Source organism: Micromonospora sp. NPDC052213, assembly GCF_040679695.1.
In the GTDB taxonomy this organism is placed as follows: domain Bacteria; phylum Actinomycetota; class Actinomycetes; order Mycobacteriales; family Micromonosporaceae; genus Micromonospora.
Genome location: NZ_JBFAVI010000028.1, coordinates 1 through 57,671, shown reverse-complemented (window position 1 = coordinate 57,671; position 57,671 = coordinate 1). Strand labels below are relative to the sequence as shown.

The window sequence follows — 57,671 nt, the reverse complement described above, 5'->3', positions numbered from 1 at the left end:
CGCGAGGATGACCGCCAGCATCGCCGCACCGAACACGCACGCCCAGGCCTGTTTGAGCCCGAAGACCGCGAACTCGGCCAGCCAGCAGATCGGCCCGCGCTCGGGCAGCCGGGCCAGGACCGCGCGGAAGCGGGCATCGATCGCGCGTTCGGCCGTGGTCAGGGCGGCTGGTCCGGACGGGGTACGCATCACCGCGACGCTATCGGCCGGCCCAGCCCGAGCCGACCCCGGTCAGGAACGCGAACACCGCCGGGAACGGATCTTCGGTGTCGGTGGATCGGACGAGGGTCCAGAGGTGTCCGTTGCCGTACGGCCCGGCAGCCCGGCCAGCAACCGCCGGAGCCGTACCAGTCGCTCAGCGGAATCCACCGCAGGTCACCCCGTCTGATCAGCCGGCCGGAACTCGTGCACCACCTCGATCAGACCGACGAGGTGCCGGTTGAACTCGTCGAGTTCCTCGGCCGGTACCCACAGCTCGAGGATGTCGCGTCCGCCGACCTGCCGGACGGGGTAGCGGGAAGCGAACGCGCGGTCGACCTGGAACCGGGTGACGTAGCCGACGCCGGAGGCGGGAACGTTCCAGTCCCTGGCGATGGTGATGGCGTACTGCTCGTTGAGGACGGGGTAGAAGATCGGCTGGTCGGGCAGCCGTGGCGGCCACGCCGTCCAACCGGAGGCGCGGACGAGGTCGAGCTCCTGCGGGCCGGTCGGCCGCCACAGCGTCATCGTCTCCGTCACGGCGGCGCCCCTTCCTACTGGTTGAGGCACGGTACGACAGGCTCGTGACGCTGGCCAGAGCATTTCGACGCGCTGCTAGCGGGCCGGGACGGCCCCACGGCCCGGCGCGCCGGTCGTGCTCGCCGAGCCGTCGGAGCGGGCGTTGGCGATCGAGCTGCTCGGCTTCGCCGGGGTCGTCGGGAAGGTGGAGCGGAACCTGGAGTTCCACCACCTCGCCAGCCACCTGCACCGGCTCGCGACCACGTTCAGTGCGTTCTACGAACGCTGCCCGGTATTGCGCGCCCCGGACGAGCTGCGGCAGAGCCGGCTGCTGTTGGCCGACCTGACCGCCCGGGCACTGCGGCAAGGGCTGCACCTGCTCGGCATCCGAACCCTCGAACGGATGTGACCCCACGGCGTGGTCACGGACCAGCAGGCAGGTAGCGGGGGAGCGGGTGGCCACCGTAGGTTATGGGCTCCGGACAGTGAGGGGTGTGGATGCGGACCATCGACTGGCGGGACGGCCTGATCATCGCGATCGACCAGACCCGGCTGCCGCACGAGGTCAAGTTCCTGGAGATCGGGACCGTCGAGGAGTTGATCGCGGCGATCCGGTCGTTGGCGATCCGGGGCGCACCCGCGATCGGTGTCGCCGGGGCGCTCGGCGTGGCCCTCGCCGCCCGGCTGTATCCGGACGACCCGGCGGAGCTGCGACGGGCCGTCGACGCGATCCGGGCCGCCCGACCCACTGCCGTGAACCTCGCCTGGGGCGTCGACCGGGTACGCGTCCGGCTCGAGGCCGAGGGCGCGGAGGCCGCCCTCGCCGAGGCCCTGACGGTGCTGGAGGAGGACGTCCGCTGCTGTCGTGCGCTCAGCGAGCGGGGTGCCCGCTGGCTGGTCGAGACGGTGGGGCCGCAGGTGGCGGTGCAGACCCACTGCAACGCCGGGGCCCTGGCCACCGTCGAGTGGGGCACCGCGCTGGGCGTGGTCCGTTCCCTCCAGGAGCACGGGGCGCTGGTCCACGTGTACGCCTCGGAGACCCGCCCGCTGCTGCAGGGCGCGCGGCTGACCGTGTGGGAGCTGGCCCAGATCGGCGCGCCGCACACCCTGGTGGTGGACTCGGCCGCCGCGTCGGTGCTGGCCCAGGGCCTGGTCGACGCGGTGGTGGTCGGCGCGGACCGGATCACCGCCAACGGTGACGTGATCAACAAGGTGGGCACCTACCCGCTGGCCCTGGCGGCGGCCCGCGCCGGGGTGCCGATGGTGGTCGCCGCCCCGGAGTCGACCGTCGACCTGGCCACCCCGACCGGCCGGGACGTCCACATCGAGGTACGCGCCCCCGAGGAGATCACCGCTCTCGGTGCAGCGGACCTGGCCCCGAAGGGCACCGGTACGCTCAACTACGCCTTCGACGTGACCCCGGCGGACCTGGTCACCGCCATCGTCACCGAGCGTCGGGTCATCCTGCCGACCGCCGGCGGCCGCCCCGACGACCCCACCGACCGGGCCTGACCGACCCCGACCCCTCCCGCGAGGAGCCGCCCCCATGCTCGACCGCTGGTCCGCCGCCGACGCCCCGAACGCCTCCGACCCGATTGCGCGACTCGTGTACGCGTCCCGGCTGCTCGGCGCCGACACCGACCTGGTGCTGCACGGCGGGGGGAACACCTCGGTCAAGACGACGGTCACCGACCTCACCGGGGAGCCGGTGGAGGTGCTCCACGTCAAGGGCAGCGGCTCCGACCTGGCGACCATGGACGCGTCCGGCTTCACCGCGCTGCGGCTGGACCGGCTGCGGGCGCTGCTGCGGCTGGAGCGGCTCGCCGACAGCGACATGATGAACGAGCTGCGCTGCGCCCGCCTCGACGCCACCGCGCCGGACCCGAGCGTCGAGACGCTGCTGCACGCGCTGCTGCCGCACCCGGCCGTGCTGCACAGCCACGCCGACGCGCTGCTCGCCCTGACCAACCAGCCGAAGGGTGACCGGCTGGTCGAGGAGGTCTACGGCGACCGCGTCGTCGTGGTCCCGTACGTCATGCCCGGTTTCGACCTGGCCCGGCTCTGCGCGGAGCTGTACCCGGCGCGCGCCCACGCCGGCACGGTCGGCGTGGTCCTGCTCAACCACGGGCTGTTCACCTTCGGCGCGGACGCCGAGGAGGCGTACCGCCGGCACATCGAGCTGGTCACCCTGGCGGAGGAGAGGATGGCCCTGCCGCGCCCCCGGGTAGCGCCGGCCAAGCCCCGTCCGGTCGACCGGGTGCGCCTGGCCCGGCTGCGTCACGAGGTCTCCGCCGCGGCGGGCGCCCCGATGCTGCTCAGCCGCTACGAGGACCCGGCCGTGCGGGCGTTCCTCGACCGGCCCGACCTGGCGGCGGTCGCCACCCGCGGCCCGGTCACCCCGGACCACGTGCTGCGCACCAAGCGGATCCCGCTGGTCGGCACCGACGTGGCCGGGTACGCCGACGACTACCGCCGGTACGTCGAGCAGAACCGCTCCCGGGCCCGGACGGCGCTGACCACGCTCGACCCCGCGCCCCGGGTGATCCTCGATCCGGAGCTGGGGATGCTCACCGCCGGCCGCCGGGCGGCCGAGGCCATGATGGCCCGGGACATCTACCGGCACACCGTCGACGTGATCGAGGCGGCCGAGTCGGTCGGCGGCTACCAGGCCCTGTCGGCGCAGGACATCTTCGACCTCGAGTACTGGGAGCTGGAGCAGGCGAAGCTGCGGCGGGGCGGCCCGGTGCCGGAGTTCGCCGGCGAGGTGGCCGTGGTGACCGGGGCCGCCTCGGGCATCGGCCGGGCCTGCGCCGAGGCGCTCCAGGCCCGGGGGGCCTGCGTGGTGGCCCTGGACCGGGACCCGTCGGTCGCCGCGTCGGACGGCCCGGCCCGGCTCGGCCTGACCGTCGACGTCACCGACTCCGCGGCCGTCGACGCCGCCCTCGACACGGCGGTGGACCGGTTCGGCGGGGTCGACATCGTCGTCGCGGCCGCCGGGATCTTCCCGGCCAGCCGGGAGATCGCCGGGCTGGACCCGGCCGACTGGCAGCGCACGATGGCGGTGAACGCGGAGTCGGTCGCGTACCTGTTCTCCCGGACCCACCCGCTGCTGGCGCTCGCGCCCCGGGGCGGGCGGGTCGTCGTGGTCGCCTCGCGCAACGCCCTGGCCCCCGGTCCCGGCGCCGTCGCCTACTCCGCATCGAAGGCGGCGGTGACGCAGGTGGCCCGGGTGGCGGCGCTGGAGTGGGCCACCGACGGCATCCGGGTGAACGTGCTGCACCCCGACGCGGTCTTCGACACCGGGCTGTGGAACGCGGAGTTGCTGGAGGCCCGGGCCCGGCGCTACGGGCTGACCGTGGCGGAGTACACGCGCCGGAACCTGCTCCGTACGGAGATCACCAGCGCCCGGGTCGGCGACCTGGCCGCCACGCTCTGCGGGGAGACGTTCGCGGCCACCACGGGCGCGCAGATCACCGTGGACGGGGGGAACGAGCGGGTGATCTGAGGGCGCTGACGCCTCGGCCCGCGGCGGCATCAGGTCCGCTCGGTGACCTGGCCTGCTGGCTCGCGCCGGACGTCGTCCACCGAGGTCCGACCTCATCCGTTCGGATTACCGGTGATCCACTGTTCGGTGGCGGCGGCGTCATCCTTATGGCAGACTCCTGGCGGGTTGTTTGACACGTATGTGTCACGCGGCGAGGGGATTGAGAGGCGCGGGCGCCGGCCGGTGTAGGACGGCCGGAGCCCGCGCCTCTCTTCACCGGTTGGGCGCAGTCGGAGGGGTCGGGCCCTGTTCGGGCTCGCCGTACCGCTGGTGGGGTTCGACCCCCAATGGATTCGCCGACGCGAGCAGGCCCGCCTCGGCCGGGTTGGGGCGTCGCCGTAGCCGGCGGGTGTCGTCCGTTCGCGTGTCGGAGCGTGTCGATGCGTTCACTGTTGGCACAATCGGCGTCGTCGGGAAGAGCAGTCCCCGGAGGTGCGTGTGGTGCGGGTTCGCGGCCGGTTCGCCCGGACGATGCTGCGTGGGGCGCTGGTGGTCGGTGGCGTCCTCGGAGCCTGGGGCGTGGCCGAGGCGGCAGCGGAAGAGCCTGCCTACGCTGTCGGACCGCCTCGCCTGTGTACGTTGGGCGACCTGCTGGACGGCGCCGGGGCCGTCGTGGACGGATCGCTGTCCTGCGCTGCTGCGTCGTCCGCCGACCGTGGATCCCCGGCCGTCGCCGGTGTGGGCGTCGGCCCGGCGGGGCCGGGGAAGCCGCGATGGGCGAGCTGGAGGCCGGGCACGACGTCGCCGACCGGCAGGATCGCGCCGCCGGCACACCCGGAGGTGGGGATCTCCGTACGGGTACCCAGTGGTGTGCGGCTCGCGAAGGTGCGGGCACCAATGCGCCGGGCGGTGGACGCGATCCCGCCCGACGGAGTGGACTCAGTCGCCGAGGTGGCCGAACCGGTGACGCGTCGGGTCGTGGGCGATGTCCCGCCCGTCGTGCGGGAGGCCGCCGAGGCCGGCCTGCTGGAGCCGGTCGGCGCGGTCCTCCGTCCGGTGGTCGAGCCGGTCGTCGAGGCCCTGGCACCCGACCTGGCGCCGGTGCTCGAGCTGACCCGGCCGATCATCGGCCCACCCGCTGCGCCCCCGCCTCCGGCCGGCGATCCGGCGGACGTCGGGCCTGCGCCGGCCGAAGACGTGCCGGCCGTCACGGCGCCCGCCACCGACGAGGGCCCGCTGCCCGTGCCGCCGATGAATCGCGGCGTCATGCCACGCATCCCGGGCAGCATGGCAACCACGTCACCCGCGACGTCGGGGGAGTCGACGTCCGCCGGTGCGCCGGGCGCCGGCGCAACCGAGGCGACCCACCCGATGCGGCAGTCCCCGCCGGCCCACACTCCCGGTGTCACGCCGGCCGCGTCCGGCAACTCGGCCGGCACCAGCTCCGCCGGCGGGTGGACCGGCGCCGCCGTCGACACCGCGCTGGGTTCGTGGACCCCGGACCTGGAGTCCCAGGGCTGGTGCGCGCCCCGCTGCGAGGAACTCGCGGACCGGCCGCGCCAGCCCGATACCCGACCCGCCTGAGCCCTCCCGCCCGGCCCCGGACGCATCGTCGCCGTCACCAGCGGAAGTCATCGGAGGCGCAACAAACCTCAAGGGACGGCGTACGGGGAGCGGCTCGCCATGTCGGCAACCCTTCGGGCAGTGGTGGTCGCTGCCGCGCTGACGATCCGTACCGCTGGCGGCGCCGGCATCACCACGATCGCCTGGACGGTCCGCTGACGGGTCGCCGCTGTGGCCACCGGACCCGGGGCGGGCGAACGACCAGATGCCGTGCCCGCACGACGAGGGCCGTGGGCTCGCGTCCGGGCCGGGAGCTGCCCTGCCTCGACGCGGCGCCTCCCGTCCTGATCGGGCCGCCTGGACTCCCGGCGCCGTTGTCGGCCTGATCGACCAAGTCCATCTGCCCGCGGCTACTCCGTCTGTCGAGCAGCCGTACCTGCGAAGAGGAGAAGCTGTGACGGAAACCCTGCCGCTCGGACGTGCCCGGTGGTGCGACATCGGCGAGGTCGTCCACCTCGTCGCCGATGCCCTCGCCGCCAGCGCCGTCGGGGCATGGCTCGTACCCGACGAGCGCCGTCGACACGACGTGCTCCGCGCCGTCACCCGGATCTGGACCGAGCACGCGCTCCTCTTCGGCGAGGCATACCTCCTCGACGACCACTCCGCCGCCGCGGTCTGGTTCCACCGGTACGGCCGGATCCCGCCACCGACCGGATACGGCGAACGGCTCGCCGTCGCCTGCGGCGACCACCTCGATCGTTTCCTCTGCCTCGACGGCGTCCTGGCCGCCCATCGGCCCACCGGCCCCCACAACCACCTGGCGTTCTTCGCTGCCACGCCGGACCGGCGAGGCGCCAACCGCGCCGGCGCCCTGCTCACCACGAGCCACGCCCGGATGGACCACGCCTCGCTGCCCGCCTACACCGAGGCGACCACCCTCGACGAGCGTGACCTCTACACCCGGCACGGCTATGTCGCCCATGAGCCCTTCACGCTCCCCGACGGGAGCACCGCCTACCCGATGTGGCGCAGCCCAGGAGCGGACAGGACGCCGTCACCGCTCACCCGACGCGGAGCTGTCGGCCGCTGACCCCCTCCCCACGCACCGCCGTGCCTGTCCGCCTTCCGCTCGCCTGCACCCCAGGAGGGATCAATCCGGTGTCGACACCAGCTACGACAGGATCGCTTGGAGGGGGGCGCTGAGGTGCCGGCAGACCGAATTTCTCGTACGCGCCGTCTGAACGGCCTTCCGATCCGGGTGATCCTCGACGCATCGGCGATCCTCGCGTTCGCCGAGGAGTCGATCGACGTGGGCGAGGTGATCGCCGAGGTGGCCGACGAGGGGTGCATGTTCGGGCTGCCGGTGGCGTGCCTTGCCGAGGCGTTTCGGCTGGCCGACGCGGACCGTCTCGACATGGTCGTCAACCACCCGGCCGCCGCGGTGCTGACGGTCGACCCCCTCAACTGGCGGGCGTGCGCCATGACTCACCTCATGCTGGGGCGCTTCGACGCCGCGAGCGCTCTGCTCGCCGCCGTCGACAACGAGTGCCACCTGCTCACCGGACAGCCCGGCCTGTACGCGGCTCTCGCCGACGGGGGGCCGATCATCCCGCTTCAGGTCGGAAGACGGCCAACTGGTTGGCAGCACGGCTCGCCCGACTGGAGCGAGTGCCAGGTGCCGTTCCTCGAAGGATCGTGACGCCCGACGACGTAGCCGAAGGCGCCCGTGCAGCCAGCCCGCTGCTCAGCGGAGCCCATGGTCGACACCGTCGACGCCCGCGACGGGGTCGGTCGGACGCAGCACCCGGCTCGCGGCCCGCCACCCTCGCGCCGGCAGCGAACGGCTGACTGTCGCGGTGGTCACCGAAGCTCGCGGGCGTAGCAGACCGACAGCGGCAGTAGATCGTGCCGGCGGCCGACTTCTCGCCGTTGACTCCCTGCGGGCTGAACGCCCACCAGCGGGTCTGGCTGCCCTCGGCGAGGCGGGACAGGTCGACCGTCATGGACTTGGTGCCGGCGGGAACGGCCACCGAGTAGTGGACGGTGCCGTTACGGGACACAGTTGGCTGATCTTGGTCTCGCCAAGGGGGGGGGGCCACGCGCCGCCGAGCGCTATGCCGGAGCGGTGGCGTCGACCCGCAGGCGGGCGACGTGGTCGACCAGGGCGGCCCGCAGACCGTCGTGGTCCCGAAGGTCAGCCCCGAAGATCTCCCGGACGTCCAGGAAGGAGCCGACCAGGCGGTGCGGGTCGGTGCCGCCGGCCGCCACCGCGGCGCGCAGCCGGTCGGCCAACGGGTCCGCCAACGGCACCGCCCTGTCGCAGGCGTCGGCGACGTACGTCATCCACGCGGCGATCGCCAGCGCGGCATGCTGGGGCACCACACCGGCGGCGAGGCGGTCCCGGACGGTGTCCACCAGCCGGACCGGCAGCTTCTGGGATCCGTCCATGGCCACCTGGGCGGTGCGGTGCCGCAGCGCCGGGTTGGCGAAGCGGGTGAGGACCTCGCGTCGGTACCGGTCCAGATCCAGTCCCCGCGGGACGCGCAGCGTGGGCGCGACGTCCTCGGCCATCAGCGCGTCGGCGGCCACGGCGAGGTCGTCGTCGGCGAGCGCCTGCGCGATCGTCTCGTGTCCGCGCAGCGCGCCCAGGTAGGCGAGCAGGGAGTGGGTGCCGTTGAGCATGCGCAGCTTGACGGACTCCCAGGCGGCGACGTCATCGGTGAGCACCGCTCCGGCCAGTTCCCAGGCCGGTCGGTCGGCCGCGAAGTCGTCCTCGATCACCCACTGCCGGAAGGGCTCGGCGACCACGAGGCCCTCGTCGCGCAGGCCCAGGATCGCCGCGGCCTCGGCACGGTCCCGGGGGGTGGTGGCCGGGACGATCCGGTCGACCACGCAGGACGGAAAACGTGCCGACCCGCCGATCCAGTCGGCGAGCACGTCGCCCTCGGCCGACGGCAACGCGGCCAGGAAGTCGTGCACCAGGCGGCGCAGGACCGTGCCGTTGCCGACCAGGTTGTCGCAGGACAGGATCGTGACCGGACCGGCGTCGAGTGCCCGCCGTCGTCGCAGCCCGCGGACGAGTTGACCGACGGCGGTGCGGGGCGGGCGGCCCCGCAGGTCGGCGGCGACCTCCGGATCCGTCAGGTCCAACCGGCCGTCGCCGCCTCGCCGGTAGCCCTTCTCGGTGACCGTGAGGGTCACCAGCCGGACCGCGGGATCGGCGAGCCGGTCGACGACCGCCGCCGGATCATGCGGCCCGGCGAGGATCTCCCGGACACTGCCGACCACCCGCAGGGGCGCGGCTGCCGGCCCGCGCTCCAGCACCGAGTAGAGGCCGTCCTGCGCCGTCAACTGGTCGCGTACGGCCGCGGAGCGTTGCGTCACCGCGGTGATTCCCCAGTCGTCGCGGCCGGCGGCGGCCGCCGCCAGCTCGGTGAAGACCGCCTGGTGTGCCCGGTGGAAGGCACCGATACCGAGGTGCACCATGCCGACCCGCACCGCGCGCGGATCCACCGCCGGCCCGATCCAGCCACCGTGACCCCGCGGTGCAGCGGCGAGGCCGCCCAGCGACAGCCGTGGCCCCGACTCCGCCGTGGCGGTCACGACAGCCAGCGGTCGAGGTGCTCGGCGACGAAGTCGTCGTCGCGCAGCTGCGGGTACGCCCGCCACACCCGGTCGATCTCCGCGAGCTGACCCGGGCTGAGCGATTCGCGCTCGTCCAGGCACCACAGCCCGGCGAGCAGCCCCTGTCGGCGCAGCACCTCGTGGATGCCGGAGAGGCAGCCGTGGAACCCGCCGGCGACGTCGAAGATGGCGGCGTTGGCATCGGTGAGGGCGAGTTCGGTGGCGAACGCCTCGCGTAGGGCGTCCGGGTCGCCGGCCTTCGCCAGCCGGGCGGTCCGGTGCAGGTGCACCGCGCGCTGGGTCCACACCGACCACTGCCCGAGCAGCCCACCGACGAACTCGATTTCCCGGGAGCCGTCGACGGGGTAGCGCGAGAGCAGGTCGCCGACGATGTGGTCGTCGTTGCCGGTGTAGAGGGCGATGTCGGTGCTGCGCCCCGACGCGGCCACGCCGAGGATGACGTCGAGCGACGCGTACCGGTCGAACGGGGCGACCTTGATGCCGATGACCGACGGCAGGTCCGCCAGGCTGGTCCAGAACGACCGGGACAGAACCCGGCCGCCGACGGCCGGTTGCAGGTAGAACCCGATCACCGGCAGCACCTCGCCCACCGCCGCCGCCCGCTGGACCAGCTCGTCCTCGGTGAGGTCGCCGGCGCCGTACGGGGCGAGCAGGATCGCGTGGTAGCCGAGTTCGGCGGCCAGCTCCGCCTCGGCGACGGCGTGCCGGGTCGGCCCGCAGGCGCCGGCGACGAGGATGGTGTCGGGGGACTCGTACTCGGCGGCGGTGGTGGCGGCCAGTTCGAGGACGGGCCGGAGCAGGCCGTGGCGGGGCTCGTGGATGGCGAACTGGGTGGTGTGTACGGCGACGGCGACGCCGCCGGCGCCGGCCTCCAGGTAGTAGCGGGTGAGGGCGCGTTGGCGGCGTTCGTCGAGTTTGAGGTGGGCGTCCAGCGCCAGGGGGTGCGCGGGAATCACCGTGCCGGTACGGAAGAGTGTCAGCGGGTCGGTCGTCCTGGCCTGAACCGTCGTGGTCATCGGCACCTTCCATTCCGCGTCTGGGATCGAGTGGGCCTGCCCGGCACGCTGCTGCTGCCTTCGTCCGTGGGTCAGGGAATCGTGAGGCGGCCGGAGCGGCTCGTGGGATCCCAGGCCCCGAAGGCGCCGAGCAGGGTGCGGGCCATGGCCCGGTGACCGTGCTGGCCGGGGTGGCACCCCATGGCGTACCAGTGCTCGGGCGCCGGGTGGTCGGTGTCGGTCCACACGGCGTAGTGGTCGACCAGGGGTGCCGCGGTGTCGGTGGCGACGGCCCGGATCGCGTCGACGTAGCGGGGGAGGTGCTCGACGACGTGCTCCGGAGCCGTCGACAGGGTGTCGTTCGGTGTCTGGACCACGACCAGGCTGTCCGCCCCGGTGCGGAGCCGCTCGACGACCGACCGGTAGGTGGACGAGAACGTGGCCAGGCCGGCCTCACCGTGCTTCGTGTCGTTCAGCCCGATGCCCACCACCACGACGTCCGGTCGGAAGCGCAGGGCGAGCCGCTCGAGACGCTCGTCGAGGTCGGTGACGGTGTAGCCGCTCACGGCGGTGTTGACGAACGCGTCCGCGGTCCGACCCAGCTCGCGCAGGCGTTCGGTGAACAGCTCGGGGTACGACCGGGCGCCGTAGGTGTGCCAGGTCCCAGCGGTCACGCTGTCGCCGATGAACGTCCAGGTCAGCGGCGTCTGCCGGGCGGTGACGGCGGTCAGTGCGGGGTGCGGGTCCACGTTTCGCTCCTTTGTGTCAGTGGATGCGTACCGGTTTCCCGGCCCGACCCGACTGGTAGACCGCCTCGATGAAGGCCACGGCCGCCCGCGCCTGGGCGGCGGTGACCAGAGGCGGGCGACCGGTGCGGGCCGCGGTGACGAAGTCGGTGAGCTGGGCCAGTTGCTGGTCGGTCGGTACGCCGTCCGGGCTGGGTGGTTGCCCGCCGTGCCTCGAGGTGTAGTGGGTGAGCTGTTCCGCCTCCACCACCACCGAGCCGCCGTCACCGAAGACCGTGTACCGGATCGGGACGCTGTCGTAGGCGGCGGTGGTCGCCAGGAAGGTCAGTAGCGCGCCGCTGCGCAGCCGGGCGGTGACGGCGACGGTGTCCTCGACCTCGATGCGTTCGTGGGCGAGCAGGTCGGTGTACGCGAACACCTCGTCGACCTCGCCGAGCAGCCACAGCGCCAGGTCCACCAGGTGCACTCCCTGGTTCATCAGGGCGCCACCGCCGTCGAGGGCCCAGGTGCCACGCCAGTCGCCGGCGTCGTAGTACTCCTGGCCGCGCCAGAGCGCGACCTCGAAGGTGGCGGACGTGATCCGCCCCAGGTGACCGTCGCGGACGGCGCGGAACACGAACTGGTTCGCCTCGGCGAACCGGCGTTGGCTCACGACGCTCAGGGTCCGGCCCGACCGCTTCTCCGCGTCGAGGATCTGATCCGCGGCCTCGACCGTCACGTCGATCGGCTTCTCCAGCAGCACGTGCTTGCCGGCTTCGAGCGCGGCGACCGTGACGGCCGCGTGCAGGCCGCTCGGGACCGCCACGACCACGGCGTCGACGTCCGGGCGGGCGAGCAGTTCCGGCACCGACCGGGTGGCGTCGACTCCGAACTCGGCCGCGACGGCGTCGGCGTGCCCGGTGCTCTCGTCGGCGACCGCGACCAGCGTCGCGTCGGCGGCGCCGCTGGCCAGGCGCTGGACGTGAGCCCTGCCGATGACGCCGACCCCGATGACGCCGACGCGGAGCGGACCGTGGGGTGGGGGCATGTTCCGTCCTTTCCTAGGACCGGCTGGTCAGCGCGTCGGTGATCGCCGCCATGACCACGATCGGGGAGAGCAGGGCGCGTGGGTCGACCGGTGACCGCCCCCGGTCGCAGGCGTCGACGAACCGGGCGAGCGCGGGGGCGTTGTAGTCGGGGCCGATCGTCGGGGACTCGGTCAGTACGCCGCGCGTCCCGGTGGCCACCACCTGGAACGGGACGCGGTCGTCGGTGGGCGTGACGAAGGTGAAGGTCACCACGACGTCGTCGATCCGGGTGAGGGCCACCGTGGTGTCGCCTTCGCGAACCAGGTCGACCGATGCCGACTCCGGCTCGACGGGCGGGTCGCCGAGCAGTTGCAGGGCCAGTTCGACCTGATGGATGCCGTAGAAGAACAGGCCAGCCCACTCGCTGTCGGGGTCGGCCGGGCCGATGACGGCGAGCTGGCGCAGCCGACCGATCCGTTCCTGTTGGTCGGTGAGCCGGGCGACCTCGGGGACGAACCGCAGGGCCGAGCAGGACACCAGCGGCGCGTGGCCGCGCGCGGCGGCCGCGAGGATCGCCTGGGCGTCGTCGACCGATGCGGCCAGGGGCTTGTCGACCAGCACCGGCAGCCCGGCGTCCAGCAGTGGCTCGGCCTGTTTCCGGTGGTGGCGCCCGTCGCGGCTGCTGACGATCGCCGCGTCGACCCGTCCGATCAGGTCGCTCGGATCGTCGACGACGAGTTCGATGCCGCCGGTCTCGGACAAGGCCGCGTTGCGGTCGGTCGGGCCACCGGCCAGGGCGACCACCCGGTTGCCGGGGTGTCGTTGCTCGGTGTTCAGGAAGCGGATGAAGTGGTCGACGTGTGAATTCTCGGTGCCGATGATTCCGATCCGTCTCACCAGACTGCCCCTCTTCGACGTCGACACCCGACTGCCCCAAGCCTCGCCTGCAATCGGTTGCACGTCAAGGGTCTTCCCGGCCGTCGGGTGGCCCGACCTGAAAGGACGTGTTGCCACCTGAGCCGCACCCGTTCGACATGCCAGGCGTGGGGGCCGTGGGATTTCGGGCGAGCAATCGATTGCAGTCGAGCTGGGCGTAGCCTTACCCTGGCCCGGTGAACCCGGATGGCGCCGCTGACGAGCATCACGAGCCGGAGCAGGGCCGGAACTGGTGGCGGCGGTGGCTGGGCGCGGTCCGCGATCCGGACGGGTCGTGGGAGATCGGATCGGCGCGGCGGGCCGCTGACGGGACGCTGCGCTGTCCCGTCGACCTGACCTCGTACGGGACGACGATGCGGGCGGAGTTGGTCCGGCCGGCGGGTGAGGACGTCCGCCCGGCCGTGGTCGTGCCGTTCTACGAGGTGGCCACCCTGTTCGGTGAGCCGTGCGCCCGCACCGCCGGCCGCAGTGCCGCTCAGCGGGGATCCCAGGCCTACGCCCGGCACCTCGTCGCGCGCGGCTTCGTGGTCCTCGCCGTGCCGTGGTGGTTCGAGTACGTGCTCGATCCGGCGACGGAAACGGTCTCGCTGAGCGAACGGTACGGACCGAGCGCCGCGTCGCACGCGGACTCGTTGGCGATCACCGGCCTGGGCCGCAGCCTCGCCGATCTGTTCCTCGCGGTGGACGCCCTCGCCTGCGTACCGTGGGTCGAGCCCCGGCGGATCGGTGCCTTCGGCCACTCGCTCGGCGGGAAGCTGGCGCTGCACCTGACCGCGCTGGACACGCGGATCGCCGCGGGAGTCGCGCACGAATCGGGCCTGGGCCTGGCGTACTCGAACTGGGCCGATCCCTGGTACCTCGACGGCGCGGTGCCGCCCGACCGCGACCACGACGACCTGCTCGCCCTGGTCGCGCCCCGACCGTTCCTGCTCGCCGGCGGCGGCGCCTCGGACGGATGGCACAACCACCGGCTGGTCGAGCGGGCCGCCCGAGGGTGGCCCGGACCACCCGGCCTGGAGACCCTCTACCACAACACCGGACACGCCCACCCCGACCACGTCCTGGACGCCTGCTACGCGTGGTTGCGCGGGCGCCTGGCCGCCGTCGACACCCCCGAGGAGACCAGCCCGCCATGACCAAGCCGACCCTCTGCGTCGTCGTCGCCCCGGACGAGTACGACCTGCTGTTCGCGCCGGAGTCCCAGGAACGACTCCACGACCACGCGGTCGTCGAGTTCGGCGACGGCGACCGGGGGACGGTGCTGCCGCCGGCCGCCGCCGACCGGTTCGACGTCGTCGTCACGTCGTGGAGCACGACGCCGTTCGACCCGGCTCGACTGAGGGGCGAGCGGCTGCGACTCGCCCTGCACTCGGCCGGTTCGATCCGCCGGCTGTTCCCGGCCGCGGTCCTCCGGTCCGGGCTGCGGGTCTGCCAGGCCGGTGCGGCGGCCATGGCGCCCGCCGTCGCCGAGATGGCGCTCACCCTGACCCTCGCTCTGCTGCGGAACCTGCACCGGCACGACCGTGCCCTGTGGACGGGACGTGACTGGGCGGCGGCCCGGCAGCCGGTACTGGGCCGGGCGCTGGCGGCGCGCAACGTCGGAATCGTCGGCTTCGGTCGCACCGGGCGGGAGTACGCGCGGATGGTGCGGGCGTTGGGCGCGTCGGCGCTGCGCGCGTACGACCCGTACGCCGACCCGACGGTGGCCGCGGGGCACGGGGTGGAGCTGGTCGGGTTGGCGGAGCTGTTCCGGTGCAGCGACGTGGTCGCCGTGCACGCGCCGTCCACCCCGGAGACCCGGCACCTGGTCGGTCGCGGCGAACTCGCCGCGCTGCCGGACGGCGCGATCGTGGTCAACACGGCCCGCTCCTGGGTCGTCGACGAGGAGGCCCTGCTCGCGGAGCTGGTGCCGGGCCGGCTCTCGGCCGGGTTGGACGTGTTCGACACCGAGCCGCTGCCGTCGACGAGCGCGTTCCTGGGTCTGCCGAACGTCGTCGTCACGCCGCACGTCGCGGGCGGCACGGTCGAGGCGCGACGGACGCAGGGTCGGATCGTGGTCGACGAGCTGTGCCGGTTCGTGGCCGGCGCACCGCTCGAACACGAGGTGAGCGTGGCGTCCTACGACCTGCTGGCGTGACCGGGCCGGCGGGCGCGTCGCGGTGAGGGCCGGGTGCGGACCCCGGCGGGCGGCCGACCGCCCGTCGGTCGGCGACCGGCCAACCTGCACCGACGACCCCGCTCGCCGGGAACGGTTCGGCCTATCGATGCCCTTGACCGGTGGCGGTGCCGACGCTAGGTTCTCTGCAACCGATTGCACGAAGAGAAGCAGGCGGGGGCAGGCTGTTTCAGAAGGAGGGGGCGGCATGAGCGGTATTTCCAGGCTCCGATTGGGCGCCATGGTGCTGACGGTGACGCTGGCCGTCGCCGGCTGCAACGGCGGGGACAGCGCGATGCCGACGGACCCGGGCGCCGTCGAGGGTTCGGTGACCTTCTGGACCTACCCCATCGGGGACAGCGGCAAGGACAGCTACTGGGATCCGGTGGTCGAGCAGTTCAAGCAGAAGTACCCGAAGGTCGACGTCGACGTCGTGGTGCAACCGTTCACCAACCGCGAGGAAACCCTCGTCACGGCGATCGCCGGCAAGCAGGGCCCCGACGTCGTCTACTTCAACCCCGACTTCATCCCCAAGTTCGCCGTCGAGGGCGTGCTGGAGCCCGTCGAGGACGTCATCGCCGACGACCGGGACGACTTCACGCCGGCGGCGCTCGACGCGATGTCGTGGGACGGCAAGCTCTACGGCGTGCCGCTGCTGATGCAGGCGCTGATCGGCGTGTGCAACAAGCAGGTGCTCGCCGCGTCCGGGGTGGAGAAGTGCCCGGAGACCTGGGCGGACATCGAGCAGATGGCGCCGAAGGTGAAGGCGGCCGGATACGTCCCGACCGACTACGTGGCCGCCCAGACCCTGACCCTCAACCACAGCTTCTACCCCTACCTGTGGCAGGCCGGCGGTGAGGTCCTGACCGCCGACGGCAAGAAGGCGGCGTTCAACAGCCCCGAGGGGCTGCGGGCCCTGGAGTTCGTCAAGAAGCTGGTCGACAACGGGTGGACCTCGCAGCAGAGCCTGACCACGGCCGAGACGCTGGAGCAGAGCGCGCTGGGGCAGGGCAAGCAGGCCTACTCGCCCAACAACACGACCGCCAGCCTGGCGAAGCTGTTCAAGCCGGAGGAGTTGGTGGTCAGCCAGCCGCTCACCGACAAGGTGCAGGTCGCCGCCGGCTCGGTGGGTGGGCTGTCGGTGCTGGCCGGCAGCGACGCCAAGGCCGCGTCGAAGGCGTGGATCGACTTCCTGACCAGCCCGGAACACATGCGGTCCTTCGACCAGAAGAACGGCTACTACGCGCCGAGGAAGTCCGTCACGGGGCTGTACGCGGACAACCCGGGGATGGCCGAGGGCGAGAAGCACCTGGACGTCATCCGGTCGGGCGTCATCCACCCGAAGGCGCGCGAGATCATGAACCTGATCAAGCCGCACCTGCAGGCCGTGCTGCTCGGCAAGACCGCACCCGGGGACGCGCTCGCCGCGGCGGAGAAGGACGTCAACGCGCTCCTCGAGCGCCGCTGATTCACATTCGACGGTCGCAGGCGTGGCCGTGCCCGGCACGCCTGCGACCACCGGCGAAGGAGGTGTGGTGAGCGAGCAGGCCGTAGGGACAGTCCAGCCAGTGCCGCAGTCGGGGGCACGACGCGCGAGAAGGCCCTGGTGGCGCTCGCGGGCCGCCTTCGCCGGCTACCTGTTCATCCTGCCGTACGTTCTCTTCTTCCTGGTGTTCCGGATCATCCCCGCGGTCATGGGCATGTTCCTCAGCCTGGGCGACTACGGGATCGCCGGCACCTTCACCTTCGTGGGGACGGAGAACTTCACCCGGCTGTTCGACGATTCGCTGTTCTGGAACTCGCTGAAGGTCACCGCCTACTACACCCTGCTCACCATCCCGCTGAGCGTGGGTGTGTCCCTGGCGATGGCGACGCTGTGTGACCGGACCCTGCGCGGGATGAGCATCTACCGCTCCATCTTCTTCCTCCCGGTCGTCACCAGCACGGTCATGTCCGGAATCATCTGGGTGTGGATCTTCGAGGTCGACGGTCCGCTCAACTGGCTGCTCAACCTCGTCGGCATCCCGGACGTGGGCTGGTTGCAGAGCGAGGCCATGGTCATCCCCGCGCTGGCGATCGTGAGCGCGTGGAAGGGCTTCGGCTACAACATGCTCATCCTGCTCGCCGGAATGCTCGCCATCCCCAACGAGTACTACGAGGCCGCCCACGTCGACGGGGCCGGGTGGCGGCGCCGTTACTGGCACGTCACGCTGCCGCTGCTGAAGCCGGCCCTCTTCTTCGTCCTGGTCCTGGAGATCATCGGATCCTTCCAGGTGTTCGACACCATCTACGTGATGACCGGTGGCGGGCCGGTACGCGCCAGCTACTCGCTGACGTACATGATCTACGACCAGGGCTTCGGCTACTTCGACTTCGGTTACGCCAGCGCCGCCGGCGTCGTCCTGCTGGTCATCACCCTCATCACCTCGCTGATCCAGCACCGCCTGATGAACAAGGGGAAGTCGGCATGAGCACCACGGTCGCGCACGCCCCCGCCCCACCGACGGCCAGCGCGCCGCAGACTCCCGTACGACGGCCCGACCGGCGGCGGCGCCGGGCCCTGTGGATGCACGTCCCGCTGGCGCTCTGCGCGGTGGTGACGTTCTTCCCCTTCTGGGCGATGCTCGTGCTGTCCCTGCAACCGAAGCAGGGCGTGGAGCTGCCGGGCTCGTTGCTGCCGGACAGCATCTCCTTCGACGCGTACGCCGACGCCCTCGGCAGCAACCAGGTGTACGAGTGGGCCCTCAACTCGGCGGTCTACTCGTTGGCGTCGGTGGTCCTCGTCCTGCTCTTCGCCTCGATGGCGGGCTACGCGTTCGCCAAGAAGCGGTTCCTGGGCAGGGAGTTCGTCTTCTGGTTGTTCGTCGCGATGCTCATGGTGCCGGGGCACCTGACGCTCATCCCGCTGTTCATCATGGTGTCGGAGATGGGTGGCCTGGACACGATGTGGGGGATGGTCGTGCCCACCATCGCCAACGCCCAGGCCATGTTCCTGATGCGGCAGTTCATCCAGGAGATCCCCGACGAGTTGATCGAGGCGGCCCGCATCGACGGCGCGAGCGAGTTCCGGGTCTACTGGTCGATCATCCTGCCGCAGACCAAGCCGATCATGGCCACGCTCGGCACCTTCGTCTTCCTGTGGCACTGGAACGACTTCCTCTGGCCCCTGGTGTCCCAGCGCAGCCCCGGCAACTACGTGCTGACGGTGGGTCTGAACAGCCTCCAGGAGCAGGACACCGAACTGGCCACCACGATGGCCGCCTCCGTCATCACCTTCGTCCCCACCGTCGTGGTCTTCGTCCTCCTGCAGCGGTTCTTCGTCCGCGGCGTGATGATGAGCGGCCTCAAGTAGCGGCGTCCCGCGCTCAGCGGCACGCCCTTCCACCTGTCTCTGCCATCGATTGCAGTAATCGCGAGGCGCAATCCGGACGAACAGAAGAGGTGCCCTTATGCGATCGCTCCTGCCCAGCGGACTCCGGCGAGGCTCGGTCGTCCTCGCCGCCTGTCTCCCGCTTCTCCTGCTGACGACCACCGCCGCCCCGGCGGCACCCCCCGCTGTCGTGGCGACCGCCGGTCAGGTCACCGACCTGGGACCGGCGCTCTACACGGTGAACGTCCGCAACGCCGAATTCGGCACGCTGCCCGACGGCACGCCGGTGGCCTACGCGATCTCCAACGGCACCCCGGCCAGCTTCACCGTCGTCGACGCCCGTGACGGCAGGCGGATCACGGCCGTCCCGCTGGACGGCTACACCGTCGGCGGGTGGGTGGAGCTGGCGCCCGACGGCACCGTCTACTTCTCCGTACGCGCCCCCACGCCAGCGGCCGTGTTCCGCTTCCACCCCGACACCCTGCGGCTGGAGCATCTCGGCGGGATCGCCGGGGAGACGGCCCTCTACTCGGCCACCTTCGACGCGAACGGCGTGCTGTACTTCGGCACCTACCCGCACGCGAAGCTCGTGTCGTTCGACCCGGCGACCGGCCGGTTCCGCGACTACGGCAGCCTCACCACCGACGCCGCCTACGTCTTCTCGGTCGGGATCGTGGCAGGCAAGGTCTGGGCCGGCACCGGACCGGTGCCCCACCTCTACCAGGTCGATCCGCTATCCGGTCAGACCACCGAGATGTCGGTGCCCGCGTCCCTGCTCGAGAACACCGACTGGTTCATCGGCATCGAGCCCCGCGACGACCTGGTCTTCGTGCGGCTCTCCCCACGCGGCACGTACGACATGGCGGTGTACGACCTGAGGCGCGAGCGGTGGCTTGACCAGGTCATCGGCAACACCTTCGGCGCGGAACCCACCGCCCAGGGGCGCGACGGCACCTTCTACCTGATGGCCGGCGGAACCCTCACCGGCTACCAGGTGCCCGCCCGCCGCCGCGTCTCGACCGGCTTCGAGGACAGCACCCTGCCGGCCCAGCTGGCCGACGCCGTGGGCACGTACGGAATGAGCCTCGTCGACCTGCGCGAACCGCTCTTCCCCGGCGAGACCGTGGTGGGCATCGACACCGATGGCCGCCTCTGGCACTACAACCTCGCCACCAGACGGTCCCGGATCGTCCCCGCCGACGTGCTGGGCTCGCCCGCCGGGGCGCACAGCATGGGCGTCGGCCCCGACGGCACCGTGTACATGGGCGCCTACCTCAGCAGCGGCGTGATGAGCCGGATCGACCAGGAGTCGCAGCAGGTCGAGCAGGTCCGCGGGCCCAAGCAGGCCGACGCGATCGTCAGCCACGACGGGACGATCGCGGTGAGCTCCTATCCCGGTGCCGTCGTGCACACCGGCGACCCGGCGCAGCCCTGGGCCTGGGGCACCAATCCGCGCAAGGTGCTGGAGCTCGGCCGGGGCGAGCCGCACTTCCAGGACCGGATCTTCGCCATGACCTCGGCGGGGGAGCGGCTCGCGGTCGGCAGCGTCCCGGACTACGGGCAGCTCGGCGGCGCGCTGACCCTCGTCGACCCCGCCACCGGGGCCGCCGAGGTCCACCGCGACGTCGTCGACGACCAGAGCGTCGTGTCGCTCGCCTACCGGGACGGGGTCGTCTACGGCGGTACGTCGATCCACGGCGGGCTGTCCAGCGCGCCGACGCAGGACCAGGCGCGGCTGTTCGCCTGGGACGTGGCCGCTCGCCGGCTCGCGTGGAGCGACGTGGTCGTGCCGGGCGCGACGGTCATCCACGAGCTCGAGTTCGGCCCAGACGGCCTGCTGTGGGGGATGGCCGACGACGGCACCGTCTTCGCGTACGACCCGGGTCAGCGGATGGTGCTCCGGTCGGTCGCGACCGGCCTGCGCAACACCAACACCTGGGGCCGGGTCTCGTCGCTGTACCACCGCCCGGCCGACGGGCTCTTCTACGGCAACGCCGGCGGCCGGCTCTTCCGGTTCGACCCGACGACGCTGGCGATCGAGGTGCTCGTCGAGTCCGGCGTACGGGAGTCGGCGATGGACGGGCAGGGCCGGATCTACTTCGCCGACGCCACCCACGTCTACCGCTTCGATCCCGCGACGACACACCAGTAGCGCCCACCCCGGCCCGCTCGCCCCGGCGAGCGGGCCGGCCCGTTTCGCCCATCGTCCCGTCCCGCGTCGACCGAAAGGTGACACCATGCCAGGTTCATCCAGACCCGGCCCACGCATCCGCCGCAGGGCGTTGCTCGCCCTGCTCCTGGGCGCGGCGGTACTCGCCGCCCTCACCGGTCCCGCACACGCGTCGCCCGTACCCGAGACGAGCGGCACCGCTGCCGCGCAGCACGACCCGATGGCCGAGTTCGTGGACCTCGGCTCGATGTACACGGCCAACGTCCGGCTCGCGGCGATGGACGTACGCCCCGACGGCACCCCCGTCGTCTACGGCTTCAGCGACGGCACCCCGGTGAGCTTCAACGCCATCGACGCCCGCACCGGCGAGCTGCTGCACACCACGACCTTTCCGGGCTACACCGTCGCCAGTTCCATCGTGGTGGACGACTCCGGGCTGGTCTACCTCAGCGTCCGGGCGCCCAACGACGGCACCCTGTGGCGGTACGACCCCGCAACCGACCAGGTGACCCGGATCGCCACGGGGGTGGTCGGTGAGGGGATGCTGCGGACGCTGCTGATCAGGGACGGCATCCTCTACGGCACCACCTACCCGGACGCCAAGGTCTACTCCTACGACCCCGCCACCGGGGCGTTCCGCGACTACGGCGGTATGACGACCGACGGGGACTACGCCTGGGGCTTCGACGAGGTCGACGGCAAGCTCTGGGTCGGCACGGGCGCCGTCCCGCACCTGTTCAGCCTCGACCCGGCCACCGGCGGGAAGACCGAGATCCCGCTGCCGGAGCCCGTGGCGACGAGGGCCAGCTTCATCAACCGGGTCACCCGCCACGGCGACCTGGTGTTCGTGCAGTACTCACCGACCCTGGACGGTCGCAACCACCTCGTCTACGACCTCTCCGCCGGGCGTTGGTGCTGCACCGACACGGTCGGGCAGCCGATCGCCTTCGGACACATGACCCGTGGTGCGGTGGACGGCCGCTTCTTCTACGCCTCCGGCGCCACGGTCCAGGGTTACGACGTCGCCACCCGGCAGACGACCTCCATCGGTTGGGAGGGCAGCCCCCTCGCCGCGGCGCTCGGCACCACCCGTGCCTTCGAGCCGATGCGACTCGGCACCCCGCAGTTCCCGGGCACGACCCTGGTGGGCATGCGCGGAGACGGCACGATCTGGCGGTACAACCTGCAGAACCGTACCGGCGACATCCTGCCGAACGTCATCCAGAGCACGCCGGCGACGGTCCACTCCGTCGGCACCGGCCCCGACGGAAACGCGTACTTCGGCGCCTACCTGAGCGCCGGCGTCATGGCCCGGGTCAACCGGGAGACGGGCCAGCTCGAGCAGCTGTCGGGGCCGAAGCAGGCCGACAGCATCACCACCCACGGCAACCGGATCGTGGTGGGCAGCTACCCCGGCGCGGAGTACTACGCGGGCGAGGTCGGCGGTGACGTCGCCTGGGACTGGGGCAGCAACTCCCGGCACCTGTTCTCGCTCGGCCGCGCCGAGTTCGGGCAGGACCGGCCGGTGACCCTCGTGTCGGCCGGTGACCTGGTGGTCGGCGGCACCGTCCCCGACTACGGGGAGCTGGGCGGCGGTCTCGTGGTCTTCGACCCGGGCAGCGGGGCGTACCAGTTCCACCGCGACGTCGTACCGGACCAGAGCGTGACCGCGCTGACCACGGTCGGTGGGCTCGTCGTCGGCGGCACCTCGATCCACGGCGGGCTGTCGAGCACCCCGACGCAGGAGCGGGCCGAACTCTTCGTCTGGGACGTCGAGGCCGGTGAGAAGGTCTGGAGCGGCCCCGTGGTGGGCGGCGGCGCCGTGGTCCAGGCGCTCACCGCCGGCCCGGGTGGCATGGTGTGGGGCCTGGTCGGGGACGGCACCGTCTTCGAGTTCGACCCGCGCACCCGCACCGTCACCCGGTCCTTCGACTCCGGATTCGCCGACGGCAACCAGTGGGGCTTCCGCACCGAGCTGTTCTACCGCGCCGCGGACGCCCGCTTCTACGGCAACGCCGGCGGAAAGCTGTTCTGGTTCGACCCGCGGACCCTGGAACACGGGCTGGTCCTGGCGCAGGACGTCCGCATCGCCGGCATGGACCGCGACGAGACGATCTACGTCGCGAACAACACCAACGTGTTCCGGTGGGAGCCCGCCGACGACCCGCGCGACTGCGACGCGACGGTCAACGGTACGCACGACGGCCCACTCCGGGTCACCGCGGGCAAGACCTGCGTCACCGACGCGGTGGTCGACGGTCCCGTCCAGGTCGACGCCGGGGCGAGTGTCCGGATCGAGGATTCCCACGTGCACGGTGGCGTCACCACGGACCAGGCCCGGGTGGTGAGCATCGCCCGGTCCCGCGTCGACGGAGCGGTGTCGATCACGCGTACCGGCGGACGTGTGCTGCTGTCCGGCAACACCATCGACGGCGCGCTCGCCTGCGCGGAGAACGGCTGGGCGCCGACCGACGACGGCGTCCGCAACGCGGTGACCGGGCAGGTGTCAGGGCAGTGCGTCGCACTGAAGGGAGAGTCGTCATGACCGACAACCGACGGAGCCGGGCCTGGGCCCGGTGGATGCTGAGCGCGGTGGTGCTGGCGCCGGTCGCGCTCGTGGCGCCACCCGCGAGCGCCGGTACGACCGCAGTGACCGCGGGCACCAGCGGGAACCTGCTGGCGAACGCGAGCTTCGAGGAGGTGGGTCCGGACGGCCTGCCCACGGGCTGGGCCCCGGTGTGGCCCGGCTCCGAGAAGTACTACTCCCTCGACGACACCGACGCCAGCGACGGAGACCGGAGCCTGCGGGTGCGCGACGCGAGCACGACTGCCGGCGCGGGGCTGCGAGCCGCGCGCGTGCCGGTGACCGGGGGCGTGAGGTACGCGTTCTCGATGGACCTCAAGCTCGCCAGCGGCGTGCTGCAACCGACGGTCTACTTCTACGACTCCGCCGGCGCCAGGGTCGCCCAGCCGTACCAGGTGCTGCGTCCGGCGCCCGGGGCGTGGGACCGCCAGGTGGCGACGTTCACGGCGCCGGCCGACGCGGTCAGCGCGGAGCCGCTGGTCTACTCCAGTTCGGTCGGTACCGTCGACGGCCTCGTCGACTCGGTCGCGTTCGCCGCCACCGGCCCCGGTCCACAGCCGCCGGCCGGTGTCGAGCAGGATCTGGGCGAGCCGATCGCCGGCATCACCAACGCCGGGGCGGGCTACACCACCGACTCGGCCGGACGGGACATCGGGGTGGTCATCGGCGGCGGCAGTCCCTCGACGTTCAGCGCGGTGGACATCGTGACCGGTGCGCGCCTGATGAGCCGGACGATGCCGAACGTGATCATGTCCTGGTCGTTCGTCACGACCGCCGACCGCGACATCTACATCGGCACCCAGACCAAGGGGGAGGTGTGGCGGTTCGACCCGGACGACCTCACCCTCGAACTCGTCGCCACCGCGCCGTTCGGTCAGACGCACCTGTGGTCGGCGACCCTCGACGACCGCGGCCGGCCGGTGTGGGGCACCTATCCGGACGGCAAGGTGATCGCCTACGACCCCGCCACGGGGCAGTGGCAGGACTACGGGGTGCAGGTCGACGGCAACATCTACGTGCGCAGCATCGACTCCGACGGTCGGTACGTGTACGCCGGTGGCGGCGCACTGCGGGCCAGCCTCACCCGCCTCGACACGCACACCGGCGAGATCCGGGAGATCCCGCTGCCACCCGGGCACGACGCCGACACCTTCCTCTACGACGTGACCGTCTCCGGCGGGCTGCTCTTCGCCCGGCCGACGCCCTCGACCGACCTGCTCGTCTACTCGCTGACCGAGCAGGCATGGGTGGACGTCGTACCCCAGGTCGTGGGTCTGGCGGTGTCTCCCGAGGTGAGCACCGAGGACAGCGGCGTGCGCCGGCGCGAGGCGCTGATCGCGCCGATCGACGGTGCGGTGATCGCCTACGACCTCGACACCCGGCAGCAGCGCCGGATCTCCATGAACCTCCAGGGATCCGCGGCCCGTGGCTGGGCCCTGATGGAGCTGGGCACCGACGGGTTCCCCGGCACGTCCGTGGTGACCGCGACCAGCAAGTCGATCTTCCACGCCTGGAACCCCGCCACCGGGCGGACGGCCGCGGTGCGCGCCGACGCGGAACTGACGCCGTTCCTGATCCGGTCGATGGCGACCGGCCCGCGCGGCGACATCTACGTCGGCGGGTACGGATCCCCGCCGGGGATCGCCCGGGTGGACGTGGACAGTGGCGCGACCGAGCCGCTCAACGGTGTCGGACAGACCGAGGGGCTCGTCGCCCACGGCGACCGCCTCGTCTTCGGCACCTACCCCGGTGCGCGGATCTACACCTACGACACCACCCGGCCGTGGGATCCGGCGACGAACCCGGTGACGGCCCGGGACCGGGTCGTCTCGCTGGGCAGTCACCAGGATCGACCACTCGGCTGGGCCAGCGCCGGTGACGTCGTGGCCATCGGCTCGATGCCGGACTACGGGCAACTCGGGGGAGCGCTGTCCCTGTTCAACCCGTCGACCGGCGACCTGCGGGTGTTCCGCGACGTCGTCAAGGACCAGACCCCGCTCGCCCTGGCCTACCGGGACGGCCTCGTCTACGGCGGCACCGGCATCTGGGGCGGCATCGGCATCGAACCGACCACCAGCGAGGGCAAGCTGTTCGTCTTCGACCCGGCGACCGGGAAGGTGGTGTTCGAGACCGTGCCCGTCCCGGGAGAGGAGAACGTCTCGGCCCTCACCTTCGACGACGACGGCAACCTGTGGGGCTTCACCGCGAACGCGCTGTTCAAGTTCGACCCCGACACCCGCACGGTGGTGCTCCGCAGGACCTACTTCGGCGTGGACGACAGCAAGATCTACGCGACCGGCCGGGAGCTCTTCTGGCACCACGGGAAGCTCGTCGGCACCTCGACCGGCCGCCTCTTCGAGATCGACCCCGCGACCCTGGAGATGACGGTCCTGCAGAGCGGGATGCAGAACCTGGCCATCGACCGCAACGGCACCTACTACTACAACCGGGGCAGCACCCTGTACCGGTGGGTGCCGGAGCCCGTGGCGCCCGCCTGCGACCGGACGGTCACCGGAACGCACCACGGCGACCTCGCCGTCTCGGCCGGGACGACCTGTGTCCGGAACGCCGACGTCCGCGGCGACATCGTCGTACGCCCCGGCGCGGGCGTACTCGTGGAGGATTCACAGCTGCAGGGCGGGGTGGAGGCCGACCACGCGCGCGCCGTGTGGCTCCGCCGGGCCCAGGTCCGCGGCGCGGTGAGCGTGGCCGGCACCGGCGGCTGGGTGGTGCTGTCGGGCAACCGGATCGCGGGATCACTGACCTGCACCGGGAACGACAGCGACCCGACCGACCGGGGCGAGCCCAACAGCGTCACCGGCGACAGCCTGGGGCAGTGCGCCGGCATGTGACGGCGGCGGCACCGCCGGCGGGGGGGGGCCCGGTGAGGGGGGGGCCCCCCCCCCCGGCGGGGGGGCGCCGGCCCGCCCCGCCGCCGGGCATCACCACGAACGGCGCCCCGAGCCGTCGGGGTGGCCGCTGCGGCCGCCAGGCGGGCGGCCGGGCCGGCGAACCGGTCCCGGCCGTCCGCATTCTGGCCGCTGGAACTACAGGTCGAGCGGCTCGATCCAGATGTTGCGGTATTGGACGGGGTTGCCGTGGTCCTGCAACCGGATGGCGCCCGTCGCCGGGCCCTCCGGGCGGTTGCCTCCCGTCGGGCCGAGGATCTCGACGTCGTCGTGCACCGTGACGCCGTTCCACACGACGGTGACGCGCGCGTTCTGGACCTTGTTGCCGGCCGCGTCGTAGCGGGCCTGCCGGTAGACGATGTCGTACGTCTGCCAGGTCTGGGGCGGCAGCGCCGCGTTCACGTCGGGGGCCTTCTGGTTGTAGATGGCCGCGGCGTCGTTGATCTGGGGCGGGTCGATGCCGAACGAGTCCAGCACCTGGATCTCGTAGCGCTCCTGTAGGTACACGCCGCTGTTGGCGCGTGCCTGGCCGGTCACGTCCGGCGGGTACAGCGGCAGGTTGAACTCGACGTGCAGGCGGAAGTCGCCGAAGGCCTGCACCGTGCGCAGGTCCCCGTTGCGCACCGTCATGGCGCCGTCGGCAACCGTCCATCCGGGTTCGCGTCCGTCGCTGTGCTGCCACTCGGTGAGCCCTCCACCGTCGAACAGCGTGATGCGCTCGCCGTGCGGCCGGACGGCGAGCACGTCGAGGTTCACGTGCCCGGAGTCCGCGGCCTCCTTGCGGTACTCGACCAGGTTGCGGCCCTTGTCCAGGCGTACGGTGGTGGTGACGGTGCCCCACTCCTTCCAGGTCACCGTGGAGGGAAAGACCGTCTGTCCCACCCGGGCACCGTTGACGTACAGGCTCAGCTGCTTCTCGCCCGAGTAGGGGTTCGGGCCGTTGCTGTAGCGCATCGCCAGGTCGTACGTCCCGCTCTCCCGCACGTCGACGGAGATGCTGGTCGACGAGCCGTTCTGGGCGAACCCGGCGGCGAAGCCGGCACCGGAGTAGGCGGCGTGGTCGGTGGCCATGCCGACGCCGACGGTGCGGCCCTCCTCGGCCTCGAAGAACGTCTGCGGCTGCACCACGCGACCCGGGATCTCGTTGAGCGTGTACCAGGCCTCAGTGTTCCACAGCTCCTCGCCGCCAGCCGAGGAGAACGGACGCGGGGAGCGCACGTGCACCACGCGGTTCTCCTTCAGTCCCGCGATCCGCAGCTCGACGGTGCGGCCGTCCGCCGACAGTTCGGCCTTGGTCACCTTGAGCGTCTCCAGCTCGAGCTTGGGCCCGCCGTACTGGCTCGTCGCACCGTAGCGCCACTGCGTCACCTGGTACGCGTCGGCGAGCCTCTGCGCGGTCTCGGCCGACAGCGGCTCGGTGTACTCCAGCTCGAACCCGACATGCGACGCGCGCATCTGCTTGACCTCGAAGACCGAGGTGCCGTTGGGCGTGAGCTTCTGCAGGCCGTACGTCAGCTTGCCCTCCTGGCCCCAGTTGCCGCCGGCGCCCAGGCCTCCCACGTAGAGCGCGCCGTCGGGGCCGAGGGTCACCTCGTTGATGCCGGACTCCAGTCCCTGCGTGTGCCGGAACACCGCGCCCTGGTACTGCCCCTCGACCCTTTCGAGGAACACTCGTTGCAGGCCGCCGTAGGTCACATCGCCGACGACCAGTTGCCCCGCGTACGGACCCTGCTTCAGCAGCACGGGGGTGGACGGCGAGTTTCCGATCTCGTTCTGCGGAAGCCAGACGACGGGACGGGTCACCGGCTTGTCGTCGAACCGACCCGCCGGCGTCGTGTAGTGGTTGTAGAACGCTCCTTGCTGGATCTCGACCAGCTTGGACGCCGGCAGCCAGCCCCCCTGGTTGTCCGTGACGAAGACCTCGCCGCGTGGACCCCAACCGATCCCGTTCGGAGTGCGCAGCCCCCCGGCGACATACGTGATCTCGCCCGTCGCGGCGTTCACCTTGATCGAGGTGCCGCGGTCCGGCGCGGGCTGGGGCACCGTGGTGGCACCGCCGTAGTTGATGGCGACCGACAGGTTGAGATAGAAGTACCCGTCCCGGTGGAGCAGGCCGAACGCGAACTCGTGGAAGTTGCGGCCCCACGGCCAGGTCGCAACCGTCCGGTGGTCATCCGCGTCGCCGTCGCCGTCGGTGTCGCGCAGGGCCGTCAGCTCGTGCTTCTGGCTGACGTAGACGGTTCCGTCGACCACCGCCACCCCCTGGGGTTCGCGCAGCCCCTCGGCGAACCTGCGGTAGGTCACCTGTGCGGGGCCGCCCTTCCCGCTGACGCCCTCGACCACGTAGACCTCGCCGGTCATGTTGTCGGTGCCGCCCCAGGTGGAGATGACCAGGTCCCCGTCGGGCATGAAGTCCATGCCGGTGACCTGCGGCCGGAAGCCCTCGGGACGCAGGTCGGTGAGGGTGTACCCCGGGTGCACCCGGTCGAGGGGCAGGCCGTCGCCGGCCGAGTCGGTTGCCCCCTCGCAGTACTTCCAGCCGGGGGCGGTGACGCGCACGACGCCTGCGTCGGTGCTCAGCGCGGAGGTCGGCACGAGTTCGAAGCCGTCGGCGCCGGGGCGCCGCCACTCGAGCCGCAACACCTGACCGCCGCCGTTGTCGAAGAACTCGACGAACAACGGGTGCAGGCCGCCGCTCAGGGTGACCGATCCCTCCCGGGAGGTCTCGCCGTGCAGGCCGTCGTGGTCGACGACGAGCTGGTCGCCGATCGTCAGGCGTGACCCGTCGTCGCTGGTGAGCCGGAACGTGTAGGCACCGTCGGTGGGCACCGCGAGGTTGGCGGTCACGTGGCTGATGAACCGGTCGGACAGGCCGAACTCGTCCGTAGCGGTCCAGTTGATCTGCGGCATGAGCTTGTCGACGTTCGGCGTCTGCGCGGGCTTCAGGGTGCACAGCGCCGACAGCGGGACACCCATGTCGTACGAGCGCAGGGTGACGCCCGGTTCCTGCGGCGGAACCTCGGCGGTGGCGGGTGCGGCGGTGGCCGGAGTGACGGGGGCCGCGGCGAGCAGGGTCGCCGCGGCGGCGGTCGCGGCCGCGAGCGCGGCTCGACGCCGCCGTTGTTTCGGTGCGGTCATGGTTCCTCCTGGGGCATACGGGAAGAGCCGTGCAACTTTTCTCCCCTGGACCGGTCGATACGCTCCCGCGAGACAAAAGATCGATGGGTGACGTTATCACTTTCCATCGATGCATCGGAACTTTTGGATGGCGGAAGGGAAAGTCGGTCGCAGGCGTGACCATCAGGTCGGGGGTGCAGCTCAACAGGGTGGTCATGACCGGGGTGCCCGGAGCTGCCGCAGGGCTGCGCGCGGGAGCGCGGCGTCGCTCATGCAACGGAGCTTCCCCGGCGTCCCGGGCGTCGGCAGGAGGCCCACCTACCCGCCGAAACGGCCGTTCGGGATCAAGGCGCCGCGCAGGTGCGGCGCAAGCTGGCCGCACTCGGCCCGCTGGCGGCCTCCGGCGGGCATCGGCCGCTCGCGGCCAACCGGGCTCGCGCTACGCACCGGAGGCCATGATCGCGGCCTCTATGCGCAGTCCGACGCCTGTGAGGACAAGGAGCGCGGCGAGGAAGTGCGGCTCGGTCAGCCCTGAGTCGCTGGAGATCGTGAGCACGGAGATCAGCAGGCCCGACAGCAGTGCGGTAGTGCCTACTACTCGCGTGGTGGCAGCTCGCCGAGAGTGAAGGTCCACGGCGGGACCGTACCGGACGTCGGGGAAGGGGCCTGGCCGCGTCCAAAACCGCACGTCAGTGGGATGGCCGCGCGGGCGCATCGGGGGTCCGAGCCCGTCGTAGGTCGTCCGGAGATGCCGTCGGCTGGAGGCTGGGCTGGTGCGGGTCATGGCCCTGCCAGGCGTTCGAACGCCCGTACTGACCGTGTGGGGGCGGCAGGGCGGCCGGTGAGGTGTGTGTCGGGAGTCTTCGGGTGGGGCGGCAGGGAACCCGGAAAACGATCAGTTGAGAACCGCGAGCGGTGCCGGCCCGCCTTTCAGCGGGTGCCGGCACCGTTCGCGTCTGTCACCGCTTGGCCTGGTGTTTGGCCATCTGCGGCTGTTCGCCCTTGCCGACTCTCCGCAGGGCCTCGCGCAGCTGCTCCTCTGTCATCTTGGAGTTACCCTCGATGCCCGCGTTGTGCGCCTGCTGGCGGAGTTCGTGCAGCCGTTCCCGGTCACCCATGTCGGCCTCCCCGTGGTGCGGTGGCGCGGGCGGCTCCGCGCGCCACTCCGTTCGTCGTCTTCCCGGGTGGGCCGTGCGCAAACGGCCTCAAGTCGGTGCCCCGCCCGCCTCGGGTGGTCGGGTGCCTTGTGTCGGTGCTGTGGGTGATGACGCTGGTGATCAGCACGAGGCGCATGTTGATCCGTCCGGGCGCCGGCGAGGATCCACGAGGCGCAGGACGATCCGCACCGGATCGTCCTGTCGGCGTGCTACGACGGCGCGGTCCTCGACAGTGCCGCTCAGCGGGCCTTCTTCGTCGCCCGCTTGCGGGGTGGCGTCAACAGGTCGGCTATCGCCGCGATCGCGGACGGCACCAGGCGGTAGTACGCCCAGACGCCGCGCTTCTCGCGCTCGAGCAGGCCGGCCTCGGTGAGGATCCGAAGGTGATGACTCACGGTCGGCTGGGAGAGATTGAGCGGCGCGGTGAGGTCACTGACGGACGCCTCGCCCTCCGGAGCGGACTGGATCAGACTGAGCAGTCGCAGTCGGGCCGGATCGGCGAATGCTTTCAGCACTCCCGCGAGCCGCTCGGCATCGGCACGCTTGATCGGCTCACCAGCGAGCGGCGAGACAGCAGGCATGGCAGTTTTCGCAGTTCCCACGCCTTCCATCGTTCCACCAACACCATCGATAGGGCGGCGAATCGCGATCAGTACCCCGATGGCGATCGGGACCGGTTGGGAGGGGAGTTGGGGGTGGGGCGGCGAGCAGCCGCCCGGCCGCGCGGGTGAGGCAGGCCGCCGCCCGGTCGTTCTCCGCGCACACCGCCGCCGCCGCCGTGGCGAGGAGTTCGGCCGCGTCCGGCAGCCCGGCGACGACGGCGAGTTCGGCCGCGGGCGGCCCGGGGCGTACGGCTCGTACCTGCTCTGCGGGTGGTCGCCGAAGGCGCGCTCGGCCAGCGCCGCCGCCTCGCCCAGCCGACCGGTGTGCACGGCGACGCGCGCGTCCACGAAGGCGAGGAACGGGACCAGGCTGGGCAGGTGCCCGGCGTCGGCGAGGCCGGTGACCTGAAGCGCGGCACCGCCACCGGCTGAAGCTCTCGCCGTCGCCGAGCAGACCGTGCGCGGGCGCGGCCGCCAGGAAACCCACGTTCACGGCTGGCGGACGAAGTCGATCTCGACCGATGCGAAGAACGGCTCAACGCTGACGCACTGCCAGCCGATCGGCTCCACGGCGTTGATGATCAAGTCGATCTCCTTGCGGATGCGTTTCATCGACACCCTGCGGCGGGTATCGATGTCGAAACCGGCACTGAACGTGACGTCGCCCTGGTTGAAGGCGGTTCTGGCGTCCGAGACGAGCTTCTGCATACGCCACGCATGTATCAGCCCCATGTCGGCTCCTCTCCGAGGCGAATCGGTCGGGTGGGCGGTGGTTGCCGCCCGCTGTCCACCCAAGCGGGTCGATCCGCTCGGCCATCGTCGGCGTGCGGCGGGCAGGGGGTGGCGGTCGGGACCGGGACCGGGACCGTGATGACGGTGCCCCGGCAGCGGTCGGGTTCCGGTTGTCCCGCACCCCCCGCCACCTCGGGATCATATGGCTGTCCCTCGATGTTCGTAAAGCGCCATAACCGAAACTCGTTCTAGAATCTTGCTCTAGTTAGGTCTAGGCTGGCGGCCATGGTGGAGACGGTGACGGCGGTCGTGACCGGAGCCAATCGCGGCATCGGTTTCGCGGTGGCCACCGAGTTGGTACGGCGGGGCTGCCGGGTGGTGCTGGTGACCAGGAGCCGCGCGCGGGGCGAGCGGGCGGTGGCGGCGCTGGGGGCGTCGCCGGGCGGCGCGGGTGGCTCGGCGGAGCTGGTGGTGGGCGATCTTTCGGTGTTGTCGTCCATTCGGGGGGTCGCGGTCGAGCTCGACAGTCGCTGCGGTCGAATCGACGTGCTGGTGCACAACGCCGGTGTCTGGCCGACCCGGCTGGTACGCACTGAGGACGGGTACGAGCAGTCGTTCGCGGTGAACCACCTGGCGCCGTTCCTGCTCAACCACCTGCTGGAGAAGCGGCTGGGGAGGGTGGTCCAGGTCAGCGCCGGCCTCTACGTCAAGGGCAGGGTGGACCCGGATCGGACGCCCAGGGGCGAGGACTTCCACTGGATGCGTACCTATTGCGACACGAAGCTTGCGAACCTGCTCACCGTGCCGTTGTTCGCGAGGCACTGGGAGAATGCCGGGGTGACCATCGACGCAGTGCATCCCGGCGTGGTCAGGACCGGATTGGGGGATCCCGGTGGCGTGAATGGCCTGCTGCTCAGGGTGCTCAAGCGCCGGTGGGACGCTCCGGAGGCCGGCGCGGCACCGGTGGTGCGCCTGGCGTTCGCGCCCGGTGAGAGATCCGGCCGGTACTTCGACGGTGACCGTCCAGTACCGCTCGCGCCCGTGGCGGACGATCCGGCCCTGGCTCGACGGCTGTGGGATCAGGGGATGGCTCATGTCGCCTAAGCAGCAGCGGGGTGAGGCGACTGCGGAGCGGCTGCTGGCCTCGGCGCTGGAGGTGTTCGATTCGACCGGCCAGCCCGGCTTCACGGTCAACGCCGTGACTGCCGCCAGCGGGGTCAGCCTCGGCAGTCTCTACCACCATTTCGGCAGCTTCGACGGGCTGGCCGCGGCGCTGTACAGCCGGTGCATGGCGGCGCTGTTCGACGAGTTGATCACGGCGCTGAGCCGGGCCCGGACCGCCCGCACCGGCGTCCGCGCCATCGTGGTGGCCTACCTGCGCTTCACCGAGGACAACCCGGCCGCAGCGCGCTTCATCCACGCCTCGGCCTATGCCGGCTACCTGGCCGCGCACGCCGAACAGGTGGCGGCGGCCAAGGCGCCGCGCATGGCGGCCGTCGCCGGCTGGCTGCGGCCACGGATGGCGGCCGGTGAGATCGCCACCCTGCCGGAGCCCCTGATCGAGATGCTGCTGATCGGCCCGGTGGCGGAGACCGCGCGCCGGTGGCTCGCCGGCGTGCCGGGCATCGATCTCGGGCAGGCGGCCCGCGTACTGCCCGACCGGATATGGCGTTCGCTCGCGCCGGAGTGAACCCGCGCCAAATCAGGGGGAAGGCCGTAGCGAGGGGTTGCTGCGGGCCGACCGATCGGCGAGGTCGCGTACGGCCGCCTGGTATTGCGGTTGCGTGTGGTACGGCCAGTGGCGCTCGACGGGCGGTGGCACGGTGTCAGCCGGGTCGATGGTCACTGCGTGGGGATCGCGGAGCCGCATGTCCACCGATTCGGCCGCCGGGGTGTCGCATGGTGGCTCTGTGCCCCGGCGCTCGAAGACGGGTCCACCGATCGGGTCGGTGTCCCGCCAGAGGTTGCGCCACCGCCAGTCGAGTCGCCCGCCCAGGTCGCACAGCGTCTGCTGGCCGAGGTAGGCCGGGTAGAGGCGGGCGTAGATGCGGCGCAGCGGGGAGCCGTGGGTCAGCAGGGAGACCCTGGGCAGGGCGGTCGGCGGCAGTTGCAGGACGGTGGCTGCGGCCAGGACCGAACCGTGGCTGTGTCCGGAGATGACCACGGGACCCTGCGCGGCGAGCGCGGAGACCCGCTTGGTCAGTTCGGGTACTGCCCGGGCGGCGTAGCAGGGGGGCGCGAAGGGGTGGACGGTGCGGGGCCAGAAGGTGCCGAGGTCCCACAGGACCGCCACGAGGCGTCGGGTCTCGGCCGACCGGTACGAGCGGAAGCCGAGGATCATGAGGCTGATCACGAGCAGGCTGATGACCCAGATCGCCACGTCGGTGACGTGAACGACGAGCAGGCCGGTTCCGTCGCGTTGGCCGCTGAGCTTTGCCGCGAGCTGGGTGGGACCGATCCCGATCAGGTCCAGCGCGATGGTGGCCAGGCCCAGCGAGGAGATCAGGAAGAACGCGACCAGTATCGGGGCCAGCTCCTCGGTCACGTGCGACTTGGCGACGGTCTCCCGCACGAGGCGTAGCCGGGGCGCCGCGTCGAGGGGCACCTGCGGGTAGTCCTGTTCGACGACGCGCTCGGCCAGGGTCCGCCGCCGGCGGCGACTGAACACGAGCGTAGCCGTGGTGACCCCGGTGATGATCAGCAGCGCGGTGAGTCCGGCGAGGGCGGCCCACCAGTACGCGACGGGCGGCTCCAGGGGGCCGAGGACGGGTGGGTTCGGCCGGATCGGATTGGGGATGTAGCCGCGGTCGAGGTAGTCGGCGACCCGGAAGACCAGGGTGGCGGTGAAGGCCGCGGCGACGCTGACCGACAACGCCGCCACGACGGGCGTGCCGAGTCCACGCAGGAACGGGCGGGTCCCGGTCGGCTGCGTCAACTGGCGGGCGAACGTGACGACGGCGATCGCCACGAGCAGGATGCCCTGTGCCGCGACTAGGCCGCCGGTGCTGCCCTCGTAGCCCGGCAACTGCCTGATCACGGGCTGGACCGTGCGGGTGAGGGCGGCGTAGCCGAGGCTCAGGACGGTCACTCCGGCGGTGGCTGCCCACAGCGGGCGCAGGAGGCGACGGGCCTGCGCGGGACCGGTCGGCACGGGCAGGCAGAGCAGCACCGCGCAGAACGCCACCAGGGCTGCGGCGGCGGCGAACAGCAGCATGCCCAGCCGACTCCGCCCGCCGTCCGACAGGGCGGCGAGCAGGCTGGCGTCGAGCGTGCCGGCGCTGATCCCGACGTGGATCTGGCGAAGCCAGGCGGTGACGCGCTCGTCGTCCCAGAACCCGCGGGTGGTGAGGCTCTCGGTCATCTCCGAGGCCTGTGGCTCGGCCGAGGTCGGGCCGAAGCCCTCGAACGCCCGGGCGGAGCGCGCGCCGATCGCCCAGACCAGGCGGAGTGCGAGCAGTGGGATGAGCGACAGCACGGCCAGGCGCGGGCCCATCGGCAGCGTGGCGAGCCAGGACAGGTAGGGCCGGCCGGCCCGGCACTCGACGTATGGCACGCACTGCCAGCCGACGAGGTTCAGGGTGACGCCGATGATCGAGAGCGTGAAGGCGGCGGTGAGGGTGCCGGCGAGCAGGCGGCACAGCGCGCCGAGCAGACCGAACCGGTCGGTCGGCGTCGGGCGCAGCCAGATCGCGAGGTTGCCCAGCATGAACGGCAACAGCAGCAGCATGGACGCCGTGCGCACCGCGGCGCCGGCCGTCAGCGTGCCCCAGCGGTACGCCTCGACCGCGACCCCGGCGGTGGCGCCGCCGGCCGCGCCGGCTCCCGGCCGGGGCCGATAGAACCCCGCGTGCCGATCCCCGGCGACGCGCACCACGATCGGGTGGTCGAGAATCTGCTCCGCCGACGCGCCGGAGACCCCGTGCACGCGCAGCTCAACGGTCTGGTGTCCGGGTGCTGTGCCCACGCCGTTCAGGGTCACAAAAAGTGACGCCGCCCGCTGCCGAACATCGATCACCGGAAGGTGGTGGCCGCGATTCCGGGCTTGGGTGATCCGTGACTGCCAGGGCCCGGCCGGTCTGGACGAGCGCGATGCCCGTGGTGCGCCGCCGCTCGGGTAGCGGGGAAGGGGCGGGGGTTGTCCGGGATTCCCGGACAACCCCCGTGCGGCTACCCGCCTTTCCGGCGCGATCAGCGCATCAGAGCGAACCGTTGCGCCAGGGGCCCGTGATGGCGAACGTGATACCGGGGCTCTGCGCGTTGACGAACATCCAGTTGCCGTTCTTCGGATCGAAGGTCGACCCGGCCCACTCGGAACCGGCGTAGTCGCCGGGGGCGACCGACTTGCCGGGGATCCCGCCGGCCGGGATCACGACCTGGTTCAGCGCGAACGGGAAGATCTCGCCGTCGGTGGTCAGGCCGTGCAGGTATTCGCCCTCGCTGCCGTCCTCGCAGAGCACGATGCCACCGCGCGGGCTGACGCAGATGTTGTCGGGGTTGTTCAGCACGCTGGCATCCGGCGACGCGAAGAGCACTCGCATCGTCTCGGCCTGCGGGTCGTACTCGAAGACCTGGCCCTGGCCCTTCGGCCCGCCGCTGGTGGACACGATGTAGACCCGGTCGTTGCCGTACCAGGCGCCCTCGAGCCGCTTGAACACGGCGGCGCCGAGTGCGGCGCCCTGCACCGCGGGGCGGGTCTCGCCCGGGGCGTAGTCGGGGTTGGGCACCGTGACCCAGGAGGTCCGGTACTCCACGCCGGTGCCGTCGGCGTAGGTCGAGTACGACGATCCGTCCGGGGTCTGCACGACGAGCATCTGCAGTTCGCCGCCGGCGGACAACTCGCCCGCCTTGTTGGGCAGGTAGCGGTAGAACCCGGACGGGGTGGCGTCCTCGGTCAGGTAGACGATCCCGGTCCTCGGGTCGACCGCGACCGCCTCGTGGCTGAACCGCCCCATCGCCTTGATGGGACGGGGGTCACCCTTGCGGTCGTAGGGGACCTCGAAGACGTACCCGTGGCGAGTGCCGTCCGGGGCGATCTCGGTGGTCTCCTCGCAGGTCAGCCAGGTGCCCCAGGGCGTCGGCCCGCCAGCGCAGTTGCGGATCGTGCCGGACAGGCTGCCCCAGGACTCGAGGAACTTGCCCTGGTCCGGGTCGAACACCAGGTTGGAGGTGCCGCCACCAGCCGCCGGGTTGTACGCCGGTGTGGTGAACGCACCGGTGTAGCTGCCACGCTCGTGGTTGCGGACCAGCGCGATCTTGCCGTCCGGGCGGCGGAACGCGGCCATCCCGTCGTGCGAACCCGGGGTTGCCACGCCGTCCGACATGAGGTCGCCGGTCCAGCCGTAGCTGATGTACTCGAAGCCCTTGGGCAGGGCCAGCAACTCCAGCCCCGTGGTGTGGTCCCTGGTCGGGTGGAGCGGACCGTAGTCGGGGCTGGACGGGCGCTTGCTCATCGGTGCCGCGCCGGCGGTACGCGCGCTGAGAGCTTCCAGGGGGCCGAGCGCGGCGAGTACGGCTGCGGTCGCGAGGCCACGCTTGAGAAGACCGCGACGGGCCAGGCCCGGATCGATGGGCTCTGTCATGGATGCCATCTCCCTCTCACGTCAGGTCGCGAGCACGCTATCGATGGCGGGTCACGCCCACGCCCAACAAGTCGGGAACCATGCGTGAATTGCTGGCCCTGCCAGCCGAGCCGGAACCGCTCACCGTCTCACCGGGGTCGGCGCGACGACGTCCAGCCCTGCCGGTGCAGCCGTTCGATGCCGTCCAGCAGCAGGTCCAGCGCGAACTCGAACTCGAACTGGTCGTCGCAGCCCTGCCCCACCACCGACGCGTCGTCGTGGGATGCCGCCCCGGCGATTTCGGCCAGGTGCGGGAACCGGGCCGCGACCTCCGGTGGTAGGGCCGCCGGCGGGTCGGGGTCGGTGATGCCGGACCGGCCGGCGCGCCGGGAGGCGTCGAACAGTTCCTGGCTGAAGCCCAGGATCCGGCTGCCCATCGCGTGCATCACGTGGTGGGCGAGGTCGGCGGAGAACCCGTCGGCCCGCAACGTCCCGACCACCGAGTCGAGGTAGGCGAGGATGGCCGGCGTCGCCATGTTCCGCGACTCGATCGCGAGCGGCGCCCAGGGGTGGCGCCGCAGCACCTGCCGCGCCGAGAGGATGCGCCCGCGGACCACGCGCTTCCAGCCGGCGTCGGGCACTGGCGGGTCGATCTCGCCGACGACCATGTCGATCATGCCGTCGAGCAGTTCGTCCTTGTTGGCCACGTGCTTGTAGAGGGCCATCGGCACGACGCCCAGATCCTGGGCGAGGTTGCGCATGCTGAGGGACTCGATCCCGGCCTCGTCGGCGAGCGCGACGGCGGCGCGCAGGATCCGCGTCCTGCTCAGCGGCGTCCGGCGCAGCGTGTCAGCCTGCTCAGCCATCTCGGTCCTCGTCTTTCCGGCGACGGTGGAAACCATAACCGCCTTGACGGGTGTACGGCGTACACCTACGCTGCTTCCATGCGGTGTACGCCGTACACCTTGAGGGGAGGGAAGATGAAGGCGATCGTCCAGGACCGATACGGCCCGCCGGAGACGCTCACGCTCGCGGACGTCGACGCGCCGGTGCCCGCCGCCGACGAGGTGCTCGTGCGCGTCGAGGCCGCCGCGCTCAACGCGTACGACTGGCACGCCATGCGTGGCGACCCACGGATGGCGCGGTTGGCCATGGGCCGGTCGAGGCCCCGGGCGCGCATCCGTGGCCGCGACTTCGCCGGCCGGGTCGAGGCCGTTGGCACCCACGTCCGGCAGGTACGCCCGGGTGACGCCGTCTTCGGCGACCTCGGCGACGCCAACGGCGCGTTCGCCGAGTACGTGTGCGTGCCCGAGACCCTGGTCGCGCCGAAGCCGGCGAACCTGACGCCGCACCAGGCGGCCGCCCTGCCGCTGGCCGGCACCACCGCGCTCATGGGACTGTGCGACGTCGGGCAGGTCGAGCCCGGCCACCGCGTCCTCATCAACGGCGCCTCCGGCGGCGTCGGCACCCTGGCCGTCCAACTGGCCAGGGCACTCGGCGCGACCGTGACCGCGGTGTGCAGCACCCGCAACATCGACCTGGTCCGCTCCCTCGGTGCCGAACACGTCGTCGACTACACGCGCGACGACTTCACCCGCGATCCCCGCCGCCACGACGTCGTGTTCGACCTGGTCGGCAACCGCTCACTCACCGCGCTCCGGCGGGCGCTGACCCCGACCGGGACGCTGGTGCTCTCCGGCGGCGGCGTGTACCGGGGCGGCAGCCTCATCGGACCGATCTGGCTCCTCGCGCGCGGACGGCTGCTGGCACCCTTCGTTCGACACCGCGTCGTCACACTCACCACGGCACCCGGCCGGCAACACCTCGACACGCTCCGCGCCCACGCCGAGACCGGCCGCCTCACCCCGGTCATCGACCGGACCTATCCGCTCCACGAGGTGCCCCACGCCATCCGGTACCTCGAAGGTGAACACGCGCGGGCGAAGGTGGTCATCACCATCTGACTCGCCGGCCGGGGGCGAGGTCGCTTCAGGTCGTGACCCGTGCCAGGGAATGACGTCGTCCACGCCGTGGTGGCCCTCGGACCGCACGGCGTCGCGTGTCGCCCAGGCGTGCCGGCCCGGACTCAGGCGTCGCGGGCGAACAGGGCCAGGCGTACCCGGTTGGGGCTGCCGGTCTTGGTCATCAGGCTGGTGATGTGGGTCTTGACCGTGGTGACGCCGATGTGGAGCCGTTCGGCGATCTCCGTGTTGGAGAAGCCTTCGGCGACCAGGTTCAGCACGTCCTGCTCCCGGGCGGTCAGCCCTTCGACCGGCCGAGGCGTCTCGGCGCGGGCGTGCACCGCGCGGTGCACGAGGCGCCGCAGCACCTCCTGGCTGAACGGGCTGTCCCCGGCGGCGGCCCGGCGGACGCCGTCCAGCAGGTCGGCGGGGGGTGCGTCCTTGAGCAGGAATCCGCAGGCGCCGGCGGCCAGGGCCGGGTAGAGGTGGTCGTCGTCGCCGAACGTGGTCAGCACCACGACGCGGGTGGCGGGGCGGTCGGCGAGGATGCGGCCGGTCGCGGTGATCCCGTCGACGCCGGGCATGCGCAGGTCCATGACGACGACGTCGGGAACGAGCCGCGCGGCGAGGAGGATCGCGTCGCGGCCGTTGTCGGCCTCGCCGACGACCTCGATGTCGGTCTGGGCGTCGCAGAGCATGCGCAGGCCGGCGCGGATGAGGTGCTGGTCGTCGACCAGCAGGACACGGATCATGCCGGCTCCGCCGTGCGCGGCCCCACCGGGGCCTCGCGTTCCTGCGGCACCGACGAGGCCGGCGTGGCGGCGGGGGAGCGGGAAGCGGGCGCCGGCGCGGTGGCCGCGCCCGGGAGGACGGTACGCACCCGCCAACCCGCGCCCGTCGGCCCGGCCTCCAGCTGACCGCCGAGCACCTCGACGCGTTCGCGCATGCCGGTGATGCCGTGGCCCCCGATGGACGGCACCGACGCCGGCACCCACCCGCCACCGTCGTCCGACACCTCCCAGTGGACGGCCCCGTCGACCACGCTGACGGACAGCCGGGCCAGCGCGGACGTGCCGGCGTGCTTGGCCACGTTGGTCAGCGCCTCCTGGGTCAGGCGCAACACCGCCAGACCCCGGACCGCGTCGAGCGAACCGATCGCCGGGTCGATGTCGGCCTCCACGGTGACGCCGGCCCGGCGGGCCCGGTCGACGGTCGCGCCGAGGGCGGCCGGAAGCGCCGACGGCTCGATCGCGGTCAGGGCCGCGTCGCCGCGTACGCCCTCGGGGTCGCGCAGGACCGCGACCAGCCGGCGCAGGTCGGCCAGGGCCGCGCTTCCCGTGCCGTGCACGTCGTCGAACACCTCGTGCACCCGTGGATCCAGGTCGGTCAGCACGTGCCGCGCGACGCCGACCCGCAGCACCATCGACGCCACGTGGTGCGCGACCACGTCGTGCAGCTCCCGGGCGATGGCGCTGCGTTCGTCGGCGCGCGCGGCGCGGCTCTCCGACTCGCGCCGGCGCTGCTCCTCCGCCGCCCGCTCCTGCGCCTGCCGGGCGAGTTCCCGGGTGGTCCGGATGACCAGGCCGAGCAGCAGCGGAACGCCGACCTCCACCAGCAGCCCGAAGACGCCGGAGAGGACCCGCAGGAACGGGTCGCCGACCGAGTCGGTCAGGTCGACCACGGCCAGCAGCCCGGCGGCCAGCCAGATGGTCCGTGGTCGGCGCGCCCGCATGGTCAGCTCGAGCAACGCCCAGCTGGCGCCCACCTGGTTGATCGCGATGTCGTCGATCAGGCCGATCGCCACCGCCAGCAGCGCGGTCTGCACCACCAGGTTCGCCAGGGGCCGGCGGTGCAGCACCGGCGCGACGGCGAACGCGGCCACGGCCAGGACCCACTGCATGGCGGGCGGCGTGTCTCCGCTGGCCGGGTTGCCGAGGATCAGGTAGCCGACGCCGCTCAGGTCGAGTAGCAGCATCCGCACGAGCGTGTCGCGCGCGTCGAACAGCCGCCCCACCCACCTCACGGCGTCAGCCTAGGCGCTGCGGCTCGGGGCGGGAACCGTGCTCGTCCACCTGGCCCGGACGCCCAGGTAGGCGGCCAGGCCGAGCGGCCCGAGCAGGATCGTCAGCACCAGCACCGGCGCCATGACCAGCGACGGGACGCCGCGTTCCCGGCTGTCGAGCCACGCCCACCGGCCGACGAACAGGTCGAACGCGATCATGTGCGCCCAGGCCGCCGCCGCGCCGTCGTCGGTGCCCAGCAGGTCGCGTATGCCGGTCAGGGTCGGGGACGCGACGGCCGGCAGCACCTCGGCGAGCGCCGGGATCACCAGGATCGCGTAGATCGCCAGGACCGGCGCCACGATCAGCGGCGACCTGATGACCCGGCCGGTCACGGACCAGTGCGGCAGCAGGATCATCAGCGCCCAGAACGGCGCGGCCACCGCGAACGTCAGGGTGAACAGCGTTCCGGTCATGCGGCCAGCACCAGCTCCGGTCGGCGCCGACGGGCCGCCACCACGCCGGCGCTGGCCGCGGCGGTGGCCACCACCAGGGCCGCCGCGGCGGTCAGGGTGAGCGCGTCCGGCCGCAGCAGCGGCTGCCCGCGCAGCGCCTGCCAGGTGAGCAGGAGCGTGAGTGCGCCGTACGCGCCGCCGGCGACGACCAGCAGCCGTGCCCGGGTGCGCTCGTCGAGTCGCCCGCCGGCGAACCGGGTCAGCAGGATGGCCAGGATCGGCAGCGCCTGCAACGCGTGCAGCCCCACGAAGTGCCCGATCCGCAGGTCCCCACCGGTGGTGCTCCACCCGACCAGCGGCAGCCCCGGCCCGCCGTCCGGCACGCCCACGCTGTGCGCCCCGGCGACCCCCTCGATGCTCTGGGCCTGGTCGGGCATCGCCATCGGTATCGCCACCAGCATGCCGAGCAGCGTAAGGCCGAGTGCCCACCCGATCGCGGTCTTGCCGGCCCGGTTCGCGATCGGCTGCCGGAGCACCACGATCCCGATGACCACGTGGGCGGCGAACAGCACCATGATCGTCGCGCCCATCAGCTGCCACAGGGCGGCGTTCAGCGGACTGGTCTCGTTGAAGTGGCTGGTCGTGCCGCGCAGCACCTGCCCGACGATGATCGCCATCTCCACCACGCCCACGGCGACGATGGTGGTGGCCGCCCACTCCGCGATCCGGCTGCGGCGCGGCAGCAGGGAGAGCATCCAGGCCAGGGTGGTGCCGTAGAGCACGAAGGACACCGAGAACTTGAACGGCTTGAGCCAGATCGGCACGCCGGTGAGGACCCGCGAGTCGGCGACGATGCCGACCGCGGAGACGACGGCGAGGACGGCCATCGCCCAGACGAAGGTCATCAGTGGGCGGTTCCACCGTGCGGCCCGACGAAGTGTGGTTGTCATACCTGCAGATGCTGGTGCGAGGCATGGCTGAGTTCGCCCGACCTCAAGCCCGGGTTACGGCCGACGGTCGGAGCGCGTCTCCTCCCTGGGGAGGAGACGCGCCTCCCGCGCCTCCGGCCCCTCCCGGCAACCCGTTCGGTGGCGTCGTGGCGGCTGCCGTCGAGCGCCGCCGCCGTCACCCCAGGCTGATGCGGACCGGCTCGTCGTCGGGTCCGCCGGGCAGCCGGACGACCACCCGCCCGTCCGCCGCCGTCACGATGCCCCGGCTCGCGTGGACCGGCCGGTCGGTGGCGAGCACCACCTCGTCGTCGCCCTGCGTCGGGCGCAGCAGCACCTCGTCGCCGTGCTGGGCGACCAGGTCGCAGGTCGTTTCCACCAGCGTCGCGGCGCCGACCCTGATCCCGTACGGCAGGACCAGCCCGGTCCGCGCGGGCACCCGCAGCCGTCGGCCGGCCAGCACCGGCTCACCGTGCCAGCCCAGCGCGACGGTCACCGCCGACGGGGCCACGTTGACCAGGTGCAACAGCCGCTGCCCGGCGCGGTCCACGGTCGAGGTGAGCACCAGCCCGGGGCCGTCCGGGTCGGGGGCGAGTCGGGGACGCACCCCGAGCCGGTCCAGGGCGGTACGCCAGAAGCCCAGGTCGCAGGGGACGTCGGCGGTGACCACCAGGGCCCGGCCGGCGCCGACGCTGACCTCCACCGCGCACGGCTCGCCGGAGCCCACCTCGGTCAGCAGCGGCTCGGCGGTCGCGCCGGCGAGCCGTTGGGCGTAGCCGACCCGGACCTCGGCCGTCCAGCCGACCCCGACGACCGAGGGGAAGTAGTGCGGTCCGCCGTCGGACCGTCCGGTGACGGTGAGCCCGAGCGCGTCGGCCAGCAGGGTGCACGGGGTGCCGTCGTGGTCCCGGTCCGGCAGCACCCCGTGCAGCAGCAGCCGGCCGCCGCGGCGCAGGTGCGCGACCAGCCGCTGCTGGACGTCTCGGCCGAGGGTGGCGGCGCTGGCCAGGGCGATCACCGGTGGAGTGGTCGCCGGGTCGGCCGACTGGAGGTCGACGGCGGGGAACGAGAAGCCGGCGAGCAGCAACGCCCGGGCCAGCACGTCGCGCGGGCCCATGCCGCGGAACCGTTCCAGGTCGGCGACCTGCTCGGCGCGGGACGCCGAGGCCGGGTGGTGGTACTCCGTCAGGTAGTGGTCGGGCACGAAGCCGAGCGCCAGCCCGTCGTGCTCCTCGTCGGAGTCGGCCAGCAGGTCGGCGATCCCGCCGATGGCGTGCAGCGCGCGCCGGGCCGCGTCGAAGGTCGGGTTGAGTCGCCCCTCGGGGTCGACCGGCGCGGCGAATCCGTGCCGCTCTCCGGTGAACGCGATCCGGTCGTTTCCGTCGCCGACCGGCTCGGCCAGGGGCGGGTTGTAGCCGCCGGCGAAGAGGTAGAGGTTGAGCAGCCGGTTGCCCTGGGCCACGCAGAGCCGGGTCTTCAGCTCGACCGCCTCGGGCGGGTAGAGGGTGGACAGGTCCTGCCCGTAGTCGCCGTTGCCGGCCTCGAACTCCAGCGAGGTCAGTGGCTGGTCGGCGTCGTGCACGGCGGCCAGGAAGGCGTTGCCGACGTACAGGTCGGCGACGTTGGTGACGGTCAGGTCGCCCAGGTAGTAGTCGGAGCCGGAGGTGAGCTGCGGCTGGCCCCGGTAGGCCTCGAAGAGCTGGCTGATTCCGATCGGGAAGGTGCGCCCGCGCCCGCCGCCGGTGCCGTGGACGTTGACCAGGAAGGGCACCCCGGTCACTCCGTGCCGCTCGGCGGAGGCGCGCAGCGCCGCGACGTAGCGTCGGTAGCGGTCGCGCATGTAGCGGCCCAGGGCGTCGTGCACCGCCAGGGACCGCGGCTCGGCCGGCGTCCGCAACGCCGCCGACCAGGCAATCGGGTCGCCCGGGTCGACGCCGGTCCGTTCGGCGGCGCCGTCCTTGCCGTACCGGTCGACCGCCCACCGGCGCAGGTCCTCGCAGACCCCGTCGGTCAGGTCGGGGGAGTTCGTCACCCAGGAGAGCATCCCGATCTCGTTGTCCAACTGGACGGCGACCACCGGCCCGCCCCGGTCGGCGAGCCGCTCGGCGATCACCGGCATCACCTCGGCGTACCAGCCGTCGGCGGCGGCGAGGAACTCCGGCGCCAGGTAGTCGATGGTGCGGGTGTCGACCGGCGCGCCGTCCCAGGTGGTCGGCAGCAGGTGCGGGTGTTCGTCGTACAGCCGGTAGGGGATGCCCTCGTTCTTGACCTCGGCCATGATGAACGGGCCGGGCCGGACGATCGCCCGCAGACCCCGCGCGTTGGCCAGGTCCAGGAAGCCGCCGAGGTCGCGCTGTTCGTGGGTACGGCCGGTGAGGTCCACTGTGCCGTCCGGTAGTTCGTGCCAGAGCCACGGCACGTAGGTCGCCACGGTGTCGCCGCCGCACTCGCGGAGCCGGTCGAGCCGGTCTGTCCACTGGGCCCGGGGCAGCCGGAAGTAGTGCACCTCCCCGGCGAGCAGCAGTCGGGGGCGACCGTCGACGACGATCCTGCGGTCGTGGAGAAGAACTCGCGACATGCGGTTTCCCTCTTCCTCTCGCCGGACTTCCCAGGCGTCCACTTGTGATCTGGCTCGCACCTGCTTATGGTGCCTGAAACCGGTTTCTGTCAACCGCACGTTACGGATCGAGGGGGCCATGGGCAACAGTCGGGTCACGGTTCGGGAGATCGCCCGGCTGGCCGGCGTCTCCGTCGCCACGGTGTCCCGGGTCTGGAACGGCACCGGCCAGGTGTCGGAGGAGATGCGCCGGCGCGTCCTCGAAGCCATCGAGGAGCACGGATACCGACCGGACCACCTCGGGCGGGCGTTGGCCGCCGGCCGGCACGGCGCGCTCGGCCTGGTCTTCCCCGGTCTGTCCGGCCCCTACTTCACCGAGCTGATCCAGGGCTTCGAGTCGGAGGCGGTGCCGGCCCGGGCCAGCGTGCACATCCTCTGCACGCACATGCGTGAGGACTCCGACGCGCAGGTGCTGGAGATGGCCCGCCGGGTCGACGGGATCGCGATCATCGGCGGCACCATCTCCGAACCGGTCCTGCTCCGGCTCGCCGAGATGGTCCAGGTCGTCGTGCTGGCCGGCCGGGGGACGGGGACGGTTCCCTCGGTCAGCGTCGACAACGCGCCCGCCATGACCCGGCTGACCCGGCACCTGCTCGTCGACCACGGCCTGCGCGACCTGGCCTTCGTCGGTAACCCGGACGGGTCGCCCGACATCAGCGAGCGGTGGGCCGGTTTCCTCGCCGCCCACCGGGAGCTGGCGCTCACCCCGCCCGCCGAGCCGGTCCGGGTCGCCATGCAGCAGCCCGACGGCGTCCTCGCCGCCGAGCAGCTGCTGCGTGCCGGGGCCGCGCCGCAGGCGGTCGTCTGCGCCAACGACGAGATCGCTCTCGGCGTCCTCGTCGGCGCCCTCGGCCGGGGCCTGCGGGTGCCCGAGGACCTCGTGATCACCGGGTTCGACGACGCACCCATGGCCGCGCTCGTCTCGCCCCCGCTCACCACCGTCCGGCAGCCGGTGCGGGACCTGGCCGCGGAGGCCGCCCGACTGATCCTGAACGCCGTCGAGGCCCCTGGCGCGGCGGCTCCCGACAGCATCGTCCTCCCCACCGAGCTCGTCCTGCGCCGCAGCTGCGGCTGCCCGACGGGCGCCCCCCTTGGAGGTATCGGTCAATGAAAAGATCCCAGCTCGCCCGGATCGCCGCGATCGCGGCCGCCGTCGCCCTCGCGGCCAGCGGCTGCACCGGCACCGAACAGAAGTCCGGCCCCGGCACCGACGGGCGGGTCGCGTTCCTCGACTACGGTGACTTCGGCGGCGGCAGCAACCCGCAGGCCAACTACAACCCGTACCTGGAGGCCAGCCGGCTCGGCGCCACCGAGTACGTCTTCGAGCAGCTGATCACCTACGACAACTACGGGTGCCAGGCCAAGCCCTGGCTCGCCACCGAATGGAAGTGGACCGACCCGCAGACGCTCGTCTGGAAGCTGCGCGACGGGGTGAAGTGGAACGACGGCAAACCGTTCTCCGCCGACGACGTCACCTTCACCTACGACATGCTCAAGGCGCACAAGGCGCTGGACGTCAAGGGCATCTGGCGGTACCTCAGCGCGGTCGAGGCGACCGACCCGCACACCGTCACCATGCGGTTCACCCAGCCCGGCGCGGCGGCGTTCACGCTGTTCAGCGAGATCAAGGTCGTGCCGAAGCACGTCTGGTCCACCGTCGGCGACCCGGTGACCTTCACCAACGCCGAGCGGCCGGTCGGCACCGGACCGTTCACCGTCAAGGCGTTCAACCCCCAGCAGCTGACGCTCGGCCGCAACGCCGACTACTGGCAGGCCGACAAGGTCAAGGTCGACGAGCTGCGGTTCCACAAGGCCGACGGTGGCGGGCAGATCGACCAGCTCAAGCTCAGCCGAGGCGAGTACGACACCAACGCCATGTTCGTGCCGGACGTCAAGAAGGCGTACGTCGACCGGGACCCCGAGCACAACAAGTACTGGTACCCCTCCGGCGGCTCGATCAGCGTCTACATGAACCTCACCAGGGCGCCGTTCAACGACACCGCCTTCCGCAAGGCGCTGGTGCCCGCGTTCAACCGGCAGGAGATCGTCGACAAGGCGCAGCTCGGCTACGTCAAGCCGGCGAGCCAGACCGGTCTCGTGGTGCCCGGCCAGGCCGACTGGCTGCCCAGGGACATCCCCAACCAGGGCGTGGTCGGCTACGACGCGGCCAAGGCCGACGCCGACCTCACCGCCGCCGGCTATCCCCGCAACGGCGACGGCAAGCGCGTAGGCAAGGACGGCAAGCCGATCTCCTTCAGCTTCCGGGTGCCCGGCTCCTGGACCGACTGGGTGCAGGCGCAGCGGATCATTGTGGCGAACCTGACCGCGCTCGGCTTCGCCGTCCGGGCCGAGACCCCCACCCCCGAGGCGTACGAGAACGACCGCGCGATCGGCAACTACGACATGCTGCTCGGCGTGCACGGCGGCAGCTGCAACATGTTCCGCAACTTCCAGGAGCCGCTGGCCAGCGACCAGTCCGCGCCGGTGGGCAAGAAGGCGGTCAGCAACTTCGTCCGTTGGAACGACCCGCGCACCGACGAACTCATCGACAGGCTGCGCACCGCCACCGACGAGGCGGCGCAGAAGGCCGCGGTCGCCGACCTGACCAGGGTGATGACCGAGCAGGTGCCGATGATCCCGCTCTGGTACGGCGCCAAGTGGTTCCAGTACCGCACCGCGAAGGCGACCGGCTGGCCCAACGAACAGAACCCCTACGCCGCACCCAGCGACAACCTGCTGATCATCACCAACCTGCAGCCCGCCGCGACCGACGCCAAGTAGCCGACGGGCCGGCCGGCGCCCCGCGCGTCGGCCGGCCCGTCGGAGGAGAAGGGACGGCTCCCGTGGCCTACTTCGCCAGACGCTTCGCATTCTTCCTCGGCACCCTGTGGGCCGCCGTCACCCTCAACTTCCTGATCCCCCGGCTGCAGCCCGGAGACCCGGCCGAGGCCATCGTGTCCCGGCTGGCCGGGCAGAGCGAGAGCGTCGACCCGGCCCAACTGCAGGCCATCCGGATCATGTTGGGCACCCCCGACGGCAATCTCTTCGAGCAGTACCTGCAGTACCTCGGCGCGGTGGTGCAGGGCGACTTCGGGGTGTCGTACACCTACTTCCCCTACAGCGTGACCCACATGATCGGGCAGGCGCTGCCGTGGACCGTGATCCTCGTCGGGGTCACCCAGATCATCTCGTTCGTCGTCGGCACACTGCTGGGCACCTGGGCCGCATACCGCCGCAACAGCCGCGTCGACTCGGTCATCACCCTCGGTTCGACGTTCCTCGGGACGCTGCCGTTCTTCTGGCTCGCCCTGCTGCTCATCTACGTGTTCGCGATCACCCTGCGCTGGTTCCCCGAGCGCGGCGGGTACGGCGGCGGCAGCTCACCCGGTTGGAGCTGGATCTTCATCTCCGACGCCTTCCAGCACAGCGTGCTGCCCGCCGTGGCGCTGCTCATCACCGGCCCGATCGGCTGGATCATCGGCATGCGCAACAACATGGTGCAGAGCCTGGGCGAGGACCACACCCGCCTCGCCGTCGCCCGTGGCCTGCCCCGGCGACGCATCGCCATCACCTACGGTGCGCGCATCGCGATCCTGCCCAACGTCACCGGCTTCGCCATCGCGCTGGGCAGCGTACTCGGCGGCACCGTGCTGGTCGAGACGGTCTTCAACTATCCCGGCATGGGCCGGCTGCTCCTCGAGTCGGTGTCCAGCCGGGACTACCCGCTGATGCAGGCGATCTTCCTGTTCACCACGATCGGTGTGCTGGTGGCGAACTTCCTGGCCGACCTGCTGTACGGCTTCCTCGACCCACGGGTGCGAAAGGTGGAGTCGGCATGAGAATCGCCCGCGACGAGCGGGGTGAGGTCGCGTGAGCACGCCGGCCCCCGCCGTACCCGCCCGGGGCACGGACACCGAAGGCGTCCAGGCCGCCGCCGCCGAACTCGCCCGCCACAGCCGGCTGCCCGGCTGGTTCGTCATCCTCTGGCGCAACCGCAAGTGCCGCATCGGGCTGCTGATGCTGACCGCGTTCATCGCGGTCGCGGTCTTCGCGCCGCTCGTCGCGCCGTACGACCCGCGCGACGACGCCTTCCCCACCTCGCTCGGCCCGACCGGCAGCCACTGGCTCGGCACCACCGCCCAGGGCGAGGACGTCCTGTCCCAACTGGTCGTCGGCGCCCGCACCTCGCTCGTCGTCGGCCTCGCGGCCGGTGCCCTGTCCACCCTGATCGGGCTGGTCATCGGATTGACCGCCGGCTACCTGCGGGGCTGGGTCGACGAGGTGCTGTCCTTCCTGATCAACCTCGGGCTGGTCGTGCCCGCGCTGCCGCTGATGGTGACGCTCGCCGCGTACGCCCCGGTCCGCGGGCTGTGGCTGATCATCTTCGTGATCAGCGTGACCGGCTGGGCGTACGGCGCCCGGATCAAGCGGTCCCAGATCATCACGCTGCGCACCCGCGACTACATCACCGCGGCCCGGTTCGCCGGCGACGGCACCGCGCGCATCATCGCCCGGGAGATCGTGCCGAACATGACCTCGCTGATCGTGGTCGGCTTCATGGGCGCGGCGCTCGGCGCGATCGGCGGCGAGGCGGGCCTGGCCTTCCTCGGGCTCGGCGACCCGCAGACGGTCAGCTGGGGCACCATGCTCAACCAGGCGAGCCTCGGCGGCGCCCTGCTCACCGGCCAGTGGGCCTGGCTGGTCGCCCCCGGCCTGGCCCTGTCCCTGCTGATCACCTCCTTCACGCTGATCAACTTCGGCATCGACGCGTTGAGCAACCCCCACCTGCGGGAGGACTGACATGACCCTGCTCGAGGTGGACCACCTCACCGTCACGTACACCCCCCGCGACCTGCCGGCGAACCGGGCCGTGCACGACGTCTCGTTCACCATCGCCGAGGGCGAGTTCGTCGGCCTGCTCGGCGAGTCCGGCTGCGGCAAGTCGACGCTCGGCAACGCCGTGCTGCGGCTGCTCTCCCCGCCGGCCCGCATCACCGGCGGCCAGGTCACCTTCGACGGCGTCGACCTGACCACCGCCGGAGAGGAACAGTTGCGGGAGCTGCGCTGGGCGGACCTGTCCACCGTCTTCCAGAGCAGCATGAACTCGCTCAACCCGGTGATCCGGGTCCAGGCGCAGTTCGCCGACACGTTCGCCGCGCACAAGGTGCCCGGCGACGTCACCGAACGGGCCATCGAGCTGCTCGAGCTGGTGGCCCTGGACCGGCGGGTGCTCCGGGCGTACCCGCACGAGCTCTCCGGCGGCATGAAACAGCGCGTGGCGCTGGCCCTCGCGCTCGCCTTGCGTCCCAAGCTGGTGCTGCTCGACGAGCCCACCACCGGGCTGGACGTGGTGGTGCAGCGCGAGATCCTCACCCGGCTGGCCGAGCTGCGCCGCGAGCTCGGCTTCGCGGTGCTGTTCATCAGCCACGACCTGGGCACCGTCCTCGACATGGCCGACCGGGTGATGGTGATGTACGGTGGCGAGATCGTGGAGGACCGGCGGGCCGCCGACATGCTCCACGAGCCACGGCACCCCTACACGCGCGGCCTGCTCGGCTCGTACGCCGACCCCCGGCTGCCGGACGTGCGGGTCACCTACATTCCCGGTCGGCCACCGGACCTGTCCCGGCCGCACACCGGCTGCCTCTTCACCCCGCGCTGTCCGCACGCCGAGGACGCCTGCCGGGCGACGCACCCGCGGCTGCTCCCCGACCACGGCGGGCTGGTCCGCTGCCTGGTCGCCCAGGAGGACCGGCTGCCGTCCGTCACCCTCGGCGCCGCCGCCACCCTCGACAGCCACTTCCCGGCCGCCGGTACCCTGACCCGGCAGGCCGGCACTCCCGCGGGCGAGGGCGACGCGGTGCTGTCCGTGGAGAACGTGAGCAAGCGCTACACGAGCCGGCGCGGGTTGCGCACCAGCACCGTCGAGGCCGTCCGCGAGGTGTCCTTCGCCCTGCGCCCCGGCGCGGTGACCGCCCTGGTCGGGCAGAGCGGCAGCGGCAAGTCGACGATCGCCCGGATCATCACCGGGGTGGAACGCCCCAGCGCCGGCGAGGTGCGGTTCACCGGCGGCTCCGGAACCGGGATCCGGGTGGACCGGCTGCGCGGCCGGGCCCTGCGCGACTACCGGCGGCACGTGCAGATGGTCTTCCAGGACCCGTTCAGCGCGCTGAACCCGACCCGCACGGTGGCGTACGCCCTGTCCCGGCCGCTGGTCAACTTCGCCGGGCTGCGCGGCGACGCCGTCCGGGAGCGCGCGGCCCAGCTGCTGGAGCGGGTGGGGCTCGCCCCGGCCGGGCAGTTCCTCGACAAGCTGCCGCACCAGCTCTCCGGCGGGCAGCGGCAGCGGGTGGTGACCGCCCGGGCCCTCGCCCCCGACCCGCAGGTGCTGATCGCCGACGAGCCGATCTCCATGCTGGACGTGTCGATCCGCGCCGAGATCCTGGAGCTGCTCGGCGAGCTGGTCCGAGAGCGGCGGCTGGCGATGCTCTACATCACCCACGACCTGCTCAGCGCCCGACTGCTCGCCGACGAGGTGCTGGTGCTCCACCAGGGGATCCTGGTGGAGCGCGGCCCGACCCGCGAGGTGATCGGCGCCCCCCGGGACGACTACACCAGGTTGCTGCTCGACTCGATCCCCAACCCGTTCGCGGAAGCCACCGGCAGGGAGAGCACGCCGTCGGCCTGACAGCAGGGCGCCCGCCGTTGCCCGGCGGCCACCGGGCCCCGACCGGCCTCCCCACGGTGACGGGGGAGGGGAGGCCGGCCGGTCAGGCCAGCCAGGCGGTCGAGCGGGCCGGCAGCTTGCCGGCTCCCGCCGCGCCGCTGGCGAGTAGGACCCGGTCCCCGTAGGGCCGCCAGTCGACCGGCCCGTCACCGAGGTTCACCAGGCAGGTCGGCCCACCGGCGCCGCGCCGGAAGGCGAGACAGCCGGCCGGCGCCTCGCGCCAGGACAGCCGCGCCGGTCGACCCCGCCAGCAGGTACCGCGCAGCGGCAGCGCCGCCCGGGCCAGGGCCAGCGCCGACGTCCGGTCGTGGCGTTGGCGGGCCACCGAGCGCGCTCCCCAGCCCGACGGCTGGGGCAGCCACGGCGTGGACCCGGCCGGGCCGAAACCGTACGGCGCCGGGCCTGCGGTCCACGGCAGCGGCACCCGGGCGCCGTCGCGCCCCCGGTCCACGCCGCCGGAGCGGCGGAACACCGGGTCGCGGATCGCGTCGTCGGGCAGCGCGACGTCGGGCAGGCCGAGTTCGTCCCCGGCGTACAGGTAGACCGCGCCGGGCAGCGCCAGCATCATCAGCAGCACCGCCCGCGCGCCGTCCGGTCCCCACCGGTCGGCCGCTCGCCGTACGTCGTGACTGCCGTGCACCCACGTGGGCAGCCGCCCGTGCCGGGTGGTGGCGGCCAGGAGCGCCTCCACGCCCTCGCGCCACGGCTGCGGGCGCAACGGCCAGTAGAGCGGGTCCATCGCGAACGCCTGCCCCAGCTCGTCGGGGCGCAGGTAGGGCGAGAGCACCTCCGGCCCGCCCCAGGTCTCCGCCACGCCGAGCCGGTCACCCGGGTACGACGCCAGCTCCCGCGCCCACCGGCGGTAGATCTCGTGCACCTCGTCCCGGTCGCTGTACGGCGCCGGGTCACCGGGCTGCCAGCCGGGCGGCAGCTCCGGGTAGTCGGGGTCCTTCCACAGCGAGCCGGCCGCGTCGAAGCGGACGCCGTCGACCCCGCGGTCCAGCCAGAACCGCAACGTGGCCAGCGCGTCGGCGGCCACCTCCGGGTGCTCGTGGCGCAGATCGGGCTGCTCGGTGTCGAACAGGTGCAGGTACCACTCGCCGTCGCCGAACGGCGTCCACGCCGAGCCGCCGAAGATGGACCGCCAATTGTTCGGCGGCTCCGCACCGGCCGGGCCGCGGCCGGGCCGGACGTGGAACCGGGCCCGCTCCGGCGAGCCGCGGCCGGCGGCGCGGGCGGTGACGAACCACGGATGGGCCGAGGAGACGTGGTTGAGCACCAGATCGACCAGCACCCGCAGGCCGAGCCGGTGCGCGTCGGCGACGAGGCGGTCCACGTCCGCGAGGGTGCCGAGCCGGGGGTCGACATCGCGGTGGTCGGTGACGTCGTACCCGGCGTCGCGGTCGGGGCTGGGATAGAACGGGGTGACCCAGACGGCGTCCACGCCGAGCGCGGCCAGGTAGGGCAGCCGGGAACGCAGACCGGGCAGGTCCCCGAGACCGTCGCCGTCGGCGTCGGCGAAGGACCGCAGATACACCTCGTAGGTGACGGCCTCCCGCCACCATGGTTCGGTGTGGGTCATCGCGGGGTCAGCTCCAGCAGGGCGAGGGACGGCAGGGGCAGGGTCAGCGGCAGCCGCAGGCAGCCGCCGTCCGGCGCGACGGTGACCGGCGGTCCCGCATCGGCGAGGGTGTCGGCGGCCCGCAGCCCGGCCCACTGCTCCTCGGTGGGCCAGCCGTCGACGCCGAGCCGGCGCGCGGTCGCGGCGAGGTTCGACGTCCGCTCGTCCAGCCGGCGGTGCCGGAGTTCGTACCCGGCTGCGGGCAGCCCGTCGATGCGCAGCCGCACCGTACGGCTCAGCCGGCGGCGCTGGTCGGGCCGGCCCAGCACGCCCTGGTCCAGCGTGCCGTTCCAGAGCACCACGACGATCCGCCCGCTGTCCGGGTCGACGGACGGCCAGGCCCGCACCAGCGTTCCCGCGCCGTCCCCGTCGAGCCGGGCGGCGAGCTGCACGGGCGCGAGCTGTTCCAGCATCCACAGTGCCCAGAACCGGGGCTTGGCCAGGTTGCCCACCGACAGCAGCCCGAACCCGCCGTGCAGCAGCGCGGGCGGACGGCCCAGTTCCTCGAAGTGGTCGCTCGCCACCCAGCAGGCCAGCGCCGCGACCCGGCCGGCCGCCTCCTGCATCCCGGTGGCCACGAAGGCGGCCGAGAGCACCGAGTCGTTGACCGGCGCGAAGTGGGTGGGGGAGGGACCCCACTCCGTCCAGAGCAGTGGGGTGCCGGCCCGACCGTGCCGCTCCAGGGCCGGTCGCAGGTCCAGCGGCGGGCTGCCGTAGACATGGGTGGAGAGGAAATCCAGCGGCGCGCCCGAGGCGTCGACGTGGTCGAGGAACGGCTCTATCCATCTCGTCGCGGCGGTCGCCGGCCCGCCGACCGGCAGGCCGGGGCAGGCCCCGCGCACCGCCCTGGCCGTCACGTCGTACATCCGCAGGTAGTCCTCGCGGGTGCCGGTCCAGAAGCAGTCCAGGTCCGGTTCGTTCCACACCTCGACCGCCCACCGCCGCAGCTCTGCGTCGCCGACTCGGGCCCGCAGGTGCCGGACGAGGCCGCCGACCAACGCCGCCCACCGGTCCCAGTCGCGGGGCGGGCTGGACACGCCCGCCGCGGTGACCTCGCGGGACGGGTCGCGGGCCAGCGCCCGCGGCACGAACGACAGCTCCAGCACCGGCCGCAGGCCGGTCGGGGCGAGTGCGTCGAGCACGGCGTCGACGCCGGTGAAGTCGTGCACCGCGCGGCCGTCGACCTCCTGGTAGACGCCCAGGTCGTCGCCGAGGATGCCGTGCGCGCGGACCCGTTCGACGCCCAGCTCGCGGCGCACCCGGCCGAGCGCGGCGGCCAGCCCGGCCCCCATCTCCTCGCCGCCCACCCGGTCGGTGCAGAGCAGCAGGCTCAGGTGCTCCGAGCCGACCATGTCCCGCCACGGGCGGGGCACCGGCCCGACCGGGCGGGCGGCGTCGACGGTCACCTCGACCACCGCGTCACCGCCGTCGCGGGCCGTGACCGGCGCCGATCCCGGCCCCAGCGGACCGTCGCCGGGCCGGTCCGGGTCGAGCACCGGGCGCACCGCGTACCGTACGCGCCGCCCGGGCTCGACGGTCGTGTCGGCGTACGGCGGGCCGGGCACCGCGAGCAGGTCACCGCCGCGATGGTCGACCACCCGGTACGGGCCGTCGCCGTCGGCCCGGTGCACCAGGTAGCCGGCGGTGCCGGGCACCGGATCCCAGTCGACGTCGACCTGCCCGCGACCTGCCCGTACCCGGATGCCGTGACCGTGTCCCCGCCCCGGCAGGCCCGGGGGCTCGCGGCCCGCCCGAAGGGCCGCGGACGTGGAGGCGCCGGCCGCGGGCGTGGCTGCGCCGGACGTCGTGGCGTCGGGCGGAGGGTTCGGCCGCACGGTCAGCCTCCGGCCACCTCGACGAGCACCGCGCCCGGCTGCGGCAGGTGCAGCTCCACCACCGCCGCCGTGCCCTCGACGGCGGCGGCGACCTCCTCGAGCGGTAGCGCGTCGACGGCGCGCAGCGCGTCCCACTGCTCCCCGACCGGCCACTCGGTGATGCCGAGCTGCTCGGCCAGGGTGGTGATGTCGCCGTGCTCGCGGTCGAGCCGGGTGGCGGTCACGGTTCGGCCGGCCGCGCCGTCGACGACCAGGCGGATCCGGCGGGCGAGCGCCGGGTCGCCGTCGCGCTTGGACTGGTCCAGCGTGGACGACCACACGAGGACGGCCAGGCTGCCGTCCGCGCGGCGGCTGGCCCAGGTCTGGACGAGGCCGCCGGCGCCGTCCCCGCCGGCGCGCACCGGCAGTTCGGTATCGCCGAGCCGGCTGAGCATCCGCAGCGCGTGGTAGCGGGGCTTGGCGATCCCGCCGACGGTGATCAGACCGAAGCCGCCGTGCAACAGCCGTGGCGGTCGGCCCAGCTCCTCGAAGTGGTCGCTGGCCACCCAGTAGGACAGGGCGTCCACCCGGCCCGCTGCCGAGCGCATGCCGGTGAGCAGGAACGTCGCCGCGGACGTGCCGTCGTTGACCGGGTGGAAGTGGGTGGGCGTCACGCCCCACTCGGTCCACAGGATGCGGGCGTGCCCGAAGCCGAGCCGCTCCAGGGTGGGGCGCAGGTCCAGCGGCGGGCTGCCGTAGGTGTGCGTGGAGACGAAGTCGACCGGAGCGCCGGAGCGCCGTGCGTGCTCCAGCAGCGCGTCGACCCAGCCGGCGGCGGCGGACGACGGCCCACCGACGGGGATCCGGGGGTCGACGTCCTTGACCGCCTTGGCGGTCACGTCGTAGAGCCGCATCCACTCCTCACGGGTGCCCGACCAGAACACCTCCAGGTTGGCCTCGTTCCACACCTCGAAGTCCCAGCCCAGCACCTCCTCGCCGTACCGGTCGAGCAGGTGCGCGACGAGGGCGCGGACCAACTCGCCCCAGCGGTCCCAGTCCTTCGGTGGGGAGATGACCCCCCGGTACTCGAAGACCGTCCGCTCCGGGTCGCTGGCCAGGTCGCGGGGCATGAAGCCGATCTCGACGACCGGTCGCAGCCCGACGGACAGGAGCAGGTCGTAGACCCGGTCGACGCCGGAGAAGTCGATCACCGGCTCGCCGTCGACCTCCCGGTAGACGCCGAGGTCGTCGTGGAGGATCGAGTGCGCGCGAACCGTCTCGACGCCGATCTCGTCGCGGATGCGGCGCAGCGCGGCGAGCAGCTCGCCGCCGATCTGCCGGCTGCCGGAGGTGTCCGTGCAGAGTAGCTGGGACAGCCGCTCGCTACCGATCATCGGCTGCCACGGTCGGGCCAGCTCGGCGCCGTCCGCGGCGGCGTCGACCTGGAGGACGACGGTCGGGGTGACGCCGGTGGCGGGCAGCGACGCGCAGGTCACCCGCGCCCCGAGCGGGCCGGTGACGGTGACCTCGGGGACGGCGGCGACCGCGTAGGCGTACGGCTGGCCGGGCTCGCCGGTGGTGTCGACGTACCAGGTGTCGGGGATGGCGAGGACGTCACCGCCGAGGTGGTCGATCGGGGTCAGCTCGCCGTCGGCGGCGCCGTCGCGCACCGGCGCGCGGTGCACCAGGTAACCCACCGCGCCGGGCACCGGGGACCACGAGAGACGGACGTGGTGGACTCCGGCGACCGCCGCCAGACCTTCCGGCGGGGCGAGGACGGGCGTGCCGTCAGTCGTGCCCGCCTCGTCGCTGCGCAACGCGATCCGTGACTCCCAGTCGGATCGGGCGTCTGCCGGCTGGTGGTCGCTGATGCTCGTCACCGGGGCACCTCCTGTCGTCGTGTGGTCCGGTCCGAGCACTGTAACCGGTTTCTGCGCGAGTCGCTCCCTCCGCCCGCACCCTTGCGGACTCTGATCGGGTTCGATCCGTCGGACGCACCCCCGCTGCTCCGCCGCCGGTGAGCGGGACGAGCCCCGACTTCCGCACCTGGCCCGGCGCGCCGCGGCCGGCGCTCCGGATGCC

At 72.3% G+C, this 57,671-nt stretch carries 44 protein-coding genes and 1 pseudogene (1 of these 45 running past the window's edge); 23 read left to right on the top strand and 22 right to left on the bottom strand.

Annotated features, from left to right (window positions below; genetic code table 11):
* Together AB0L34_RS10295 and AB0L34_RS10290 are read right to left on the bottom strand one after the other, a co-directional pair.
* Window positions 1-189, bottom strand: the start of a protein-coding gene (locus AB0L34_RS10295) for a DUF817 domain-containing protein (protein WP_363703664.1). Its footprint begins 783 nt before the window's first position; only the first 189 of its 972 coding nucleotides appear in the window; the start codon lies at window positions 187-189; its stop codon lies off the left edge, out of view.
* Between the two features lie 186 nt (window positions 190-375).
* The gene (locus tag AB0L34_RS10290; RefSeq protein WP_363703662.1) at window positions 376-738 is read right to left on the bottom strand and encodes an ADP-ribosylation/crystallin J1; all 363 of its coding nucleotides are present in this window, start codon (window positions 736-738) and stop codon (window positions 376-378) included.
* 106 nt (window positions 739-844) lie between these two features.
* On the opposite strand from AB0L34_RS10290, the pseudogene AB0L34_RS10285 reads away from it, so the two are divergent.
* The 6 genes and pseudogenes from AB0L34_RS10285 to AB0L34_RS10260 form a co-directional block, all read left to right on the top strand.
* Window positions 845-1,126, top strand: a pseudogene (locus AB0L34_RS10285) (DALR anticodon-binding domain-containing protein); the annotation flags it as partial.
* An 89-nt stretch (window positions 1,127-1,215) separates the two neighbouring features.
* Entirely contained in the window at window positions 1,216-2,229 is a 1,014-nt protein-coding gene (mtnA, locus tag AB0L34_RS10280) for an S-methyl-5-thioribose-1-phosphate isomerase (RefSeq protein ID WP_363703660.1), read from the top strand.
* A gap of 34 nt (window positions 2,230-2,263) precedes the next feature.
* Window positions 2,264-4,222 (top strand): bifunctional aldolase/short-chain dehydrogenase, encoded by a 1,959-nt coding sequence (locus AB0L34_RS10275; protein WP_363703658.1) that lies wholly within the window; start codon window positions 2,264-2,266, stop codon window positions 4,220-4,222.
* A gap of 876 nt (window positions 4,223-5,098) precedes the next feature.
* Complete coding sequence (locus AB0L34_RS10270; RefSeq protein ID WP_363703656.1) at window positions 5,099-5,785, top strand: hypothetical protein; 687 nt, start codon at window positions 5,099-5,101, stop codon at window positions 5,783-5,785.
* Between the two features lie 433 nt (window positions 5,786-6,218).
* Window positions 6,219-6,854, top strand: a complete 636-nt coding sequence (locus tag AB0L34_RS10265; protein ID WP_363703654.1) for a hypothetical protein — start codon at window positions 6,219-6,221, stop codon at window positions 6,852-6,854.
* A 168-nt stretch (window positions 6,855-7,022) separates the two neighbouring features.
* Window positions 7,023-7,463, top strand: a complete 441-nt coding sequence (locus tag AB0L34_RS10260; protein WP_363703652.1) for a hypothetical protein — start codon at window positions 7,023-7,025, stop codon at window positions 7,461-7,463.
* A 413-nt stretch (window positions 7,464-7,876) separates the two neighbouring features.
* Here AB0L34_RS10260 and AB0L34_RS10255 read toward each other — a convergent pair whose 3' ends face one another.
* The 5 genes from AB0L34_RS10255 to AB0L34_RS10235 form a co-directional block, all read right to left on the bottom strand.
* A complete protein-coding gene (locus tag AB0L34_RS10255) occupies window positions 7,877-9,367 on the bottom strand; it encodes a mannitol dehydrogenase family protein (RefSeq protein WP_363703650.1) in 1,491 nt (496 codons plus the stop codon).
* The gene (locus tag AB0L34_RS10250) at window positions 9,364-10,425 is read right to left on the bottom strand and encodes a dihydrodipicolinate synthase family protein (protein ID WP_363703648.1); all 1,062 of its coding nucleotides are present in this window, start codon (window positions 10,423-10,425) and stop codon (window positions 9,364-9,366) included. Before AB0L34_RS10250 ends, AB0L34_RS10255 begins: the two co-directional genes overlap by 4 nt.
* 71 nt (window positions 10,426-10,496) lie before the next feature.
* On the bottom strand, window positions 10,497-11,153 hold the full coding sequence (locus AB0L34_RS10245) for an SGNH/GDSL hydrolase family protein (protein ID WP_363703646.1): 657 nt from the start codon (window positions 11,151-11,153) through the stop codon (window positions 10,497-10,499).
* 16 nt (window positions 11,154-11,169) lie between these two features.
* On the bottom strand, window positions 11,170-12,177 hold the full coding sequence (locus AB0L34_RS10240) for a Gfo/Idh/MocA family oxidoreductase (protein WP_363703644.1): 1,008 nt from the start codon (window positions 12,175-12,177) through the stop codon (window positions 11,170-11,172).
* Between the two features lie 13 nt (window positions 12,178-12,190).
* Window positions 12,191-13,054, bottom strand: a complete 864-nt coding sequence (locus AB0L34_RS10235; protein ID WP_363703642.1) for a Gfo/Idh/MocA family oxidoreductase — start codon at window positions 13,052-13,054, stop codon at window positions 12,191-12,193.
* A 215-nt stretch (window positions 13,055-13,269) separates the two neighbouring features.
* Between AB0L34_RS10235 and AB0L34_RS10230 the strand changes: the two genes are divergently transcribed.
* From AB0L34_RS10230 to AB0L34_RS10195, 8 genes are all read left to right on the top strand, one after another.
* Complete coding sequence (locus AB0L34_RS10230) at window positions 13,270-14,229, top strand: acetylxylan esterase (protein ID WP_363703640.1); 960 nt, start codon at window positions 13,270-13,272, stop codon at window positions 14,227-14,229.
* Window positions 14,226-15,230 carry a hydroxyacid dehydrogenase gene (locus tag AB0L34_RS10225; RefSeq protein ID WP_363703638.1) on the top strand — a complete coding sequence of 335 codons (1,005 nt, stop codon included), beginning with the start codon at window positions 14,226-14,228 and terminating at the stop codon, window positions 15,228-15,230. The genes AB0L34_RS10230 and AB0L34_RS10225 overlap by 4 nt, the downstream gene beginning before the upstream one ends.
* 226 nt (window positions 15,231-15,456) lie before the next feature.
* A complete protein-coding gene (locus AB0L34_RS10220) occupies window positions 15,457-16,716 on the top strand; it encodes an extracellular solute-binding protein (RefSeq protein WP_363703636.1) in 1,260 nt (419 codons plus the stop codon).
* A 67-nt stretch (window positions 16,717-16,783) separates the two neighbouring features.
* The gene (locus AB0L34_RS10215) at window positions 16,784-17,719 is read left to right on the top strand and encodes a sugar ABC transporter permease (protein ID WP_363703634.1); all 936 of its coding nucleotides are present in this window, start codon (window positions 16,784-16,786) and stop codon (window positions 17,717-17,719) included.
* A complete protein-coding gene (locus tag AB0L34_RS10210) occupies window positions 17,716-18,600 on the top strand; it encodes a carbohydrate ABC transporter permease (protein ID WP_363703632.1) in 885 nt (294 codons plus the stop codon). Before AB0L34_RS10215 ends, AB0L34_RS10210 begins: the two co-directional genes overlap by 4 nt.
* A 97-nt stretch (window positions 18,601-18,697) precedes the next feature.
* Window positions 18,698-20,770: a hypothetical protein gene (locus AB0L34_RS10205; RefSeq protein WP_363703630.1), complete on the top strand. Its 2,073-nt coding sequence runs from the start codon at window positions 18,698-18,700 to the stop codon at window positions 20,768-20,770.
* Window positions 20,771-20,855: 85 nt separating this feature from the next.
* A complete protein-coding gene (locus AB0L34_RS10200) occupies window positions 20,856-23,333 on the top strand; it encodes a hypothetical protein (protein WP_363703628.1) in 2,478 nt (825 codons plus the stop codon).
* Window positions 23,330-26,224 carry a hypothetical protein gene (locus tag AB0L34_RS10195; RefSeq protein WP_363703626.1) on the top strand — a complete coding sequence of 965 codons (2,895 nt, stop codon included), beginning with the start codon at window positions 23,330-23,332 and terminating at the stop codon, window positions 26,222-26,224. Before AB0L34_RS10200 ends, AB0L34_RS10195 begins: the two co-directional genes overlap by 4 nt.
* A 195-nt stretch (window positions 26,225-26,419) precedes the next feature.
* On the opposite strand, the gene AB0L34_RS10190 is transcribed toward AB0L34_RS10195, so the two are convergent.
* The 3 genes from AB0L34_RS10190 to AB0L34_RS10180 all read right to left on the bottom strand — a co-directional run bounded on the left by AB0L34_RS10190 (window position 26,420) and on the right by AB0L34_RS10180 (window position 31,166).
* Window positions 26,420-29,419 (bottom strand): family 16 glycoside hydrolase, encoded by a 3,000-nt coding sequence (locus tag AB0L34_RS10190; RefSeq protein ID WP_363703624.1) that lies wholly within the window; start codon window positions 29,417-29,419, stop codon window positions 26,420-26,422.
* 938 nt (window positions 29,420-30,357) lie between these two features.
* The gene (locus AB0L34_RS10185) at window positions 30,358-30,516 is read right to left on the bottom strand and encodes a hypothetical protein (protein WP_357458072.1); all 159 of its coding nucleotides are present in this window, start codon (window positions 30,514-30,516) and stop codon (window positions 30,358-30,360) included.
* 278 nt (window positions 30,517-30,794) lie between these two features.
* On the bottom strand, window positions 30,795-31,166 hold the full coding sequence (locus AB0L34_RS10180) for a metalloregulator ArsR/SmtB family transcription factor (protein WP_357458070.1): 372 nt from the start codon (window positions 31,164-31,166) through the stop codon (window positions 30,795-30,797).
* 261 nt (window positions 31,167-31,427) lie between these two features.
* On the opposite strand from AB0L34_RS10180, the gene AB0L34_RS10175 reads away from it, so the two are divergent.
* A complete protein-coding gene (locus AB0L34_RS10175) occupies window positions 31,428-31,589 on the top strand; it encodes a hypothetical protein (RefSeq protein WP_363703622.1) in 162 nt (53 codons plus the stop codon).
* A 57-nt stretch (window positions 31,590-31,646) separates the two neighbouring features.
* Here the strand turns inward: AB0L34_RS10175 and AB0L34_RS10170 are convergent, their stop codons facing one another.
* Window positions 31,647-31,889, bottom strand: a complete 243-nt coding sequence (locus tag AB0L34_RS10170; RefSeq protein ID WP_363703620.1) for a hypothetical protein — start codon at window positions 31,887-31,889, stop codon at window positions 31,647-31,649.
* Between the two features lie 285 nt (window positions 31,890-32,174).
* On the opposite strand from AB0L34_RS10170, the gene AB0L34_RS10165 reads away from it, so the two are divergent.
* Window positions 32,175-32,993, top strand: coding sequence for an SDR family NAD(P)-dependent oxidoreductase (locus tag AB0L34_RS10165; protein ID WP_363703618.1), 819 nt, complete (start codon window positions 32,175-32,177; stop codon window positions 32,991-32,993).
* Window positions 32,983-33,579, top strand: coding sequence for a TetR/AcrR family transcriptional regulator (locus AB0L34_RS10160; RefSeq protein ID WP_363703616.1), 597 nt, complete (start codon window positions 32,983-32,985; stop codon window positions 33,577-33,579). Before AB0L34_RS10165 ends, AB0L34_RS10160 begins: the two co-directional genes overlap by 11 nt.
* Before the next feature lie 12 nt (window positions 33,580-33,591).
* On the opposite strand, the gene AB0L34_RS10155 is transcribed toward AB0L34_RS10160, so the two are convergent.
* From AB0L34_RS10155 to AB0L34_RS10145, 3 genes are all read right to left on the bottom strand, one after another.
* On the bottom strand, window positions 33,592-35,853 hold the full coding sequence (locus tag AB0L34_RS10155) for a hypothetical protein (protein WP_363703614.1): 2,262 nt from the start codon (window positions 35,851-35,853) through the stop codon (window positions 33,592-33,594).
* A gap of 232 nt (window positions 35,854-36,085) precedes the next feature.
* On the bottom strand, window positions 36,086-37,468 hold the full coding sequence (locus AB0L34_RS10150) for an alkaline phosphatase PhoX (RefSeq protein ID WP_363703613.1): 1,383 nt from the start codon (window positions 37,466-37,468) through the stop codon (window positions 36,086-36,088).
* Window positions 37,469-37,596: 128 nt separating this feature from the next.
* Window positions 37,597-38,313 carry a TetR/AcrR family transcriptional regulator C-terminal domain-containing protein gene (locus AB0L34_RS10145; RefSeq protein WP_363703611.1) on the bottom strand — a complete coding sequence of 239 codons (717 nt, stop codon included), beginning with the start codon at window positions 38,311-38,313 and terminating at the stop codon, window positions 37,597-37,599.
* 114 nt (window positions 38,314-38,427) lie between these two features.
* Here AB0L34_RS10145 and AB0L34_RS10140 point away from each other — a divergent pair, with 114 nt between their 5' ends.
* Window positions 38,428-39,411 carry an NAD(P)-dependent alcohol dehydrogenase gene (locus AB0L34_RS10140; RefSeq protein WP_363703609.1) on the top strand — a complete coding sequence of 328 codons (984 nt, stop codon included), beginning with the start codon at window positions 38,428-38,430 and terminating at the stop codon, window positions 39,409-39,411.
* A gap of 122 nt (window positions 39,412-39,533) precedes the next feature.
* On the opposite strand, the gene AB0L34_RS10135 is transcribed toward AB0L34_RS10140, so the two are convergent.
* The 5 genes from AB0L34_RS10135 to AB0L34_RS10115 form a co-directional block, all read right to left on the bottom strand.
* Complete coding sequence (locus tag AB0L34_RS10135) at window positions 39,534-40,160, bottom strand: response regulator transcription factor (protein ID WP_363703607.1); 627 nt, start codon at window positions 40,158-40,160, stop codon at window positions 39,534-39,536.
* A complete protein-coding gene (locus tag AB0L34_RS10130; protein WP_363703605.1) occupies window positions 40,157-41,431 on the bottom strand; it encodes a histidine kinase in 1,275 nt (424 codons plus the stop codon). Before AB0L34_RS10130 ends, AB0L34_RS10135 begins: the two co-directional genes overlap by 4 nt.
* Before the next feature lie 9 nt (window positions 41,432-41,440).
* A complete protein-coding gene (locus tag AB0L34_RS10125; protein WP_363703603.1) occupies window positions 41,441-41,884 on the bottom strand; it encodes an ABA4-like family protein in 444 nt (147 codons plus the stop codon).
* Entirely contained in the window at window positions 41,881-42,768 is an 888-nt protein-coding gene (locus AB0L34_RS10120; protein WP_363703601.1) for a hypothetical protein, read from the bottom strand. The genes AB0L34_RS10125 and AB0L34_RS10120 overlap by 4 nt, the downstream gene beginning before the upstream one ends.
* Before the next feature lie 220 nt (window positions 42,769-42,988).
* Window positions 42,989-45,388: a beta-galactosidase gene (locus AB0L34_RS10115; protein ID WP_363703599.1), complete on the bottom strand. Its 2,400-nt coding sequence runs from the start codon at window positions 45,386-45,388 to the stop codon at window positions 42,989-42,991.
* Between the two features lie 118 nt (window positions 45,389-45,506).
* On the opposite strand from AB0L34_RS10115, the gene AB0L34_RS10110 reads away from it, so the two are divergent.
* The 5 genes from AB0L34_RS10110 (at window position 45,507) to AB0L34_RS10090 (ending at window position 52,115) form a co-directional block, all read left to right on the top strand.
* Window positions 45,507-46,538 (top strand): LacI family DNA-binding transcriptional regulator, encoded by a 1,032-nt coding sequence (locus AB0L34_RS10110; protein ID WP_363703597.1) that lies wholly within the window; start codon window positions 45,507-45,509, stop codon window positions 46,536-46,538.
* Entirely contained in the window at window positions 46,535-48,208 is a 1,674-nt protein-coding gene (locus AB0L34_RS10105; RefSeq protein ID WP_363703595.1) for an ABC transporter substrate-binding protein, read from the top strand. The genes AB0L34_RS10110 and AB0L34_RS10105 overlap by 4 nt, the downstream gene beginning before the upstream one ends.
* A 62-nt stretch (window positions 48,209-48,270) precedes the next feature.
* Window positions 48,271-49,266 carry an ABC transporter permease gene (locus AB0L34_RS10100; protein ID WP_363703593.1) on the top strand — a complete coding sequence of 332 codons (996 nt, stop codon included), beginning with the start codon at window positions 48,271-48,273 and terminating at the stop codon, window positions 49,264-49,266.
* Window positions 49,267-49,297: 31 nt separating this feature from the next.
* A complete protein-coding gene (locus AB0L34_RS10095) occupies window positions 49,298-50,227 on the top strand; it encodes an ABC transporter permease (protein WP_363703591.1) in 930 nt (309 codons plus the stop codon).
* A gap of 1 nt (window position 50,228) precedes the next feature.
* Window positions 50,229-52,115 (top strand): ABC transporter ATP-binding protein, encoded by a 1,887-nt coding sequence (locus AB0L34_RS10090; protein WP_363703589.1) that lies wholly within the window; start codon window positions 50,229-50,231, stop codon window positions 52,113-52,115.
* Window positions 52,116-52,197: 82 nt separating this feature from the next.
* Here AB0L34_RS10090 and AB0L34_RS10085 read toward each other — a convergent pair whose 3' ends face one another.
* The 3 genes from AB0L34_RS10085 to AB0L34_RS10075 form a co-directional block, all read right to left on the bottom strand.
* Window positions 52,198-53,736, bottom strand: coding sequence for an alpha-amylase family glycosyl hydrolase (locus tag AB0L34_RS10085; protein ID WP_363703587.1), 1,539 nt, complete (start codon window positions 53,734-53,736; stop codon window positions 52,198-52,200).
* On the bottom strand, window positions 53,733-55,430 hold the full coding sequence (locus tag AB0L34_RS10080) for a xylan 1,4-beta-xylosidase (protein ID WP_363703585.1): 1,698 nt from the start codon (window positions 55,428-55,430) through the stop codon (window positions 53,733-53,735). Before AB0L34_RS10080 ends, AB0L34_RS10085 begins: the two co-directional genes overlap by 4 nt.
* 182 nt (window positions 55,431-55,612) lie before the next feature.
* The gene (locus tag AB0L34_RS10075) at window positions 55,613-57,469 is read right to left on the bottom strand and encodes a xylan 1,4-beta-xylosidase (protein WP_363703583.1); all 1,857 of its coding nucleotides are present in this window, start codon (window positions 57,467-57,469) and stop codon (window positions 55,613-55,615) included.
* Between the last annotated feature and the right edge of the window lie 202 nt (window positions 57,470-57,671).

Excerpts from the sequence above, each read along its gene's own strand:
- mtnA (WP_363703660.1), top strand. The coding sequence starts at position 1,216 with ATGCGGACCATCGACTGGCGGGACGGCCTGATCATCGCGATCGACCAG.
- AB0L34_RS10275 (WP_363703658.1), top strand. The coding sequence starts at position 2,264 with ATGCTCGACCGCTGGTCCGCCGCCGACGCCCCGAACGCCTCCGACCCG.
- AB0L34_RS10270 (WP_363703656.1), top strand. The coding sequence starts at position 5,099 with ATGCGCCGGGCGGTGGACGCGATCCCGCCCGACGGAGTGGACTCAGTC.
- AB0L34_RS10250 (WP_363703648.1), bottom strand. The coding sequence starts at position 10,425 with ATGACCACGACGGTTCAGGCCAGGACGACCGACCCGCTGACACTCTTC.
- AB0L34_RS10240 (WP_363703644.1), bottom strand. The coding sequence starts at position 12,177 with ATGCCCCCACCCCACGGTCCGCTCCGCGTCGGCGTCATCGGGGTCGGC.
- AB0L34_RS10225 (WP_363703638.1), top strand. The coding sequence starts at position 14,226 with ATGACCAAGCCGACCCTCTGCGTCGTCGTCGCCCCGGACGAGTACGAC.
- AB0L34_RS10220 (WP_363703636.1), top strand. The coding sequence starts at position 15,457 with ATGAGCGGTATTTCCAGGCTCCGATTGGGCGCCATGGTGCTGACGGTG.
- AB0L34_RS10210 (WP_363703632.1), top strand. The coding sequence starts at position 17,716 with ATGAGCACCACGGTCGCGCACGCCCCCGCCCCACCGACGGCCAGCGCG.
- AB0L34_RS10205 (WP_363703630.1), top strand. The coding sequence starts at position 18,698 with ATGCGATCGCTCCTGCCCAGCGGACTCCGGCGAGGCTCGGTCGTCCTC.
- AB0L34_RS10200 (WP_363703628.1), top strand. The coding sequence starts at position 20,856 with ATGCCAGGTTCATCCAGACCCGGCCCACGCATCCGCCGCAGGGCGTTG.
- AB0L34_RS10195 (WP_363703626.1), top strand. The coding sequence starts at position 23,330 with ATGACCGACAACCGACGGAGCCGGGCCTGGGCCCGGTGGATGCTGAGC.
- AB0L34_RS10190 (WP_363703624.1), bottom strand. The coding sequence starts at position 29,419 with ATGACCGCACCGAAACAACGGCGGCGTCGAGCCGCGCTCGCGGCCGCG.
- AB0L34_RS10185 (WP_357458072.1), bottom strand. The coding sequence starts at position 30,516 with ATGGGTGACCGGGAACGGCTGCACGAACTCCGCCAGCAGGCGCACAAC.
- AB0L34_RS10180 (WP_357458070.1), bottom strand. The coding sequence starts at position 31,166 with ATGGAAGGCGTGGGAACTGCGAAAACTGCCATGCCTGCTGTCTCGCCG.
- AB0L34_RS10170 (WP_363703620.1), bottom strand. The coding sequence starts at position 31,889 with ATGGGGCTGATACATGCGTGGCGTATGCAGAAGCTCGTCTCGGACGCC.
- AB0L34_RS10165 (WP_363703618.1), top strand. The coding sequence starts at position 32,175 with ATGGTGGAGACGGTGACGGCGGTCGTGACCGGAGCCAATCGCGGCATC.
- AB0L34_RS10160 (WP_363703616.1), top strand. The coding sequence starts at position 32,983 with ATGTCGCCTAAGCAGCAGCGGGGTGAGGCGACTGCGGAGCGGCTGCTG.
- AB0L34_RS10150 (WP_363703613.1), bottom strand. The coding sequence starts at position 37,468 with ATGACAGAGCCCATCGATCCGGGCCTGGCCCGTCGCGGTCTTCTCAAG.
- AB0L34_RS10145 (WP_363703611.1), bottom strand. The coding sequence starts at position 38,313 with ATGGCTGAGCAGGCTGACACGCTGCGCCGGACGCCGCTGAGCAGGACG.
- AB0L34_RS10140 (WP_363703609.1), top strand. The coding sequence starts at position 38,428 with ATGAAGGCGATCGTCCAGGACCGATACGGCCCGCCGGAGACGCTCACG.
- AB0L34_RS10135 (WP_363703607.1), bottom strand. The coding sequence starts at position 40,160 with ATGATCCGTGTCCTGCTGGTCGACGACCAGCACCTCATCCGCGCCGGC.
- AB0L34_RS10125 (WP_363703603.1), bottom strand. The coding sequence starts at position 41,884 with ATGACCGGAACGCTGTTCACCCTGACGTTCGCGGTGGCCGCGCCGTTC.
- AB0L34_RS10120 (WP_363703601.1), bottom strand. The coding sequence starts at position 42,768 with ATGACCTTCGTCTGGGCGATGGCCGTCCTCGCCGTCGTCTCCGCGGTC.
- AB0L34_RS10115 (WP_363703599.1), bottom strand. The coding sequence starts at position 45,388 with ATGTCGCGAGTTCTTCTCCACGACCGCAGGATCGTCGTCGACGGTCGC.
- AB0L34_RS10110 (WP_363703597.1), top strand. The coding sequence starts at position 45,507 with ATGGGCAACAGTCGGGTCACGGTTCGGGAGATCGCCCGGCTGGCCGGC.
- AB0L34_RS10105 (WP_363703595.1), top strand. The coding sequence starts at position 46,535 with ATGAAAAGATCCCAGCTCGCCCGGATCGCCGCGATCGCGGCCGCCGTC.
- AB0L34_RS10090 (WP_363703589.1), top strand. The coding sequence starts at position 50,229 with ATGACCCTGCTCGAGGTGGACCACCTCACCGTCACGTACACCCCCCGC.
- AB0L34_RS10085 (WP_363703587.1), bottom strand. The coding sequence starts at position 53,736 with ATGACCCACACCGAACCATGGTGGCGGGAGGCCGTCACCTACGAGGTG.